Genomic DNA, 44,889 nt, shown 5'->3' with positions numbered 1-44,889 from the left:
CCGGCCCGCGCAGGTGGCCGCCGCCGGTGCGTCCGGCGTGCCGGCCGCACGGTAACGCGGAGCGACGCCATGTCAGCCTCCTCCCCCGCTTCCACACCCGCCGGCGGCCCGTTCGCGGCCTGGGCCACCGCGTTCGGCGACTGGGCCCGCACCGACGGCGCCGCGTGGCTCTACCTGTTCAAGGCGCTGCTCGCGGCCTTCATCGCGCTCGGCGTGTCGATGCGGCTCGACCTGCCGGCACCGAAGACGGCGATGACGACCGTCTTCATCGTGATGCAGCCGCAAAGCGGCGCCGTGCTCGCGAAGAGCTTCTACCGGGTCGCCGGCACGATCTTCGGGCTCATCGCGACGCTCACGTTCGTCGGGCTGTTCCCGCAGCAGCCGCAGCTGTTCCTGCTGGCGATCGCCATCTGGATCGCACTGTGCACCGCCGGCGCGGCGCGCAACCGCAACTTCCGCAGCTACGGCTTCCTGCTCGCCGGCTATACGACCGCGCTGATCGGCCTGCCCGCGTCGCAGCACCCGGACGGCGCCTTCATGAGCGCGATGACGCGCGTCTCGGAAGTCATCATCGGGATCGTGTCGGCCGGTGTCGTCAGCGCGCTCGTGTTTCCGCAGTACACCGGCGAGCAGATGCGCACGACGGTACGCAAGCGCTTCGGCAGCTTCGTGGACTACGTCGCGTCGGCGCTGTCGGGCCAGCTCGACCGCGCGCACATCGAGACCATCCACACGCGCTTCGTCGCCGACGTGGTCGGCTTCGAGGCCGCGCGCAGCATGGCCGTGTTCGAGAATCCGGACACGCGCATGCGCAGCGGCCGGCTCGCGCGGCTGAACAGCGAATTCATGAGCGCGTCGAGCCGCTTTCACGCGCTGCATCAGTTGATGAACCGGCTGCACGCGGCCGGTGCGCAGGCCGCGATCGATGCGATCGAGCCGTATTTCCGCGAAATCGCGCCGCTGCTCACACGCCATGGCGAACCCGTGCGCACGTCGATCGACGCCGCGCACTCGGCCGAGCAACTGCTCGCGTGGCGCGACGCGCTGCCGCGCCGCATCCGCGCGACGCGCGCGGAACTCGAAACGCAGCCCGGCTTCCCGCTGCTCGATTTCGACACGGCCGCCGAGCTGCTGTACCGCTTCATCACCGACCTGCAGGAATACGCGGCGACCTATGCGTCGCTCGCGACCGCGACGCACGAGCGCGAACGCTGGATCGAGCGCTACGAGCCGCGCACCAACCGGACGGCCGCCACGATCGCGGGGATCCGCACCGCGACGGTGATTCTCGCGCTGGGCTGGTTCTGGATCGAGACCGCGTGGCCGAGCGGCGTGATGCTGGTGCTGAACGCCGCGGCGACCTGCGCGCTCGCGTCATCGGCGCCGCGCCCGACCGCGATGGCCGCCCAGATGGGGATGGGCACGGCGCTGGCCGTTTGCACCGGCTTCCTGCTGATGTTCGGCATCTACCCGCGGATCGACGGCTTCTGGCTGCTGTGCGCGGCGCTCGCGCCTTTGCTCGCGATCGGCATCTACATGACGCTGAAGCCGAAGCTCGCGGGCTACGGGATGGGCTACCTGATCTTCTTCTGCTTCCTCGCCGGCCCGGACAGCATCACGCACTACGATCCGATGAGCTTCATGAACGACGCGCTCGCGCTGCTGCTGTCGATGCTGGTATCGGCGATCGCGTTCGCCGTGCTGTTCCCGCCGACCGCGCCGTGGCTCAAGAAGCGCCTGCTCGCCGACCTGCGCCACCAGGCCGTCGCGGCCTGCCATGCGCGGCTCGCCGGCTTGCGCACGCGCTTCGAGAGCGGCGCGCGCGACCTGATGTACCAGGCGCACACGCTGTCGGCCGACCAGCCCGACGTGCAGCGTGACGCGTTGCGCTGGATGTTCGCGGTGCTCGAAACCGGCAACGCGGCCATCGACCTGCGCCACGAGCTGGCCACGCTGCCGTCCGATCCGCGCTATGCGCCGACGACGCCGTGGCGACGCGCGATCGAGACGATGCGCGCCGCGCTGTCGTCGCTGTTCACCCGGCCGGACGCCGAACGCTTCGACGCCACGCTCGCTGCGGTCAACGCTGCGATCGACGCGACCCGGCAGACGCTCGACGCGTTCACGCCGACGCGCGAGGAACGCCACCGGCTGCAGCGGATCCTGAGCCACCTGCATTTCGTGCGCACGGCCCTGCTCGATCCCGAATCGCCGCTCGCCGCGCTCAACCGCAACCGCCCCGTGCGTCCCCAACCAGGAGCCTCGTCATGATGCCGCGTGAAATCGCCATTCTCGATGCCTACATGCCCACGGTGGTGCTGATGTTCGTCCTCGGCGCGCTCGCGACCTGGGCCGTCGACCGCCTGCTCGCCTACACGGGCCTCTACCGACTCGTCTGGCACCCGTCGCTGTTCCGGGCCTGCCTTCTCGTCTGCATTTGCGGCGGACTGAGTCTTGCCGTTTACCGTTGATTTCGAACCATCATGATTCTCAGAAAACTCTTCGGCTTCGTCGCGACCGCCATCATTCTTCTCGTCGCGATCCTGATCGGGCGCTCGCTGTGGGTGCACTACATGGATGATCCGTGGACGCGCGACGGGCGCGTGCGCGCCGAGATCGTCAACGTCGCGCCGGACGTGTCGGGCGCGATCGTCGAGCTGCCCGTGCATGACAACCAGCTCGTCAAGAAAGGCGACCTGATCATGCAGATCGACCCGTCGCACTACCAGATCGCGGTCGAGCAGGCGCAGGCGGCCGTCGCCGCCCGCCGCGCGGAACTGCAGATGCGCCGCGACGACGCGGCGCGCCGCGCGGATCTCGATGCGCTCGTCGTGTCGAAGGAAAACCGCGAGAACGCCGCGCACAGCGCGTCGAGCGCCGATGCGCAGTACCAGCAGGCGATCGCCGCACTCGATGCCGCGAAGCTCAACCTCGAGCGCACGCGCGTCGTCGCGCCGGTCGACGGCTACATCACGAACCTGCAGACCTTCAAGGGCAATTATGCGGTGGCCGGCCAGGCGAAGCTCGCGATCGTCGACAGCCACTCGTTCTGGGTCTACGGCTACTTCGAGGAAACCAAGCTGCCGCGCGTGAAGATCGGTGCGCCGGCCGAGATGCGGCTGATGAGCGGCGGCGTGATGAAGGGCCACGTCGAGAGCATCTCGCGCGGCATCTACGATCGTGACAACCCGCAGAGCCGCGACCTCGTCGCGGACGTGAACCCGACCTTCAACTGGGTGCGCCTCGCGCAGCGCGTGCCGGTGCGCATCAAGATCGACGACGTGCCGGCCGACGTGGTGCTGTCGGCGGGCACGACCTGCACGGTCATCATCGATCCGGACAAGCAGAAGAAGTCGTAAACCCCGGATGGCCGGGGGCGCTTACGCGGCGATGCGGAAACGCCCGACCAGCGACTTCAGCGCCTGAGCCTGCTCGTCGAGCGCATTCGCGGCCGCGGCCGCCTGTTCGACGAGCGCCGCGTTCTGCTGCGTGCCGGCATCCATCTGCGTGACCGCACGGCCGATCTCCTCGATACCGGCGCTCTGCTCGTCGGATGCCGCCGAAATCTCGCCGATGATGTCGGTCACGCGCTTGACCGCGCGCACGACGTCGCCCATCGTGCGGCCCGCATCGTGCGCGAGCGTCGCGCCGTTCGCGACGCGTTCGACCGATGCACCGATCAGCTCGCGGATCTCCTTCGCCGCGGTCGCCGAACGCTGCGCGAGCAACCGCACCTCGCCCGCGACCACCGAAAAACCACGCCCCTGTTCGCCCGCGCGCGCCGCCTCGACCGCCGCGTTCAACGCGAGAATGTTGGTCTGGAACGCGATCCCCTCGATCGTGCCGATGATGTCGCGGATGTTCTTCGCGCTGTCGTCGATCTCGCTCATCGTCGCCACCACACGCCCGACGACTTCCCCGCCCGTCTCCGCGACCGCCGACGCATTGGCCGCGAGCGCGCTCGCCTGCCGCGCGTTCTCGGCGTTCTGGCGTACGGTCGACGTGAGCTGCTCCATGCTGGCCGCGGTGCGTTCGAGCGCGACGGCCTGCTGCTCGGTACGCTTCGACAGGTCGAGGTTGCCGGTGGAGATCTCGCCCGACGCCGCCGCGATCGCCTCGGCGCTGACGGCGATCTCGCCGACGGTCGCCGCGAGCCCGGTCTGCATCTCGGCCAGCGCACGCACCATGCTGTCGCGGTCGTGCCGGCCCAGCGTGATCGGTCGCGTCAGGTCGCCGCGCGCGATGTCCGCGGCGATCGCCTTCGCGTGCGCGGGCTCGCCGCCGAGCTGCGACGCGAGACGGCGCACGACGCGCTCGGCGATCACGATCGCGAGCACGATCAGCGCAACCGTCATCGCCGCGATCATCGCGAACGACGACGAGAAAATGGTGGCGGACGCATCGAGCGTCGCCTTCGACTTCGCGCCGCGCGTCTTCACGAGTTCGGCGACGAGTTTCTCGAGCTTGCCGGTTTCGACCAGCAGCGACACGTCCTGCGTGCCGACCTGCCAGTTCATCTGCGACAGGTCGAGCGGCTGCGCACGCACGAGTTCGACGAAATCGCGCAGATGCGCGCTCCACGTACCGACCGCCGTCGAGAACGCGTGCAGCCGCGCCGAATCGTCGGCGTCGGCCGGATCCGCGTAGCGCTGCAGCGTGCCGAGCGCCTGGCCGATCGACGCGAGCCCCGCGCCCACGTCGGCGCCCAGTTCGTCGCGCTCCTTCGCGGTGGTCGCGGTCAACAGCATCTTCTGGGCACGGCTCGCGCGCAGCACTTCGGCCCGGACCTCCGCGGCCGCGCGGCTCGCGACGTGGCCCTGCTCGTAGACCGACGCGATCGACGCATTCAGCCGGCTGATCTGCCAGAGCGAAAACATGCCGATCGCCAGCGTGCCGGCGAGCAGGATCGCGAAGGCGGCGCGCAACGTCGCCTTGACGGTCCACGGCCGGCGCTCGCGACGCGCCACGCGCAGGCGCCGTGCGGCGCGGCCGGCGGCAACGTCGGGGGCGGCGGCGGCCGCACCCGGCTGTGGATGCAAAGATGCTGCTTTCATCGAACTATCCCCGTATTGATCACGCGGCCGGAAAGGTCGGTCCCGGCATTCCCGCGATGGCTGGCCTTGCCGCGCGTCCTGCGCCCGCACCGGCGGATAGCCGGTGCCGGGCGCGGCGCGCCTGTTGTCATTGGGTCGTTCTACGGCCGCCACCGCCGTTTCTTGAGTCCGGGAAACCACCCACCGGCCCCGGGCGCGCCCTCCCATGACGGGCAGGCGCGCCGCCAGCGTTATACCCGGCCAAAAAAGCGCGTACCTGACGATCCATCAGATGAATGTCCGATTCACGATAAAAGTTGTCCGGACATTCTCGATACGCCACATTACACTTCTTTGACGCAGCAACGAATCAAGACGCGCCAGTCCCCAGCAGAGCGCGCCCGCCACCTCAACTCGTTCAGCTCTCACATGGAAACCAGCCTCGACACCGGCTCCGCCGGCGCAGCCGCCGCCCAGCCATCCGCTCCCCCCGTCGCCCGCACCGTGTACCCGGTGCTCGGCGCGATCAGCTTCTCGCACATGCTCAACGACATGATCCAGTCGTTGATCCTCGCGATCTATCCGATGCTCAAGAGCCAGTTCGCGCTGTCGTTCGCACAGATCGGCCTGATCACCCTCACCTACCAGATCACCGCGTCGCTGCTGCAGCCGCTCATCGGCCTCTATACCGACAAGCGTCCGAAGCCGTATTCGCTGCCGGTCGGCATGGGCTTCACGCTCGCGGGGCTGCTGCTGATGTCGGTCGCGCCGAATTTCCCGATGCTGCTGGTGGCCGCCGCGCTCGTCGGCTGCGGTTCGTCGGTGTTCCATCCCGAGTCGTCGCGCGTCGCGCGGATGGCGTCGGGCGGCCAGCACGGGCTCGCGCAATCGGTGTTCCAGGTCGGCGGCAACGCGGGCTCCGCGCTCGGGCCGCTGCTCGCCGCACTCGTGATCATTCCGCACGGCCAGCACAGCATCGCGTGGTTCTCGGCGGCCGCGCTCGTCGCGATGATCGTCCTCACGCAGATCGGCCACTGGTACAAGAAGCATCCGTCGATGAAGAAGAAGGCCGCGGCGGCCGGCCACCCGACGCTGTCGCGCGGCCGCGTGCTGGGCGCGATCGGCGTGCTGGTGCTGCTCGTGTTCTCGAAGTACTTCTACCTCGCGAGCATCAACAGCTATTTCACGTTCTACCTGATCGACAAGTTCCACCTGTCGGTGCAGGCCGCGCAGATCCACCTGTTCGTGTTCCTCGCGGCCGTGGCGGCCGGCACGCTGATCGGCGGGCCGGTGGGCGACCGGATCGGCCGCAAGTACGTGATCTGGGTGTCGATCCTCGGCGTCGCGCCGTTCACGATGCTGCTGCCGTACGCAAACCTGTTCTGGACCAGCGTACTGACCGTGATCATCGGCGTCGTGCTCGCGTCGGCGTTCGCCGCGATCCTCGTCTATGCGACGGAGCTGATGCCCGGCAAGGTCGGGATGGTCGCGGGCCTGTTCTTCGGCTTCGCGTTCGGCCTCGGCGGGGTCGGCGCGGCCGTGCTCGGCCAGCTCGCGGACGCGACGAGCATCCCGTTCGTCTACAAGGTGTGCTCGTTCCTGCCGCTGATCGGCGTATTCACCGTGTTCCTGCCGAACCTCGAAAGCAGCCGGCGCAAGCAGGCGTGACGCACCGGCCGCGGCGTGCGCGCCGCGGCCGGTCGAACGGCTCGAATGAAGGAATGAAGAAAACGGCGGCGGCTTCAGGCCGCCGTCGTCGCATGCAGCGTCAGGAAACGCTTGAGGATGCCCGACGAATAGCTGCTCGCGATCGCCGACAGGAAGTGCGAGAACGACTGCGTCGCGTGATCGTCGGCCGTATCGGAGATCGTGCGCACGAGCGCGAACGGCACGTCGTGCTCCGCGCACACCTGCGCGATCGCGGCGCCTTCCATCTCGACCGCGAGCGCATCCGGCAGCGCGTCGCGCAGCGCGACGACCTCGCGCTCGCTCGACACGAAACGATCGCCGCTGATGATGAGCCCCGCATGCAGCGTCGCACCGGCCAGGCCGAAACGCGCGGCGAACTGCGCGCCCTCTTCCTCGACGAACTGCGTGCACGCCGCCCGCAGGCTGGCGGTCAGCGCCGCGTCGGTCGCGAAACGCGTGATGCCGAGCAGCGGCACCTCGTAGCGCGGAAAGAGCGGCGACGCGTCGAGATCATGCTGCAGCAGCGTATCGGCCACGACGACATCGCCGACCCGCACCGTGCGCGACACGCCGCCCGCGACGCCGGTGAACACGACGCCCGCCACGCCGAACACGTGGATCAGCGCGCTGACCGTCGCGGCGGCCGCGACCTTGCCGACCCGTGCGAGCGTCACGACGCAGGCCGCGCCATGCACGGTGCCGACGTGATAATCGCGACGGCCGAGCGTGACCGTTTTCATCGCGCCGTCGGCGCGCATCGCGGCGATCAGGTCGCCGAGTTCCTCGGGCAGCGCGGCCAGAATGCCGAGCGGGCGGGCCGCAGGCGTCACATCCAGGTCGATGCCCATCATTCCACCGCCTGCAGTTTCGCGACCGCGAGCGCGAGCCACTTCTCGCCGTGCCGCTTGAACTTCACCTGCGCCTTCGCATCGGTGCCGTTGCCTTCGAGCGCGGTGACCGTGCCTTCGCCGAACTTGGTGTGGAACACCTGCTGGCCGACCCGGAAGCCGGCATCGGCCGCGCGCTGCTTGTCCGCGAACGCCGGCAGCGGCGCGGACACGGCCGGGTCGACGATCTGCTCGCGACTGCCGCCGCCCGGCCGCGCGAACCAGTCGCGCCCGTACCCGGCGTTGTCCGACCGGCCGCCCCAGCGCGAACCGGCCTCGACCTTCGGCGTCAGCCACTTCAACACGTGCTCGGGCAATTCGTCGAAGAAACGCGAGCGCACGTTGTAGCGCGTCTGGCCGTGCAGCATCCGGCTCTGCGCGAACGACAGGTAGAGCCGCTCCTTCGCACGCGTGATCGCGACGTACATCAGCCGGCGCTCTTCCTCGAGGCCGTCCGATTCAAGCACGCTGTTCTCGTGCGGGAACAGCCCTTCCTCGAGGCCCGTGATGAACACGGCCGAGAATTCGAGCCCCTTCGCCGCGTGCACCGTCATCAGCTGCACGGCGTCCTGCCCGGCCTGCGCCTGGTTGTCGCCGGCCTCCAGCGACGCATGCGACAGGAAGCCGGCGAGCGGCGTCATCGTGTCGGGATTCTGTGCCGGGTCGGCGGGCGATACCGGGTCGAGCACGTCGACCGCCGGATCGTCCGTCGCGGTGCCGAGCTCGGGCGCCGCGATCGCACCCGCGCGCAGCGGGATCGAACGGGCCGGCGTGTCGAGCCCGTAGCCTTCCTCGGCGATGAACGCGGTGGCCGCGTTCACGAGTTCCTGCAAGTTCTCGAGACGGTCCTGGCCTTCGCGCTCGCCCTGGTAGAAATCGGCGAGGCCGCTGGCGCGCACGATGTGCTCGACGGTGTCGGGCAGGTTCATGTGCTGCGTGTCGGCGCGCATCTTCGCGACCAGGTTCGCGAACCCGCCGAGGCTCGTGCCGGCCTTGCCCGTCACGTACGGAATCGCGGCGGCCATCGAGCAGCCGTACAGGCGCGCGGCGTCGGCCAGCTGCTCGATCGAGCGCGCACCGATGCCGCGGGTCGGGAAGTTCACGACGCGCACGAACGCGGTGTCGTCGTTCGGGTTGTCGATCAGGCGCAGGTACGCGAGCGCATGCTTCACTTCCTGGCGCTCGAAGAAGCGCAGGCCGCCGTACACGCGGTACGGGATGCCCGACGACATCAGCGTGTGCTCGATCGAGCGCGACTGCGCGTTGCTGCGGTACAGGACGGCCACTTCGCTGCGTGCCATCCCGGTGTTGATCAGCGAGCGGATCTCCTCGACGATCCAGCCGGCTTCCTGCGAATCGGTGCTCGCTTCGTACACGCGCACGGGCTCGCCGTGGCCCGCGTCGGTGCGCAGGTTCTTGCCGAGGCGGTGCGCGTTGTTCGAGATCAGCTGGTTCGCCGCGTCGAGGATGTTGCCGTGCGACCGGTAGTTCTGCTCGAGCTTGATCAGGTTGCGCACGCGGAATTCGTCTTCGAAGTCGCGCATGTTGCCGACGTTCGCGCCGCGGAACGCGTAGATCGACTGGTCGTCGTCGCCGACCGCGAAGATCGCGTTCTCGCCGCCCGCGAGCATCTTGAGCCACGCGTACTGCAGCTTGTTGGTGTCCTGGAACTCGTCGACGAGGATGTGCCGGAAGCGCGCCTGGTAGTGCGCGCGCAGCGGCGCGTTGTACGCGAGCAGTTCGTAGCAGCGCAACAGCAGCTCGGGGAAATCGACGACGCCCTCGCGCTGGCACTGCTGGTCGTACGCCTGGTACAGCTCGACGAACTTGCGGTTGAAGTTGTCGGACGCGTCGACCTTGTCGGGACGCAGCCCCTGCTCCTTCGCGTTGTTGATGAAGTACTGCACGTTCTTCGGCGGGTACTTTTCATCATCGACGTTCGCCGCCTTCATCAGCCGCTTGATCGCGGACAGCTGGTCGGCCGTATCGAGGATCTGGAAGGTCTGCGGCAGGCCGGCGTCACGCCAGTGCGTGCGCAGCATCCGGTTGCACAGGCCGTGGAACGTGCCGATCCACATCCCGCGCGTGTCGATCGGCATCATCGCCGACAGGCGCGCCATCATTTCGCGCGCGGCCTTGTTCGTGAAGGTCACGGCGAGCACGGTGGGCGGCGACGCGTAGCCTTGCTGGATCAGCCACGCGATGCGGGTGATCAGCACGCGGGTCTTGCCGCTGCCCGCCCCTGCGAGGATCAGCGCCGGTTCGTTCGGCAACGTGACGGCGGCGAGTTGTTCGGGGTTCAGATTGGCGAGCAGGTCGGGCATGGAGCGGCAGCTAACGGGCGAGAAAAATGCGGACCCGACATTATAAGTCCGACGGGAAGCTTGCCGTTCACGATCGCTCAAACCTGCCGCGATGGCAGCGGAGCGCGCCGATGCGAGGAACGTAATGGCGGGCAAATATAGACGCGTTGATATCGGAAACTCGCTTTCGATATAAACGCGTCTATATAATTGTCAGATTCGGCATCCAATTCACGCATTTTTCGGCAGATTTCCAACATGAGCGACAACACGCTTGCGAAGAGCTTCGAGCCCCACACCATCGAGTCCCAATGGGGGCCGGAGTGGGAAAAGCGCGGCTACGCGGCCCCGGCCTTCGATCCGGCCCGCCCCGATTTCTCGATCCAGTTGCCGCCGCCGAACGTGACGGGCACGCTGCACATGGGCCACGCGTTCAACCAGACGATCATGGACGGCCTCACCCGCTACCACCGGATGCTCGGCGAGAACACGCTGTGGGTGCCCGGCACCGACCACGCGGGGATCGCGACCCAGATCGTCGTCGAGCGCCAGCTCGACGCGCAGGGTGTGTCGCGCCACGACCTCGGCCGCGAGAAGTTCGTCGAGCGCGTGTGGGAATGGAAGGAAAAATCGGGTTCGACGATCACCGGCCAGGTGCGCCGCCTCGGCGCATCGCCCGACTGGTCGCGCGAATACTTCACGATGGACGACAAGATGTCGGCCGCCGTGCGCGACGTGTTCGTCACGCTCTTTGAACAGGGCCTGATCTACCGCGGCAAGCGGCTCGTGAACTGGGATCCGGTGCTGCTGACCGCCGTGTCGGACCTCGAAGTCGTGAGCGAAGAGGAAAACGGCCACCTGTGGCACATCCGCTACCCGCTCGTCGACGGCTCGGGCTCGCTGACCGTGGCCACGACGCGCCCGGAAACGATGCTCGGCGACGTCGCGCTGATGGTTCACCCGGAAGACGAGCGCTACGCGCACCTGATCGGCAAGCTCGTCACGCTGCCGCTGACGGGCCGCGAGATCCCGGTGATCGCCGACGACTACGTCGACCGCGAGTTCGGCACGGGCGTCGTGAAGGTCACGCCCGCGCACGACTTCAACGACTACCAGGTCGGCCAGCGCCACAAGCTCGCGCCGATCGAGATCCTGACGCTCGACGCGAAGATCAACGACAACGGCCCCGAGCAGTATCGCGGCCTCGACCGCTTCGACGCGCGCAAGGCGATCGTCGCCGACCTCGACGCGGAAGGCTTCCTCGACTCGGTGAAGCCGCACAAGCTGATGGTGCCGCGCGGCGACCGCACGGGCGTCGTGATCGAGCCGATGCTGACCGACCAGTGGTTCGTCGCGATGACGAAGCCGGCGCCGGAAGGCACGTTCAATCCGGGCAAGTCGATCACGGAAACGTCGCTCGACGTCGTGCGCAGCGGCCAGATCAAGTTCGTCCCCGAAAACTGGACGACCACCTACTACCAGTGGCTCGAGAACATCCAGGACTGGTGCATCTCGCGCCAGCTGTGGTGGGGCCACCAGATTCCCGCGTGGTACGGCGAGAACGGCGAGGTGTTCGTCGCGCGCAACGAGGAAGAAGCGCGCGCGCAGGCTGCCGCGAAGGGTTACACGGGTGCGCTGAAGCGCGACGAAGACGTGCTCGACACGTGGTTCTCGTCGGCGCTCGTGCCGTTCTCGTCGCTCGGCTGGCCGAACGAAACGCCTGAACTGAAGCACTTCCTGCCGTCGTCGGTGCTCGTCACGGGCTTCGACATCATCTTCTTCTGGGTCGCCCGGATGGTGATGATGACCACGCACTTCACGGGCAAGGTGCCGTTCCACACCGTCTACGTGCACGGCCTCGTGCGCGACGCGGAAGGCCAGAAGATGTCGAAGAGCAAGGGCAACACGCTCGACCCGATCGACATCGTCGACGGCATCGACCTCGACACGCTGGTCGCGAAGCGCACGACGGGCCTGATGAACCCGAAGCAGGCCGCGACGATCGAGAAGAAGACGCGCAAGGAATTCCCGGACGGCATCGCCGCGTTCGGCACCGACGCGCTGCGCTTCACGATGGCGTCGATGGCGACGCTCGGCCGCAACGTGAACTTCGACCTCGCGCGCTGCGAAGGCTATCGCAACTTCTGCAACAAGCTGTGGAACGCCACGCGCTTCGTGCTGATGAACTGCGAAGGCCACGACTGCGGCAGCGACAAGCCGGAAGTCTGCGGCGCGGGCGATTGCGGCCCGGGCGGCTACCTCGACTTCTCGGCGGCCGACCGCTGGATCGTGTCGCTGCTGCAGCGCACGGAAGCCGACATCGCGAAGGGCTTCGCCGATTACCGCTTCGACAACATCGCCAGCGGCATCTACAAGTTCGTGTGGGACGAGTACTGCGACTGGTATCTCGAACTCGCGAAAGTGCAGATCCAGAACGGCACGCCGGAACAGCAGCGCGCGACGCGCCGCACGCTGCTGCGCGTGCTCGAGACGGTGCTGCGCCTCGCGCACCCGATCATCCCGTTCATCACCGAAGCGCTCTGGCAGAAGGTCGCGCCGCTGGCGGGCCGCTATCCGCAAGGCAAGGCCGAAGGCGAAGCGTCGCTGATGACGCAGGCGTACCCGATCGCGAACCTGCAGAAGATCGACGAGGTGTCCGAACAGTGGGCAGCCGACCTGAAGGCGATCGTCGACGCATGCCGCAACCTGCGCGGCGAGATGAACCTGTCGCCGGCCACCAAGGTGCCGCTGCTCGCAGCCGGCGATGCCGAGCGCCTGCGCTCGTTCGCGCCGTACGTCCAGGCCCTCGCGCGCCTGTCGGAAGTGCAGATCCTCGCGGACGAAGCGACGCTCGACAAGGAAGCGCACGGCGCGCCGATCGCGATCGTCGGGCCGAACAAGCTGGTGCTGAAGGTCGAGATCGACGTCGCGGCCGAACGCGAGCGCCTGTCAAAGGAAATCACGCGCCTGACGAACGAGATCACGAAGTGCAATGCGAAGCTCGGCAACGAGGCATTCGTCGCGAAAGCGCCGCCGGCCGTGGTCGAACAGGAGCAGAAGCGCGTCGCGGAATTCCAGAGCACGCTCGACAAACTGCGCGCTCAGCTCGATCGGTTGCCTGCGTAACAAAGGGTAAGGTCGTTTGCGTTCACTATAATGGGGACGTGAACATAGACCATCTGACAAGTCGATTACAGGAATAAAGGTTCGATCATGTTGAAAGTTACCAAGGCAGTGTTCCCCGTTGCTGGTCTCGGCACGCGGTTCCTCCCGGCAACGAAAGCGAGCCCCAAGGAAATGCTGCCGGTCGTCGACAAGCCGCTGATCCAGTACGCTGTCGAAGAAGCGATCGCCGCCGGCATCACCGAGATGATCTTCGTCACCGGGCGCAGCAAGCGCGCGATCGAGGACCACTTCGACAAGTCGTACGAGGTCGAGGCCGAACTCGAGGCGCGCGGCAAGGAAAAGCTGCTCGAACTGGTGCGCAGCATCAAGCCGAGCCATGTCGACTGCTTCTACGTGCGCCAGCCGGAAGCGCTCGGCCTCGGCCATGCGGTGCTGTGCGCGGAAAAGCTGGTGGCCGACAACCCGTTCGCGGTGATCCTCGCGGACGACCTGCTCGACGGCAACCCGCCCGTGATGAAGCAGATGGTCGACGTGTTCGACCACTATCACAGCTCGGTGATCGGCGTCGAGGAGATCCCGCCGTCGGAGACGAAGTCGTACGGGATCGTCGACGGCAAGGAGTGGGAAGAGTCGATCGTCAAGATGTCGGCGATCGTCGAGAAGCCGGCGCCGGAAGTCGCGCCGTCGAACCTCGGCGTGGTCGGCCGCTACATCCTGAAGCCGCGGATCTTCGAGCACCTGCGTGCGCTGAAGCCCGGCGCGGGCGGCGAGCTGCAGCTCACCGACGCGATCCAGGCGCTGCTCGCCGACGAGCAAGTGCTGGCCTACAAGTACCAGGGCACGCGCTACGACTGCGGCAGCAAGCTCGGCTACCTGAAGGCGACGGTCGAATTCGCGCTGCGCCACGCGGAAGTCGGCGCGGAGTTCGACGCGTACCTGCGCACGCGCGACGGCGCACATCCGGCCGCCTGAACGCGGCAAGGGCAAGGGCCCGCTCCGGCGGGCCTGCCCTCACCTCACCGGCCGACGCTCAGCGCGCTTCGACCGGCTTCACCGAGACGACGCCCGGCATCCCGCCCGCGTCGTCTTTTTTCGTCTTGACGAGCCAGCCGCCGCCGTCGCCGAACGGCACCTTCGCGAGCGCGCTCTTCACGAGCGCCGGCGCGGCCTGCTGCGTGCCGGGATCGCGATCGCGCAGCGCGGCCGATACGCGGTAGACGTCGGCGCCCGATTTCGCGTCGACGAAGCGCAGCGTCAGCACATGGCGATACACGCGGCCCATGAACGGCAGCGCGAACGGCGCCGGCCCGTCGACCGTCACGCATGCGCTGCTCGCGGCCCCGCACCCGTCGGCGATCGCCGCGACCGAGGCCGGCTGCGTCGCATACGCGATCGACAGCCGGTAGCGCGCGGCCGCGAGCGGCTTCGCATCGAAGCCGCGGTGCGCGAGTTCGTCGCGCACGAGCGTCTCGATCTGCCGGTATTCGGCATCATCGGCCTGCGCGGCCGTCCGCACGAAATCGTAGCCGTGCGCACCGGATGCGAACGCGTTCGGCTGCCCGACCGCACTGACACCGCTCGTCACGCCGGCGCAACCCGTCAACAGCGACGCCGCCAGCGCGGTCGCTGCCCATTCCTTTCTCATGGCTTTCCCCAAATGCCTGCCGTCGCGCCCGGCCCTGTCAGGCGGACGGCTCGTCGATCGCGGGCAGCGACACCGTCACCGCGGTGCCGACACCCACCTCGCTGTCGACCGACACGCTGCCCCCATGGCGCGTGACGACCGTCTTCACGAATGCCATGCCGAGCCCGGAGCCCGAGATTTCGGGCCGCTCGCCGGCATGGAATCGCTTGAAACGCTCGAACAGATGCCGCTGATCTTCCGGCGCAATGCCGTATCCCTGATCGCGAATCGTACAGAACATCCGTTTCGACGCGTGCTCGACCGCCAGCGTACACGTGATCACGGTATCGGACGGACTGTATTTGACTGCGTTGTTCAGCAGGTTCACGAACGCGCGCGTGATCAGCGAGCGGTCCGCGCGCACCCAGCACATGTCGGTGCCGACGTCGGTGTCGACGCGAATGTGCTTCGCCTGCGCCTGCGGCCACACCTCGTCGCTCGCATCGATCAGCACGTCGACGAGGCTCGTCACCTCGAGCTGGTACACCTGCGACTCCGCGCGCGCCAGCTGCACGAACTCGTCGGCCAGCGACAGCGCACGGTGCGCATAGCGCTCGATCCGCGCGAGCAGCCCGCGCATCGCGTCGGTCTCGGCGCGGTCGCGCTCGATCTCGACGAGCGCGAGAATCGACGACTGCGGCGAGCGCATGTCATGCGACAGCAGGTGCAGCGCTTCCTCGCGCTGCCGCTCGGCCGCGTGCAGTTCAGTCACGTCGACGAGGCCGGCGATCCAGCCCGTCACGCGGCCCTGCGCGTTCGTGCACGCCGCGTAGCGTAGCAGATGGTCGAGCCCGTCACGATCGCGCACCTCGATGCCGCGCGCCATCGCGTCGTGCTCGGCCTCGAGCGTCGGGTCGAGTGCCGCCGGCCAGTGTTCGCGGATCACCGCGTCGTGTTCGGCGTTGCCGTCGACGGTCTTCATGAAGGCCAGCTCGCCGAGCGCGGTGCGCAGCGGCCGGCCTTCCGGCAGCGGCAGCGACAGGCGCGACCCGTAGCGCTTGGCCGCATGGTTCGCGATCAGCACGGTGCCGGCCAGGTCGGTCACGAAAATCGGCTCGGGCATGCTGTCGAGGCTGTCCCACACGAAGCGCTTCATGTCCTGCACGCGCTGCGCGGCTTGCGCCATCAGCGCCATCTGCCGCTCGAGCACGTCGCCGCCGACGCTGCGCGTGCGTGGCGCCTCGGGCAGCAGGTGCGGCTCGTCGGCGAGCCGCTGCAGCTCGCGCCGCAGATACGACATCGTCATTTCCAGGCGCCGCCAGTTCCAGATCGGGTAGACGGCGACCAGCCCGAAGATCGCGGGCGCCGGCGACAGCCAGATGCGCGCCTCGAACAGCAGCGCCATGCTCGCGACGACGGCCAGCGCGGCCAGGCTCAGCGTCAGCAGCAGCGCGCGCCACGGCGACAGCATCAGGAAGCCGCCCAGCAGCGCGGCGAGCGGCAGCAGCGACGCGACGAACAGCCCGGCGGGCGACGCCGGCGAGATCGCACTGCCGGTCGCCAGCATGTCGAGTACGTTGGCATGGATATACACGCCGGCGAGCGGCCCGAACTCGCCGGACACGGGCGTGGCGAAGCGGTCGTACAGCCCCGACGCCGTCACGCCGACGACGACGATCTTGCCGCGCAGCGCATCGGGTTTCACGCGCCCTTCGAGGACGTCGTCGAACGACAGCGTCGGATACGCGGGCGTGTTGCGGCTGAACGGGATCAGGTAGCGGCCCTCGCCCGCCGCATCGCGCGACAGGTCGTGCGCATCCGCGCCGGGCATGCCGCCGACCGGGTGCAGCCGGCCGGCCTGGATCGCGCGGTAGACGGGCACCATCAGCTGCGGCCAGCGCACGCGGCCGTCGCTTTCGTACAGCGCCACGCTGCGTACGATGCCGTCGCGGTCGACTTCGAGGTTGATGTGGCCGAGCCCGACCGCGCGCGCCGCAAGCGCGGCCACCGGCGGATCGACCGCGCGCGAGCCGTCCGCCTGCTCGGGGCTCAGCAGCACGGGCAGGAAGGTCGGCACGTGGGTCATGGCGTCCGCGAACGCGCGATCTTCCGGCGACGGTTCGGTAAACAGCACGTCGTAGACGACGGCGGCCGGCTGCGCGCGCGCCAGCGTGTCGAGCAGCCGCGCATGCACGTCGCGCGACCACGGCCAGCGGCCAAGCGCGGACACGCTCTGGTTGTCGATGTCGACGACGACCACGTCGGGTGACAGCGGCAGGCTGCGCAGCATCAGCAGCCGGTCGTAGATCAGGCCGTCGACGCTCGCCGACAGCCGGCCGAGCGCGCACGCGAGGATCACCGCGATCCCGAGGCAGCCGATCGCGATCCATTCGATCAGGAAGCGGCGGCCGAGGCGCCGCCGCGGAGAAACGGAATCGGGTTTCATGCGCCGCGGATCAGCGCGACAGCGTGAACGCGCTGACCGGACTGGTCTTCTCGTAGAACTTGCCGCCTTCGAACTCCTCGACGGTCACGGCCCAGAAATACTCGCCCGGCGGCAGGTGCGCGACGGTGATCTGGCGCGTATGCAGGCCGACCTGGTCGACGACCGGCGCGCTCAGGTCCTTCGAGCGCGACAGCACGAACCGGTAGCGCGCACCCTCGCCCGAACCGTTCGGCGACCAGCGGAACTCGTAGCCGCCGGCGCCGGGCGACGCGCTCGCGTCGAGCCCCATCACGCGGCGTTCGAACGCGTACGTCCGCGGCCGGCCCTCGAGGCCGTTCGCATCGATCGCGGCGACCCGCACGAAGTAGTTCCCGTTCGGCACGTCGCGGAAGACCGCGCGCGGCGAATCGGTGCGCGTTTCACGGAACAGGTCGAGCAGCCCGGCGTCGTGCGCGAGTTGCACGCGGTACGCATGCGCGTCGGAGAGCGGCGCGACGTCGAAGGCGACCTCGGGCTCGTCCTGCACCTTGTCGGGATGCGCGAGCGCCGGTGGGGGCAGCAGTTCGACGGGCGCGCCGACCGCGCCGGACGATGTCGCGACGCTGCCGAAATTCGCATGCACGAGCGTCGGATCGGCGGGCTTGCGGCCGCCCGCGACGCCGACGGTGCCGTCGAGCACTTCGACGCGCGTCGACGCACTGCCGGCCGCGTCGTAGTTCACGCGAAAGTGCGTGCCGCGCACGCCGGCCACGACCGACGGCGACCGGATCTGGAAGCGGTCGTCGCGTTTCTTCAGATGGGTGACCTCGCTGTCGACCGAGCCGCGCGTGAGTTCGAACTCACGATCGAGCGTGCCGGTCAGCACCGTGCGGCGCAGCGCCTTCAGGTCGAGCTGGCTGTCGGGCGGCAGGCTCATGTGCGTGCCGTCGGCGAGCTCGAGCGTCACGAAGCCGTTCGGGCCCGTGCGCACGCGGTCGCCCTCGGCGAGCGTCGCGTCGTTCGCGAGCGGCGCAAAAGCATCGCCGGACGCGCGTTCGGCCGTGCCCTGCACCGCGACGACGCGGGCGGTCAGCTTTTCCTTGCGCAGGCGCGCCACCGGCAGCTTCAGCGCGATGCCGGGCTGCAGATGCTTCGGCGCGGGCACGCCGTTGATCTGTTGCAGCAATTGCCAGTCGTCCGCGCCCTGCAGATAGCGCGCGGCGACGTCGTACAGCGTGTCGCCCGCCTGCGTGCGGTAGACGACCATCTTGCCCGCCGCCGCGGGCGGCTGGGCCGCCGCATGCTGCGCGGCGAACGCAAACGCGACCGCGCAGGCTGCGCGCAGCGCGACCGTGCGCAGGTTCGCCGTGCGCTGCGTGATTCCCGTGGTCACTCCGGTTCTCCCTGCCCGACCCGTTCGAGCCGGTAGCCGTAGCCGTAGATCGGCGCGAGGCGATAACCGTTTTCGGGCCGCAGGCCGAGCTTGGTGCGCAGCATCGAGATGTGCGTATCCATCGTGCGCGACGGGATGTCGGTCGCCTGCTTCCACACGAGATCGAGAATGTGCGCGCGCGACAGCGGCCGGTCGAGGTGCTGGAACAGCAGCAGCGCGAGTTCGAATTCCTTCTGCGTGAGGCTCACGGCCTTGTCGCCGACGTAGGCCTGCTTCAGGTTCACGTCGAAACGGAATTGATCGAATTCACGAACGGTGGCCTCGGCGTTGACCGGATACGCGCGCCGCAGCAGCGAGCCGATGCGCGCGCGCAGGATCGGGCCCGACACCGGCTTGACCACGTAGTCGTCGGCGCCGGCGTTGAGGATCTGCGTGATCCCCGCCTCGTCGTCACGGCTCGTCATGAAGATGATCGGCAGGCTGTGCTCGGTCTGATTGGCGCGCACCCACTTCAGCACTTCCTCGCCGGACATGTCGGGCACGTTCCAGTCGAGCACCAGCAGATCGAACGTCTCGCGCTGCAGGCGCTTCTTCAGGGCCTTGCCTTCCTTGAACGCGTAGCACGTATGGCCAACGGCCGTCAGCGTTTGACTGACGAAATCCGTCTGGGCCGGATCGTCATCCAGTACAGCAATTCTCATAGCACCCCGCAAATCGAAATCGATTCGTCCTGTTCAGCTCCCCGCCCCACCCGGCCGCGCAGCACGTGCGCGGCTTCCGGATACCGGCCGGCGAGCCGTCATTCGCCGCTCGCGCCACCTGCGCAAACCGGCGACCCCAGCCAAATATCTCAAAAACGGGGTACGGACGAACCGGCGATTTCATCATAGTAGTATGAAATTCGCCAATAAATTGCGCGGACTACCGTCTTTTCTTCGAATAATCCTACCCACCGCGCAATCGAGCGCCTAATCGGCGCCCGTGATGCCCGCCACCGGCTCGACAGCATCGTCGGACGGCACGCGATGCGCCAGCGGCTCCGGACGCGCCGGCTGGGCAAGCATCCGCTGCAACTGGCCGCGCACGCGCTCCCACGCGGTGGCCGCGTAGTCCGGCTGGCTCGCTGCCCACGCCTGCGCCAGATCGAACACACGCTCGATCGTCGCACCGCAGTAGGTCAGGCCCGAGCCGTCGTCCTGCGCGGCATCGCGCAGCCGTTCGTCGAGCCATTCGGCCAGCCACGGCATCTCGGCCGCGGCGGAATCCGCGTAGGCTTCCAGCGCGGCACGCGCGTGGCGATCCTGTTGCGGGTCGAGCTCGATACGGCTCAGTCCCGATACGCTGCGTTCCGCTCCGGACGGACTTCGAATGGTCCCTGGTCTGAAGGACATGTCCTCTCCCCGTTGTACGACGGTAGCATCAGGCATGGCCCCCGTGCCCGCCGTACGACGTACCGTGGCCGGCGCATCCGCTGCGAGCGGACGACCGGCCGGGTCAGTATACGCAGCCGATCACGCAGCGAGGTTTAAGAATTGTCAGAAAAGTGTGACCGGCGCCAGGCGCTGCCGGCACCGCGATACGGGCCGTCAGCGGCGGCGCATCAGGAACACGAAGGTCTTGTCCTGCGTCGTCGATTCGACGATCTCGTTGCCCGTCTGCTTCGCGAACGCGGCGAAATCGCGCTGCGAGCCGGGATCGGTCGCGAGCACCTTGAGGATTTGCCCGCTTTCCATATCGGCGAGCGCTTTCTTGGCACGCAGGATCGGCAACGGGCAATTGAGCCCGCGCGCGTCCACTTCCTTGTGAATCTGCATCGGCTGTCGACCTTCGAATGACGCGCCGTTCAAGGCGCGGAGAGAAGCCGCGATTTTACCGCAGCGCCGCCGCGCCTGCCCGGGCCGCCACCAAGCGGACGCCCGCAAACACCGGGCTCAGGTGCCCGAAAAGCCGCCCGCGAGCCGTTCGCGCAGGTGCCGCACGAGCGCGCGCACCGCGCTCGGCACGACCGGGCTGTACGGACGGATCGCGAAGATGTGGTCGCCGAACGCGCCCGACGGCCGCCAGCCGTCGAGCAGCGCGACCAGCCGGCCGGCGTCGAGATCGCGCTGCGCGCTGAAATCCGGCAGCAGCGCGATGCCGAGCCCGCCGAGCGCGGCCTCGCGCATCGCCTCGCTGTTGTTCGCCGCGAAGCTGCCGCGCACCGGCACGCTCACGCGCTCGCGCCGCCGGCCGTGCGGCTCGAAGCTCCAGGCGGCCGGCTCGTTGTCGCGCAGGTAGCACAGGCAGCTGTGCTCGACGAGTTCGCTCGGGTGGCGCGGCGCGCCACGCGCGTCGAGATAGTCGCGGCTCGCGACGAGCAGCGAGCGCGTGTCGCACAGCTTCCATGCGACGTGGGTCTGCGGCGCGGTGGTCGTATGGCGGATCGCGAGATCGAAACCCTCCTGCGTCAGCGAATGCAGCCGGTCCGACAGGTCGAGCTCGATCTGCACGCCAGGATGCTGCCGCAAAAAATCGGGCAGGTGCGGCACGACCTGCTGGCGCCCGAGCGCAACCGGCACCGTCAGGCGCAGCAGGCCGCGCGGCTCGCCGGCCAGGTCCTTCACGCGCGCGAAGTGCTGCCCGATCGACTCGAACGCGTCGCGCGTGCTGTCGACGAGCGTCTGGCCCGCGTCGGTGAGCCGCACGCTGCGCGTCGTGCGCCGCACGAGCGGCACGCCGGCGGCCTTTTCGAGATCGGCGATGCGCTGGCTCATCGCGGCCTTGCTGATGCCGAGCCGCTGCGCGGCCGCCGTGAAACTGCCGGCCGCGGCCAGCACCGTCAGCGAATGGATATGCGGCCAGAGCGCCTGGACATTTTGCTGATTCATCCGGTGATTATTCAGAATTCTGAACAGTGAATCAAGCTGCGCGGCCTTCTCCCGCCCTGCCCGTTTGCCTAGACTGGGCGCTGTCCACCCTCACCCGATCCCCCAGGAGACACGATGAATCCGGTTCCCGCGTACACCTCCGACGCCGACGTCGGCCACTATGTCGACGGCGCGCCCGTCGCCGGCCGCAGCGGCCGCTTCCAGGACGTCCTCAATCCGTCGCTCGGCCGCGCGGTGCGCCGCGTGGCGCTCGCCGACGACAGCGAAGTGCAGCAGGCCGTCGCGTCGGCCCACGCCGCGTTCCCGGCCTGGGCCGCGACACCGCCGATCCGCCGCGCGCGCGTGCTGCACCGCTTCCTGCAACTGATGAACGAGCACCGCGACGCCCTCGCGGCGATCATCACGGCCGAGCACGGCAAGGTGTTCTCCGATGCGCAAGGCGAAGTCGCGCGCGGCATCGACATCATCGAATTCGCGTGCGGCGTGCCGCAGCTGCTGAAGGGCGACTTCACCGACCAGGTCAGCACCGGCATCGACAACTGGACGATGCGCCAGCCGCTCGGCGTCGTCGCGGGCATCACGCCGTTCAACTTCCCGTGCATGGTGCCGTGCTGGATGTTCCCGGTCGCGATCGCGACGGGCAACACGTTCGTGCTGAAGCCGAGCGAGCGCGACCCGTCGGCGGCCCTGTTCATCGCCGACCTGCTCACGCAGGCCGGTCTCCCGGCCGGCGTGTTCAACGTCGTGCAGGGCGACAAGGGCGCGGTCGACGCGCTGCTCGACCACCCGGACGTGCAAGCCGTCAGCTTCGTCGGCTCGACGCCGATCGCGGCCTACGTGCAGCAGCGCGCCGTGCAATCGGGCAAGCGCGTGCAGGCACTCGGCGGCGCAAAGAACCACCTCGTCGTGATGCCCGACGCGAACCTCGAGCAGGCTGTCGATGCGCTGATCGGCGCCGCGTACGGCTCGGCCGGCGAACGCTGCATGGCGATCAGCGTCGCGGTGCTGGTCGGCGACGTCGCGGACCAGATCGTGCCGCTGGTGGCCGAGCGTGCACGCAAGCTGGTGATCGGCGACGGCATGTCGCCGGAAGTCGAGATGGGCCCGATCGTCACCGGCGATGCGCTGAAGCGCATCGAAGGCTATATCGAGCAAGGCGTGAACGAAGGCGCGCAACTGGTGGTCGACGGCCGCGGGCTGCGCGTGCCGGGCCGCGAGGCCGGCTTCTTCACCGGCGGCACGCTGTTCGATCACGTGACGCCCGACATGCGCATCTACCAGGAAGAAATCTTCGGGCCCGTGCTCGGCTGCGTGCGCGTGAAGGATTTCGGCGAAGCGGTCGACCTGATCAACGCGCATGAATTCGGCAATGGCGTGTCGTGCTTCACGAGCGACGGCGGCATCGCGCGCGAGTTCGCGCGGCGCATCCAGGTCGGCATGGTCGGCATCAACGTGCCGATTCCGGTGCCGATGGCGTGGCACGGCTTCGGCGGCTGGAAGAAGAGCCTGTTCGGCGACATGCACGCGTACGGCGAGGAAGGCGTGCGTTTCTACACGCGCCAGAAGTCGGTGATGCAGCGCTGGTCGTCGAGCATCGGCAAGGGCGCCGAATTCGCGATGCCGACCGCGAAGTAACCGCCTGACGGTACACCGCCCGCTGCGCTGTCGCGCGGGCGGCACACCAGCAACACCGGCAGGAGGCGTCAGCCGGCCTGCGTGCCGTGCGCGCCGTCGGCGGTCGGCAGGTACGACAGTTCGAGCCGGTACGCGAGCGCGACGAACAGGCTCTGCGCAAGACCCATCGTGGCCGTCAACGCGCGGAAGCCGAACGTCGCGCTGTCCTGCACCATCAGCGTCACCTCGGCCTCCCGCGCCAGCGGACTCATCCGGCTGTCGGTGATCGCGATCAGCCGTGCGCCGCGCTGCACGGCCTGCTGCGCGACCTGCACGGTTTCCTCCGCATACGGCATGAACGAGATGACGATCATCACGTCGCCCTCGCGCACCGAGCGGATCTGCCCGAGATGCATGCTGCCGAGCGCGCTGAACAGCCCGATGCGCTTGTCGGTGTGCTGCAGCGCGTAGTCGAGATACACCGCAATCGGAAACGCGCGCCGCGAGCCCGCGATCCAGATCGCCTGCGTATCGGCGAGCAGGTCGACGGCCTGCGCGAGCGCCTGCGAATCGAGCGTCTGCCGCAGCTGCTGCATCCCGGCAATGCTGCCCTTGATGAATTCGTCGGCGATCTGCTCGGGCTGCAGGCTCGACGAGCCCGATTCGATCACGTCGCGCAGCCGCAGGTTGTACGCGCGCCCCGGCGCGATCTGCTGCGCGAGCCCCTCGCGGAACAGCTTCTGCATCTCGGAGAAGCCGGAAAAGCCGAAGTGCTTCGCGAAGCGCACGACAGCCGACGGCTGCACGCCGCACGCCTGCGCGAGCGTCTGGATGCCCTCCAGGCCAAGCTGGTCCCGATGCGTTTCCACGTGGCGCGCAATCACCTTCAGGCGATTGCTGAGGCCGTCGTACTCCTGCGTCAGGTGCTGCAGGAACTGCTCGACGGTGGCGGGAGGTTTCTCGGATGAACTCATCGGATAGCGCGAAGTTGACGGCCCCGATGTGCGCGCGATACTGGCGGGCGCGGCCCGGGACTCGACTGGAACCATGCATGAAGGGCGAATTTAATCACGTTTGCGACGCGGCCCGCGCCGCGTGCTCGCTCCCACGCGCTCGATCATCACTTGCCTACGCTCCACGGCAACGCTGGAAGCGATTGTCCAACGCTCACGCGGCGTCGTAAAGATTAGGGTGTCTACCAAGGCCGGCCGACGGCGCAAAGCCTTGCGCGACGGGCGCGCGGCGCACCGCAGCGGGCCCGTCGCGCGCGGTTCGACCGGTTCAACGATAGTCGACCCACACGCCGCCCGCATCGGCGGAGCGCACGCAGTTCTCGACCCAGCGCACGCCTTCCACGCCCGCATGGACGTCCGGATAGCGGATGTTCTTCAGTGCCGCGACGTCGCCGCGGTCGGCCGCATCCATCGCGAGCGCGAAGCGCGCATACAGATTCGACCAGGCCTCGAACAGCCCTTCCGGATGCCCGGCGCCGATGCGATCCTCGCGCAACGCGTGCGGATGCAGATAACCCATCCCGCGATCGAGCACCTGCGCCGGCTGCCCCTGCACTTCGTAGCGCAGCTGGTTCGGATGCTCGTCCCACCACTCGACGCTCGCCTTCGAGCCGATCACGCGCACCTTCTGGCTGTGCATCGAACCCGCGTTCACCGCGCTCGACCACACGTAGCCGACCGCACCCGTGTCGTATTCCATGATCGTGAACGCGTTGTCTTCCAGCGGCGCGCGGCTCTTCACGAAGCTCTGCCGCGAACACATCAGGCGCCGGATCTTAAGCTCGGGCGCCATCACCTCGGAGATGTACAGCGGATGCGTGCCGATGTCGCCGAGCACGTAGCTCGGGCCCGCGAACTTCGGGTCGACGCGCCAGCGCGCGGCCGCGCTCGCGGCCTCGACACCCTCGCTGTGGAACCCGTGCGCGAACTGCATCTGCACGATGCGAATTTCGCCGAGATCGCCGCGCGCGATCATCTCGCGCGCCTGCTCGATCATCTGGTGTCCGGAATAACCGTACGCGACGCCGACGATCCGGTTCTTCTCGACCGACAGCCGCTGCAGCGCCTCGGCCTCCTCGGTCGTGAAGCACAGCGGCTTCTCGCAGACCACGTGCAGCCCCGCGTTCAACGCGGCGCGGCAGATCTCGAAGTGCGTGTTGTTCGGCGTCGCGATCGAGACCGCGCGGATGCCGTCCGGGCGGCGCGCCTCGGCGTCGAACATCGTCGCGTAGTCGGGATAGCAGCGCTCGGCCGCGACGCCGAGCTTCACGCCGAACTGGCGGCCGCGTTCGGGATCGATGTCGAACGCGCCCGCGACCAGCTGGAAGCTGCCGTCGCGCAACGCGGCCGACCGGTGGCTGTAGCCGATCTGGCTGCCGAGCCCGCCGCCGACCATGCCCCAGCGAATCGAATGTCCAAGCAGAATCTGTCCGTCAATCATGATGAGGGTGTTCCTGGTCCGTGTTCAGTTCAGGGTGGGCGTGATGCGGTGGATCATGCGAAGCCGGCCGATGCGAGGAACGCGCGGCTCGCGGCGACGTCGCGCAGGCTCGTGCCGGCATTGCGCGGGTCGCGCTCCTGCTCGATCGTGATGTATCCCGCGTAGCCGATGTCGTCGAGCGCGTGCCGGATCGACCGGTAGTCGAGCACGCCGGTGCCGATCGGGCACATCACGCCGCGCGCGCACGCGGCGAAGAACGCGATGTGCTCGCCCATCACCGCGTCGTACACAGCCGCGTCGATGTCCTTGAAATGCACGTAGTCGAGGCGCGCCGCATGGCGGCGCAGCCACGCCTCCGGATCCATGCCCGAGTAGTACAGGTGCCCCGTGTCGAGACAGAGGCCGGCCGTGTCGGCCGGAATGTCGGCGACGATCCGGTCGATCTCGTCCGCGAACTCGATGTAGCCGCCCGCATGCGGATGAATCACCGTGCGCACGCCGAATTCGTCGCGCGCGATCGTCGCGATCTGCCGGATGTGGTCGACCATCGCCGCCCAGCGTTCGTCCGACAGCCGCGGCGCGCGATCGCCGTGGCCGGCCGCGTAGTCGCGTTCGTCGTGGCCCCAGTCCATCACGACGAGGTACGGCGCCGCATAGCGCTGGCCGTCCTGCGTCGGCAGCTTCGGCAGCCGCGTGATCAGCGCGCAGATCTCGCGCGTCTGGCGCAACAGGTTCGGCAGGTTCTCAGGCGACACGAGATCGTCGAAGATCGTGCCGGCGGTGATGCTCAGGCGTTGCCGTTCGAGCTCGGCGCTCACCACGTCGAGTTCGAGCGGGATGTAGCCGTACGGCCCGAGCTCGATGCCCGAGTAGCCGGCCTCGGCGGCTTCGGCAAGCACCTGCCGCCACGGCGGCAGGTGCGGGTTCTTCACGTCGTCGACACCCCAGCAGCACGGTGCGCAACCCATCTTCATCGTCATGTCGGTCAGTCCGGCAAGTAGGCGGCTGCGGTTCAGCCGCGATAGAACGCAGGGCGTTCGGCCATCGCGATCGGCTCGACCGCCCCGCTCTTTTGCGCACGCACGCAGGCGTCGGCCGCGACCGCCGCCGCGTAGCCGTCCCAGGCCGACGGCCCGGTGAGCGCATGCGCGCGCACGCCGTCGATGAACGCCTGCAGCTCGACGTCGTACGACGCGATGAAGCGCTCCTTCCAGTCGGTCATGATCTCGACCGACTGCCGCGCCGAATGCTTGAGCCCCACGGCCGGCGGATCGGGCAGCTTCGCGATGCCCTGCTCGCCGACCACCTCGCACTGGATGTCGTAGCCGTACTGGCAGTTCACGAAGATCTCGACGTCGATGCGCACGCCGCTCGCGGTTTCCAGCAGCACGATCTGCGGATCGGCGAGATGCGCGGACGCATGGCGCGTCTTCCTCGGATAGACGACCTGCGTGCTCACGTAGTCCTCGCCGAGCAGCCAGCGCAGCACGTCGAGCTCGTGGATCAGCGTGTCGGTGATCGCCATGTCGGTCGTGTAGCGCTCGCCGACCGACTGGTTGCGGTGCGCGCAATGCAGCATCAGCGGTGCGCCGATCTCGCCGCTGTCGATCACGCGCTTCAGCGCGCGATAGCCTTCGTCGTACGGCCGCATGAAGCCGACCTGCACGAGCCGCTTGCCGTGCGCGACTTCCGCTTCGACGATCCGCATGCAGCCTTCGGCCGTCACGGCGAGCGGCTTCTCGCAAAACACGGGCTTGCCGTGCGCGATCGCGTCGAGCACGAACGCTTCGTGCGTCGGCCCCCACGACGTGACGAGCACGGCCTGCACGTCGGCGGCGGCGACCACCTCGTGGCCGTCGCCGTAGATCTCGGCGTCGAGCCCATACTTCGTCACCGCGTCGCGCGCCTGCTGCGGATCGATGTCGTTGACGGCCACGACGCGCGCGCCGGACAGCGTGCGGGTCAGTCTGCGAATATGGTCCTGGCCGATCGCACCGCAGCCGATCACGCCGATTTGCAAGGTCATCTAACAGTCTCCACTCGTTCATTGGCGGTGCGGCACGCGCCGCACCGGTCAGTCATCCGTCAGCGCGCGGTACGATCGAAATGACGATCGACGTAGCGCTGGATCGTGTCGCGCATGTAGCGCGACGACGCTTCCGCACGGTCCTCCCACGCGAACACGCACGACGACATCACGCCGTCGAAGCCTGCCGCGCCGAGCGCGCGAAAGAACACGTCCCAGTCGATCTCGCCCTGCCCGATGTCGAGATGCTGGTGCACCCGAATCTGGTTCGAACCGGGCGGGTTCACGATGTAGCGCAGCTGGCTGCTCTTGCGATGGTCGAAGGTGTCGGCCACGCGCACGTGCGCGAGGATCGGCGCGGCCTGCGCGATCATCGCGGCCATGTCGTCACCGTAGTAGAACGTGTGCGGCGCGATGTACGACAGCTTCAGCGACGGCGAGCCGATGTTCGTGACGATGTCGATCGCGGGCTGCAACTGCTCGATCCAGTCCTCCGGATGCGGCTCGACCGACAGCACGATGCGTTCGCGCTCGAGGATCGGCAGCAGCTCGTCCATCGACCGGAACCACGCGGCTTCGCACAGCTCCTTCGGGTTCGCCCCCGACCGTTCGCCGACCGAGCGCTCGGGCGACGCGCCGCGCCCGAACTCCGACACCATCAGCGCGCACTCCATCTCGACCGCCACCTCGATCGCCTTCTTCCAGCAGCGCACCGCCCATTGCCGCTCGTCCTCGAACGGGCTCGCCCAGCGGTACATCGGTTGCAGCGACGCGAGGCCGACGCCGCTCGCGCGCATCGCCTGCCGGAACGCGGCCATCCGCTCGCGCGTCGCGCGCGGCATCACCCACCAGTCGAGAAAGTCGCTGCGCGGCGACAGCTCGATCTGGTCGTAGCCGAGCTCGGCCACCGCGTGCGGCAGGCGGTCGAGCGGCAGGTGGCGAATCATGTACGGGTCCAGCGCGATCTTCATCGAATATCCTCGACGGTGGCGGGTTCCAGGCGAAGGCAGCGGCACGTGCCACCCTCGACCTGCGATGCACGAAGGGTTAGCGGCGCTTCTTCTTGTTGCGGTACTGGTCGGCGATCACGGCCGCGACGATGATCGCGCCCTTGACCATCTCCTGGTAATACGCGTCGATGCGGATGAACGTGAAGCCCGACGTCATCACGCCGAGGATCAGCACGCCGATCACGGTGCCCGTCACGCGGCCGAGGCCCCCCGACAGCGACGTGCCGCCGATCACGACCGCCGCGATCGCATCGAGCTCGTACATCACGCCCATGCCCGACTGGCCGGAGATCGCGCGCGCGGCCGTCACGGTGCCGGCGATCCCGCTCAGCAGGCCCGCGATCGCGTAGACGAAGATCAGGTGGCGCGTGACGTTGATGCCCGATACGACCGCCGCATGACGGTTCGCGCCGATCGCATAGGTGTACTTGCCGAAACGCGTGTAGCGCAGCACGACGTGGAAGATCGCGGCGATCACGAGAAAGATGATCACCGGGTTGGCGCCCGCGCCGATGGCCGCGAACTGGTCGGTCAGCATCGACACCGGCATCCCGTTGGTGAACCACTTCGCGAAGCCGCGCGCGGCCACCATCGTGCCGAGCGTCGCGATGAACGGCGGGATGCCCGTCATCGCGATCAGCGAGCCGTTCAGCAGGCCGACCAGCAGCCCGACGCACACGCCGGCGAGCACGGGCCAGATGATCGGCAGGTCGGTCAGGTGCGGAAACACCGCGCGCGGGAAGTCGGACACCTGCGCGAGACTCGCCGAGACGACCGCCGCCGCGGCCACGACCGAGCCCGACGACAGGTCGATCCCGCTGGTGATGATCACGAGGTTCACGCCGACGGCGATGATGCCGATCACGGCCATCTGCAGCACGATGATCTCGAGCCGCTCGGTGTTGAACAGGAAGCTCTGGCCGACGACGATCCAGCCGACGATCTCGAAGAACAGGCTGATGCCGACGAGCACGAGGAAGATGCTCAGCTCGGGCGGCCACTTCGTGTGCCGCGTCTTGAGGGTCATGGTCTGCGCATCCGCGACCGGGTTCAGGTTGCCCATTGCTTTGTCTCCAATCTTGGTTCGGCTCAGCGCGACGCGAGATCCATGATGCGGACCTGGTCGGCGTCCTTGCGATCGACGATGCCGGTCATGCGCCCTTCGTGCATCACCATCACGCGATCGCTCATTCCCAGCACTTCCGGCATCTCCGACGAGATCATCAGCACCGCGACGCCCTTGCCGGCGAGCGCGCTGACGAGCCGGTGGATCTCGGCCTTCGCGCCGACGTCGATGCCGCGCGTCGGCTCGTCGAGGATCAGGATGCGCGGCTGCGTGAGCAGCCACCGGCCGATCAGCACCTTCTGCTGGTTGCCGCCCGACAGGTTCTGGATTTCCTCGTGCAACCCGGGCGACTTCACGCGCAGCATCCGGCTCATTGCCTCGCAGTCGCGCTTCAGCTGCGCCTGCCGCACGAAGTTGAACTTCACGTAGCGGTGGCTGAGCACCGCCGCTTCCATGTTCGCGAGCAGGTCGAGATTCAGGAAGCAGCCGGTGTCCTTGCGGTCTTCGGTGAGAAAGGCCATCCCGTGCTTCATCGCCTGCGCGGGCGTCGTGATGCGCACCGGCTTGCCGTCGATGCGGATCTCGCCCGACGTGGCCGGCACGACACCGAACAGCGCCTCCGCGACGTTCGAGCGCCCCGAGCCGACGAGGCCGGCCACGCCGAGGATCTCGCCCGCGCGCAGCTCGAAGCTCACGTCGCGGAACACGCCGTCGACGCCGAGGTTCCGCACCGACAGCACGACGTCGCCGATCGGCACCTCTTCCTTCGGGAACATCTGCGTGATCTCGCGCCCGACCATCATGCGGATGATGTCGTCGCGCGTGACGTCGCTCGATGCATGCGTGCCGATGTACTTGCCGTCGCGGAACACCGAGAACTCGTCGGCGATCTCGAACAGCTCGTTCATCTTGTGCGTGATGTAGACGATGCCCTTGCCCTGCTCGCGCAGCTGGCGAATGATCCGGAACAGGTGCGTGACTTCCTTGTCGGTCAACGCGGAAGTCGGCTCGTCCATGATCAGCACGTCGGAGTCGAACGACACCGCCTTCGCGATCTCGACCATCTGGCGGCTCGCGACCGTCAGCGTGCGCACGTCGGTTTCCGGATCGATGTCGATCGACAGCCGCTCGAACAGCTCGGCCGTCTGGCGGCGCAGCGCGGCGTGATCGATCAGGCCGAAACGGTTCTTCGGTTCGCGGCGGATCCAGATGTTCTCCGCGACCGTCATGTACGGCATCAGGTTGAGTTCCTGGTGGATCATCGCGATGCCGCGGTCGAGCGCGTCGAGCGGGCCGTTCAGCACGACCGGCTCGCCGTTGATCAGGATCTCGCCCTGGTCGGGCGTGTAGACGCCCGCGATGATCTTCATCAGCGTCGACTTGCCCGCGCCGTTCTCGCCCATCAGTGCGTGGACGGTGCCGCGGCGCACGCGGAACTGCACGCCGTCGAGCGCGACGACGCCGGGAAAGGACTTGCCGACACCGCGCACCTCGAGCACGCAGTCGGCCGCGGAAGAAGCCGGCGGGGCCGACGCGCCGGTCGAGCCGGACGAAGCGGCCCGCGCATCGTCGCCGGCCATCGGGCGCGCGACTCTGGCTGTAAACATGGACGTTCCTCGACAAGTCGTGCGCGAACCCGGTCGTGCCGGGCCCGCGCCATTCAACGGATCACCGGTCAATGCTTCGCGTACTGGTTCATGTTCTCGGGCGTCACGAGCTCGAACGGCACGTTCACGTAGCGGTCGACGGGCTGTTTCTTCGCGAGCTTGAGCGCGGCCGCGACGGCCTGCTGCCCCTGCCCGGATGCGTTCTGGTACACCGACACCTTCAGCTCGCCGCTCTTCATCGACGCGAGGCCGTCCGGCGTCGCGTCGATGCCGGCGACGATCGTCTTCGGCGTCCACTTGCGCGCGGCCTTCAGCGCGTTGATCGCGCCGATCGCCATCTCGTCGTTGTTGGAGATGATCGCGTCGTACTTCGTGCCGGAGCTCAGCCAGTTCATCGTGATGTCCTGGCCCTGCGTGCGGCTCCACTTGCCCTCGCGCTTGTCGACGATCTTCATGCCCGAGCAATCCTTCGTCGCGATCACGTCCTCGATGTCCTTGGTGCGGGCACGCGCCGACTCGTTGGACAGCTCGCCCATCAGCACGAGGAGGTCGCCCTTGCCGCCGAGCAGCTTGCACACCTGGCGCGCCTGCAGCGTGCCCGACTGCTTCTCGTCGGACGCGACCACCGCAACGCCCGCCGGCAGCTTGTCGAAATCGACCGGCTTGCGGTTCACGTACACGAGCGGGATCTTGGCCGCCGTCACCATCTTGGTGATCTTCGGCGTCGCGTCGGTATCGACCGCGTTCACGATGATCGCGTCGACCTTCTGCGCGATCATGTTCTGGACCTGGCTCAACTGCTTGCCGACGTCGTTGCCGCCGTCCTCGATCTGCACCGTCGCGCCGTCCTTCTTCGCCGAATCGGCGATGCTGTTGCGCAGGATGGTCAGGAACGTGTCGTCGAACGACGCCATCGTCACGCCGATCTTCTCGGCATGCGCGAGCGGCGCTGCCAGGATCGCGGCGGCCGCGACGGCCATCAGCTTGGTCTTCATGATCAATCTGTCTCCTCATCTCCGGGGGGCGGAAGACGGCGCGTTGCGCGCCGCCGGGCCGAGTCCGATCGAATCCGATACGGACTGAAGCATCCGGATGAAACTGTAGATCACTTCCTCGAAAATTTGGAAATTTATTTCTACGTGATTTCACCTAGGGAACTGGATTTCCAAAAAGTCTAGACTCCGTTCCGTAGCCCGATTCCTTGCGGCAGGCAGTCCCGCGTCGTGCAGCACACGATGCGAAGCGTCGCCCGAGGCTCGGTCCCCTAATCTGCCGGCATCGCCGAACGCCGGCCGCGAGCGTGACACGTGATATGAGCCTGCTGACCTTTCCGAGTGACCGCCCCATCGATCTCGCCTGCCTCGGCCGCGTGGCCGTGGATCTCTATGCGCAGCAGTACGGCAGCCGCCTGGAAGACGCGCGCAGTTTCCAGATGTATCTCGGCGGCTCGTCCGGCAACGTCGCGTTCGGCGTGGCCCGGCTCGGGCTGAAGACCGCGATGATCTCGCGCGTCGGCGACGAACAGATGGGCCGCTTCCTGCGCGAGACGCTCGAGCGCGAAGGCTGCGACACGAGCCAGTTGCAGACCGACCGCGAGCGCCTCACCGCGCTGGTGCTGCTCGGGCTGAAGGACCGCGACACGTTCCCGCTGCTGTTCGTGCGCGAGAACTGCGCGGACATGGCCGTGCGCGCCGACGAGATCAGCGAGGACTTCATCGCCGGCTGCCGCGCGCTCGCGATCACCGGCACGCACCTGTCGACGCCGGGCACGCGCGAGGCATCGCTGACCGCGCTCGGTTACGCGCGCCGCCATGGCGTCGTGCGGATTCTCGACATCGACTACCGGCCGGTGCTGTGGGGGCTGACCGCGCGCGGCGCGGGCGAAAACCGCTACGTGCCGGACGCGCAGGTGACGCGGCAGCTGCAGCAGGTGCTCGGCGAATTCGACCTGCTGGTCGGCACCGAGGAGGAATTCCTGATCGCGGGCGGCGTGCCGCACGACGTGATCGGCTCGTTGCAGGCGGTGCGCAAGATCACGAACGCGACGCTGGTCGTCAAGCGCGGCGCGCTCGGCTGCTGCGTGATCGAGGGCGACGTTCCCGAGCGCATCGACGATGCGCCGACCTTTCCCGGCGAGCGCGTCGAGGTGCTCAACGTGCTCGGCGCGGGCGATGCGTTCCTGTCGGGCCTGCTGTCGGGGCTGCTGCGTGGGCGCGACTGGGCCGAATCGACGCGCATCGCGAACGCGTGCGGCGCGATCGTCGTGTCGCGCCATGCGTGCTCCGCCGCGATGCCGACGCCGGCCGAGCTGGCACACTGGTTCGACGGCAGCCGCAATCCGGTGGTCGACGCCGACCACACGCTCGCGCACCTGCATCGCGTGACGGTGCCGCGCCGCGAATGGGACGACCTGTGCGTGATGGCGTTCGACCATCGCAGCCAGTTCTATGAACTCGCGGTGCAGGCCGGCGCGGACGAAGCGCGGATCAAGACCTTGAAGCGCCTGCTCGTGCGCGCGGTCGAACAGGTCGAGCGCGATCGCCACATCGAAGGCCATGTGGGCGTGCTGATCGACGGCGGCGGCTACGGCAGCGACGCGCTGGCGTCGGCCACCGGACGCGGCTGGTGGGTCGGCCGCCCGGTCGAGCTGCCGGGCTCGCGGCCGCTGCGTTTCGACGAAACGCGCTCGGTCGGCTCGTCGCTCACGCACTGGCCGACCGAACAGGTCGTGAAGTGCCTCGTGCACTATCACCCGGACGACCCGGTCGACCTGCGCGTCGAACAGGAGCAGCGCGTGCTGGAGCTGTGGGAAGCCACGCGCGCGAGCGGCAACGAGCTGCTGCTGGAAATGATTCCGCCGCGCGCGGTCACGCCGGCCGGCACCGAGGACGACGCGGTGCTGCGCACGATCGCGCGCTTCTACAACCTCGGCGTGAAGCCCGAATGGTGGAAGCTCACGCCGCTCACCGCCGACGGCTGGACGCGGCTCGCCGCGCTGATCGCCGAGCGCGACCCGCATTGCCGGGGCGCCGTGATCCTCGGGCTGAACCAGCCGCTGCAATACCTCGTCGACAGCTTCCGCTCGGCGACCAACCCGATCGTCAAGGGCTTCATGGTCGGGCGCACGCTGTGGGCGGATGCGTCGCTGAACTGGTTCGCCGGCCGGATCGACGACCAGGCGCTGATCGACGAAGTCGCCGGCAACTTCGCGCAACTGGTCGACGCGTGGCTCGGCCGCCGTGCCGCGGCCGCCCGCGCCGCCGCGGCCTGACGCGACGCCTGCGATGACCCTTTCCTCTTCACCGACCGACATGACCTCTACCGTGAGACTGACCGTCAGCCAGGCGCTCGTGCGCTACCTGGCCGCCCTGCGCGCCGAAGTCGTCCAGCCCGACGGCCGCACCGAGATCCTGCCGTACTGCGGCGGCGTGTTCGCGATCTTCGGCCACGGCAACGTGGCCGGGCTCGGCGAGGCGCTGCACGCGGAAAAGGACCGCCTTCCGACCTTCCGCGCGCACAACGAGCAAGGGATGGCCAATGCGGCCGTCGCGTTCGCGAAAGCGAATTTCCGCCAGCGGATGATGGCCGCGACGTCGAGCATCGGCCCCGGCGCGACCAACATGCTGACGTCGGCCGCGCTCGCGCACGTCGGCCGGCTGCCGCTGTTGCTGCTGCCCGGCGACGTGTTCGTGTCGCGGCTGCCCGACCCGGTGCTGCAGCAGGTCGAGGATTTCGAACAGGGCGACGTCAGCGCGAACGACTGCTTCCGGCCGGTCACGCGCTACTTCGACCGCATCACGTCGCCCGAGCAGTTGCTCGTCGCGCTGCCGCGCGCGATCCAGGTAATGACCGATCCCGCGCAGTGCGGCCCCGTGTGCCTCGCGCTGCCACAGGACGTGCAGACCTTCGCGTACGACTGGCCCGAGAATTTCTTCGCGCCGCCGGTGATCCGGATGCGCCGGCCGCCGGCCGACGCGCTCGAACTCGCCGATGCGCTCGACGTGCTGAAGGCCGCAAAGAAGCCGCTGATCGTCGCGGGCGGCGGCGTGCTGTACAGCCAGGCGTGGGATGCGCTGCGCGCGTTCGCCGATACGCATGGCGTGCCGGTCGCCGAATCGCAGGCCGGCAAGGGCAGCCTCGCGTGGGACCATCCGCTGAATCTCGGGTCGATCGGCGTGACGGGCTCGCCGGCCGCGAACCGTGCGGCCGCGCAGGCCGACGTGGTGTTCGCGGTCGGCACGCGGCTGCAGGACTTCACGACCGGCTCGCATGCGCTCTACGGCAATGCGACGCTATTGAGCCTGAACGTGCAGCCGTTCGACGCGGGCAAGAAACGCGGCCGGCAACTGGTGGCCGATGCGCGCACGGGCCTCGGCCAGCTGTCGGCCGCGCTGGCCGGCTGGCAGGCCGATCCGGCATGGACCGCCAGCAACCGCGACCAGGCCGCCGCATGGAACGCGCGCGTGACCGAGCTCACGACCCGCATTCCGAACGACACGCTCCCGTACGACGCGGAAGTGATCGGCGCGGTGCGCGACTCCGCGGCCGACGCGGGCCGCGACAGCGCGCGCGATGATCTCGTCGTGTGCGCGGCCGGCACGCTGCCGGCCGAACTGCACAAGCTGTGGCGCAGCGGCGCGCCGGGCAACTACCACATGGACTACGCGTACTCGTGCATGGGCTACGAGGTCGCGGGCGGCCTCGGCGCGAAACTCGCGCGGCCCGAACGCGAAGTGATCGTGATCGTCGGCGACGGTTCGTACATGATGCTGAACGCGGAACTCGCGACGTCCGTGATGCTCGGCCGCAAGCTCATCGTCGTGATCCTCGACAACCGCGGCTACGGCTGCATCGAGCGGCTGCAACTGAATTGCGGCGGCGCGAGCTTCAACAACATGCTCGACGACTGCGTGCCGGAAGGCGGCGAGCGCTCGACGATCGATTTCGCGATGCATGCGCGCGCGATGGGCGCCGAAGCCGTGCACGTGCGCGACATCGGCGAGCTGCGCAGCGAGATGAAACGCGCCCGCGCGGCGACGAAGAGCCAGGTGCTCGTGATCGACACCACGCACCGGCGCACGACCGACGACGGCGGCGCATGGTGGGAAGTCGCGGTGCCGCAAGTATCCGAGCGCGCCGGCGTCGACGCGGCGCACCGCGCGTATCTCGATGCGAAGACCCGGCAGCGGCGCTGATCGCGCGCACGGCCCACGAACCCCTCCCCGCGAACAACACATCCGAACCAAGGAAGCACGTCATGAGCTGGAACGTCCGCATCGGTATCAATCCCCTGTCGTGGATGAACGACGACCTGCCGTCGCTCGGCGGCGAGACGCCGCTCGAAACGGCGCTGAAGGAAGGCGCCGAAATCGGCTACGCGGGCTTCGAGCTCGGCAACAAGTTTCCGAAGACGGGCCCCGAGCTGAAGGCGAAGCTCGCCGAGTTCGGGCTCGTGTGCGTGTCGGGCTGGTATTCGGGCTTCCTCGCCGAGGTCGAGCCCGGCATGAGCGACGCCGATGCGGTCGCCGCCGAGATCGAGCGCTGCCGCGCGCACCTGACGAAGCTGAAGTACAACGACGTGAAGGTCGTCGTGTACGGCGAATGCGCGGGCACGATCCAGGGCAACATCGACACGCCGGTCGCGAAGCGCCCGCGCTTCGTCGACGACGCAGCCTGGCGACGCTACGCGGCGCGCCTCGACGCGTTCGGCGCGCACCTGCTCGACACGTACGGCATCAAGCTTGCCTACCATCACCACATGGGCGCGTACGTCGAGTCGCCCGACGACGTCGACCGGCTGATGGCGCTCACCGACCCGACGAAAGTGTTCCTGCTGTTCGACACCGGCCACGCGTATTTCGGCGGCGCGGCCGACCCGGTCACGCTGCTGAAGAAGCATCTGTCGCGCGTGGTTCACGTGCATTGCAAGGACGTGCGGCCGCAGGTCGTCACGCAGGCGCGCAACGACGGCTGGAGCTTCCTGAACGGCGTGATCAACGGCACCTTCACCGTGCCGGGCGACGGCGCGCTCGATTACGAAGCGACGCTGCACACGTTGAAGGACGCCGGCTACGAAGGCTGGCTCGTCGTCGAGGCCGAGCAGGATCCGGCCGTCGCGCCGAGCTATGCGTATGCGAAGAAGGGTTACGAATCGCTGCGCGCGATCGTCGACCGGTTGAGCGCGTGAACGCATGAACGCGTGAACGCATGAGCCCTACCCTGTTGCGGAGCCCCACCCCATGACGATTTCTCCCCTGCTGATCAAGGCCTCGGCCGACCGCGAGATCTGCAACGTCACGCCCGAGTCGGCCGGCTGGAAGCACGTCGGCTTCCGTGCGCTACGCCTGAAGGCCGCCGACACCGAAACGCTCGACACCGGCGCGCGCGAGCTGTGCGTCGTCGTGCTCACCGGCACGGTGCGTGCGGAGGTCGACGGCAACACCTACGATGCGCTCGGCAAGCGCGACAGCGTCTTCGAGGATGTATCGCCGGACGCGCTGTACGTGCCGGGCGGCAAGACGGTCAAGCTGGTCGCGACCCGCGATGCGGAAATCGCGCTGTGCACCGCGCCGTACGCGAGCGGCGACAAGCGCGTGCAACGCCTCGACGGCGAGCGGATGCGCCGCTCGGTACGCGGGCAAGGCACCAACACGCGCTACGTGTGCGACATCCTGATGGGGGACAACCCGGCGGCCGACCGCCTGCTCGTGGTCGAAGTCGTCACGCCGGCCAGCCATTCGAGCAGCTATCCGCCGCACAAGCACGACCGCGACGCGGCGCCTGACGAAACGTCGCTCGAGGAAACCTATTACCACCGGATCGATCCGCCGCAGGGTTTCGCGTTCCAGCGCGTGTACACGGACGACCGCAGCCTCGACGAAGCGTGCGCGGTCGAGGACCACGACGTCGTGATGGTGCCGCGCGGTTACCACCCGGTGGTCGCGCCGCACGGCTACAACCTGTACTACCTGAACGTGATGGCCGGGCCGAGCCGCGCGTGGGCGTTCAAGAACGATCCCGCGCACGAGTGGATGCTCGACGCCCCGAAGCGCTGATGGAAAGACGGGCCCGCGCGCGGCCCGTGACGATGCGACGCCCGGCACGCGCACCCAGCGCCGGCGACGCCACGGAGCCGCCATGGTGACGACCCTCTTTCGCCTCGAACCCCATCCCTTCGACGACGACGCGTCGAACCCTGTGCTGCCGCGCTTCGATGCGGCCGTTGCGCGCCGGTTGGGTGAAATCACCGTCAATCTTGCGTCGCGCCGCGGGCTGCCGATCGCGGTGAGCATCGTCGGCGAGCAAGCGCCGCTGTTCTACTGCGCGCTCGACGGCAGCGATGCCGGCGACAGCGACGCGATCCGCCGGCGGCAAAACACGGTATTGCGCTTCGGCCTGAGTTCGCTCGCGGTCGGCGAGCGGTTTCGCCGCGCCGGCTGGTCGCTGCAGTCGCAGGGGCTGTCGGACGACGACTATGCGCTCGACGGCGGCGGCGTGCCGTTGCGGATCGCCGGCACCGGCATCGTCGGCGCGATGACGATCGCGGGTCTCGACTCCGAGCACAATCACGCGCTCGTCGTCGAGAGCCTGCAGTGGCACGTCGGCCGTTACGCGCTCGCGATGCACGCGTAACGAAACGGGCGGCACGACCGGCGCACGCGCGCCGCTGCACCGCCCTCGCCGGATCAGTTCAACCCGCCGCTCACGACGAGATGCTCGCCGGTCATCCAGCGCGCATCGTCCGACGCGAGGAACACGGCGACCGACGCGATGTCGTCCGGCTCGCCGAGGCGGCCGAGCGGCGTCTGGCCGAGCACCTGCGCTTCGAGATCGGAACCGATGATGCCCGCGCTGTGCGTGCCTTCGGTCACGACCATCCCCGGGTTGATCGCGTTCACGCGGATCTTGCGCGGCGCGAGTTCGAGCGCGAGCACGCCGGTGATCGCGTCGACCGCGCCCTTGGTGCCGCTGTACACGGCGCTGGCGGGCGGCGTGATGCTGGTCACCACCGAACTGATGTTGATGATGCTCGCACCTTCGCCGAGATGCTTGACCGCGGCCTGCGTGGTCAGCAGCACGCCGAACACGTTCGTGTCGAACTGCCGGCGGTAGTGCTCTTCGGTGATCGCTTCGATCGGCGCGAATTCGTACACGCCGGAATTGTTGACGAGCACGTCCAGACGCCCGTACGTGTCGATCGCCGTATCGACGATGCGTTGCGCGTCGGCTGCCTTCGACACGTCGCCGCCAACCGCGACCGCGCGGCCGCCGGCTTCGACGATCGCGCTCACCACCGCATCGGCGCCCGCCTTGCTGCTCGCGTAGTTGACGACGACCGACGCGCCTTCCGCGGCCAATGCCTTCGCGATCGCCGCGCCGATGCCCTTCGAGCCGCCCGTGACGATCGCGACCTTGTTTGCCAGCTTGCTCATGATTTCATTCCTCAGTCAGAAGACTTTCGATGGAGGGTGCCGGTTGCCGCGTCGTTGCGTCGATATGCAACCGGTATGACTGGCAATTTACTGTGCGGTACCGCGGCGATAAAGCGGCTCGACGCGAATTGACTGGCGGAGTTTTCTGAACAATCGCTCGCGCGCCGTCAGCCGGCGCTCAGCCATGCGTTCGCGACCTCGCCGCCCAGGCCGTCCAGCGCACCGTCATAGACGATCCGTCCGCGCCCCATGACCGCGACGCGCCGCGCGAGCCGCGGCGCGAACTGCAGCCGCTGCTCGATCAGCACGATCGCGACACCGTCGGCCTGCAGCGCGGCGAGGCACGCGCCGACTTCGTCGACGGCCAGCGGCGCGAGCCCTTCGGCCGGTTCGTCGACGATCAGCACGCGCGGGCGGCCGGCCAGCGCCCGCACCAGCGCGAGCACCTGCTGCTCGCCGCCCGACAGCCGCCCCGCTTTCACGTCCGCGCGCGCGGCCAGCAACGGAAAGCGGTCGAACAACCGTTCGAGCGCCGTGCGTTCGGCCGCGCCGCTGACGCCGCGCAGCCCGAGCCGCAGGTTGTCGCGTACCGTCAGCAGCGGAAACACGTCGCGGCTTTCGGCGACGTAAGCAACGCCGCGCCGCGCGATCTCGAACGTGCGCGTCCCCACGCATTCGGCGCCGCCGATGCGCACCGAGCCGGCCGTGCGCACGAGCCCCATCACGGCCTTCGCGAGCGTCGAGCGCCCCGAGCCGTTGCGGCCGAGCAGCGCGAGCGTCTCGCCTGGCGCGAGCGCGAGATCGACGCCGTCGAGCACGGGTTGCAGCCCGTACCATGCGCGCAGGTCGCGGATATCGAGCAGCGCGCTCATGGGCCGCCCTCGCCCAGATAGGCGGCCCGCACGGCCGGATCGGCGCGGATCGCATCGGGCGCGCCGGTCGCGACCACCGTGCCGCGCACGAGCACCGTGATGCGTTCGGCGAAACCGAACACCGCATCCATGTCGTGTTCGATCAGCAGGACCGTGCGCCCCTGCGTCGTCGCACGAATCAGCGCGATCATCCGCGCCGCCTGCGCGCGGCTCATCCCGGCCGTCGGCTCGTCGAGCAGCAGCGTGCGCGCGCCGCTCGCGAGTGCGATCCCGAGATCGAGCGCGCGCTGTTCCGCATAGCTCAGTTCGCCGGCCGGCGTGTCGCGGTGCGCATCGAGGCCGATGTCGTGCAGCACGCGAGCGGCCGCGAGATCGACCGACGCCGATTCGCGCAGCCGGTTCCACCAGCGCCGCCGCTCAGCCGGCGCATGCAGCGCCGCGCAGCGCAGGTTGTCGAACACGGTCAGCCGCGCGAACGCGCTCGTCTGCTGGAAACTGCGGCCGATGCCGAGCCGGCTCGCGACGACCGGCCCGCGCCCGCGCAGCTCGACGCCATGCAGCACGACGCGCCCGCGCGTGGGCCGCACCGCACCGGCGATCACGCCGAACAGCGTCGACTTGCCCGCGCCGTTCGGCCCGATCACGCTCAGCAGTTCGCCTTCGGCGAGTGACAGGCTCGCGCCGTCGAGCGCGGTCACACCGTCGAAGCGGCGCGTCAGGCCCTGCACGTCGAGCAAGGGTGGATGGGTGGTCATCGCGTTCCTCCTCACACCGTGCCGAGCAGGCCCTGCGGCCGGAACCGGACGAGCAGCAACAGCACGAGGCCGTAGATCAGCATCCGGTAGTCGGCCGCCCAGCGGAACAGCTCGGGCAGCCCGATCAGCGCGATCGCGCCGGCGATGCCGCCGAGCACGTTGCCGAGCCCGCCGAGGATCACCATCGTCAATGCGAGGATCGACACCTGCGAATCGAAGGTCTGGTGATTGATGTAGCTGTACAGGTGCGCGGCGATCCCGCCGCTCACGCCGGCCGCGACGCCGCCGACCGCGAACGCGATCGCCTTGTAGCGGTTCGGTGCGATGCCGTGCGCACGCGCGGCGACGTCGTCCTCGCGCACCGCGCGCAGCGTGCGGCCGAGATGCGAGCGCAGCAGCCGCACCTGCACGAGCGCGAACACGACGAGCACCGCGAACGTGAACCAGTACGCGGCACGCGCGGTCGTCGCCCACGGCAGCGGCGCGATGCCGGTGATGCCGAGCGGGCCGCGCGTGAGGCCGTCCCAGTTCAGGATCACGAGGCTCACCACTTCGCCGATGCCGAGCGTCGCGATCGACACGTAGTGCCCGCGCAGCCGGAACGCCGGATACACGAGCAGCGTGCCGAGCACGGCGGTGATCACGCCCGCGCACGGAATCGTCACGGCCGGCGACCAGCCGAGATCCGACGACAGCAGCGCCGACGCATACGCGCCGATCACGAGCAGCGCCGCGTGGCCAAGCGAGATCTGCCCGACCGTGCCCGCCACCAGCGTGAGACTCAACGCGAGCAGCCCGTACAGCCACGCGTTGGTCAGCGTCTGCAGCACGTATGGCGACGCGCCGAGCCACGGCAGCACGGCCGCCGCCACGATCAGCGCAACGAGGACCGGACGCGGCACGCGCACGGCCTTCGCGGCCGCGAGGAAGGTGCCCGTCATCGGCTCGGGCGGCAGCGCGCGGTTCGCGCTGAACAGCCCGTTCGGCCGCCACACGAGGAACACGATCAGCAGCCCGAACGCGAACAGGTCGCGATAGCTGGTGCCGAACAGCGCGACGCCGTAGCTTTCGACGAGACCGAGCAGCAGGCTGCCCGCGATCGCGCCCGGCACGTTGCCGAGCCCGCCGATCAGCAGCGCGACCACGCCCTTCAGCGTGGCCTGGAAGCCCATCGCCGGATCGATGCTGTTGTAGTACATGCCGACCAGCAGCCCGCTCACGCCGCCGAGCGCGCACGCGATCGCGAACACGGTCTGGTTCACGCGGTCGACGTCGACACCCATCTGCAGCGCCGCGTCGCGATCCTGCGCGGTCGCGCGCACGGCCCAGCCGAGCCGTGTGAAGCGCAGGAAGCCGTACAGCAGCGCGGCCGCCGCGATACCGATGCCCGCGATCAGCAGGTCGAGCGAGCCGAGCGTCGCGCCGGCGATCCGCAGATGCCAGTCGGGCAGCGGCGTCGGCACCGCGCGCGGGTCGGCGCCGAACGCGAGCTGCGCGAGCTGGTCGAGGATGAAGCTGATGCCGATCGTCGCGAGCAGCGGCGCGATGCGTGCCGCGTGGCGCAGCGGCCGCAAGCCGATCCGTTCGATCGCGATGCCGAGCGCACCGCACCCGACGACGACCGCCGCCAGTGCGACCGGCAGCGGCAGCCCGAAGCGCGTCAGGCACAGCCAGCCGATGAACGCGCCAACCATGTAGACCGAGCCGTGCGCGAAGTTGATCAGGTGCGACACGCCGAAGATCAGCGCGAGCCCGACCGCGAGCAGCGCGTAGATGTTGCCGACGATGAGGCCGTTGAGCGTGTAGTCGAGCCAGGAAGCCATCACGATGCGTCCGTTACATGCATGCTGTTCAGCGCCGGGTTCAACGCGCGGCGAGCTGCGGTTTCGCGCCGTCCCACAGCGCCCACTGCCCCTGCTTCACGACCAGATACACGGTGCGTGCGCCCGCGACGCGGCGCGTCTGCGGATCGAAGCGCACCTTGCCGAAGATCACGCTCGGCACGTCGCTGATTTTCGCGAAGCCGTCGTGCGCGGCCTGGCGCGTCGTGCCGTAGCGGCGCAGCACTTCCGCCGACAGGATCAGCGCATCGTATGCACGCGCGACGAACGAATCGGGATCGGCGTGGAATTTCGCGCGATAGCGCTGCACGAACGCCTGCACCTCGGGGCGCGGTTCGGCCGGGAAGAAGTTCGATTCGGTATAGACGCCGTCGACGGCCGTGCCACCCAGTTCGAGGAACTTCGGCGAGTACACGGAGCCGACCGCCGCGATCGGCAGCGTGAGCCCCGATGTACGCGCCTGGCGCACGATCTGCGCACCGTCCGCGTAGTAAGAGATCAGCACGATCGAATCGGGCTTCGATTCGCCGATGCGCACGAGCGTCGAGCGGAAATCCTTCTCCGCCGGCTGATAGCCTTCGGCCGCGACGACCTGCGCGCCGAGCCCGGCCACCGCCTTCGCGAAGATGTCCTTGCTGGTGCGGCCCCAGTCGGTGTTCAGGTACAGCACCGCGATCCGCTTGAAGCCGAGCTCCTTCACCGCGTAGCGCGCGAGCAGCGGCTGCTCCTCGGCCTGGCTCAGCGCGGTGCTCCACAGATAGTCGCCGCCCTTCGTGAAGTCCGGATGCGAGTTCGTGAAGCCGAACTGGATCAGCTGCCCGCGCTGGTAGATCGGCGATGCGGCCATCGACGTCGCGCTGGAGAAGTCGCCCAGCTCGATCGCGATGCGCGGATCGGCGACGAACTTCTGCGCGATCGCCACGGCCTGGCGCGGGTCGCTGCGGCTGTCCTGGAAGTCGACCGCGAGCGGACGGCCGTGAATGCCGCCGCTGCCGTTGATCTCGTCGAGCGCGAGATCGAAGCCGCGCTTCCATTGTTCGCCGTACTGCGCATCCTGCCCCGTCAGCGGCCCGCTCACGCCGATCACCACCGGCTCGCCCGACACGCCCGCCGCGAGCGCGCCGCCCGTCGACAAGCCCCATGCGGCAGCGAGCGCCGCCACCGTGCCCAGCACGCGCCGCCATGCGCCGCGTGCGTCGTTCCCCGAAACGTTCATGCGTCCCCCAGCCTCAGTCAGTCGAAAAGAGTGAGGGCATGTAACCACCCGGTTCAGGACGATCCAACGAAGTTTTGCGCATATCGATATCGTGCGCGGCGCGAAGGCGTGATGCTGGCGAGCGGCCATCCGCACTCCCCGCCTCGCGCGATGTATCCGCATGCAACGCATCACGTTGATTCGATTGGCGTTTCGTTCACGGCGCCGATCGCAACCCACGCTCGGGCACGCACCACCGGCCTTCGCAACGATCGGGCCCTTCGCAGTTTTCGCGCTGTCGATAGCAAAAATCATTATATTAATCACGCATGCTCACACTTCTACAATGCGCAAATCGCATCATCGGAAGGTGTCATGGAGCTGCATCAACTCGAAGCCTTTTCCGCGGTCATGTCGGCCGGCAGCGTGACCGGCGCGGGCGAACTGCTCGGCCGCTCGCAGCCGGCTGTCACGCGGCAGATCCAGGAGCTCGAAGCCGATCTTGGCTACGCGCTGTTCGACCGGCACGGCCCGCGCGTCACGCCGACGCGCCGCGCGCGCTGTACTTCAGCACCGGCTACATGGCGAACCTCGCCGCGATGACGGCGCTCACCGGCAAAGGCGCAACGATCTTCTCCGACGCGCTGAACCACGCGTCGCTGATCGACGG

General features: G+C 68.3%; 35 protein-coding genes and 2 pseudogenes. 14 read left to right on the top strand and 23 right to left on the bottom strand.

Going from position 1 to position 44,889, the window contains the following annotated elements:
* Positions 1–69 precede the first annotated feature (69 nt).
* From G3N98_RS19125 to G3N98_RS19115, 3 genes are read left to right on the top strand one after another with little or no spacing between them, the layout of a single operon-like run.
* Entirely contained in the window at positions 70–2,271 is a 2,202-nt protein-coding gene (locus G3N98_RS19125) for an FUSC family protein (RefSeq protein ID WP_206148914.1), read from the top strand.
* The gene (locus G3N98_RS19120) at positions 2,268–2,471 is read left to right on the top strand and encodes a DUF1656 domain-containing protein (RefSeq protein ID WP_011351756.1); all 204 of its coding nucleotides are present in this window, start codon (positions 2,268–2,270) and stop codon (positions 2,469–2,471) included. The genes G3N98_RS19125 and G3N98_RS19120 overlap by 4 nt, the downstream gene beginning before the upstream one ends.
* Before the next feature lie 12 nt (positions 2,472–2,483).
* Complete coding sequence (locus tag G3N98_RS19115) at positions 2,484–3,359, top strand: HlyD family secretion protein (RefSeq protein WP_089439860.1); 876 nt, start codon at positions 2,484–2,486, stop codon at positions 3,357–3,359.
* A gap of 21 nt (positions 3,360–3,380) precedes the next feature.
* On the opposite strand, the gene G3N98_RS19110 is transcribed toward G3N98_RS19115, so the two are convergent.
* Positions 3,381–5,054 (bottom strand): methyl-accepting chemotaxis protein, encoded by a 1,674-nt coding sequence (locus G3N98_RS19110; RefSeq protein WP_089425184.1) that lies wholly within the window; start codon positions 5,052–5,054, stop codon positions 3,381–3,383.
* Between the two features lie 408 nt (positions 5,055–5,462).
* Here G3N98_RS19110 and G3N98_RS19105 point away from each other — a divergent pair, with 408 nt between their 5' ends.
* Positions 5,463–6,701, top strand: a complete 1,239-nt coding sequence (locus G3N98_RS19105; RefSeq protein WP_089472630.1) for an MFS transporter — start codon at positions 5,463–5,465, stop codon at positions 6,699–6,701.
* A 74-nt stretch (positions 6,702–6,775) separates the two neighbouring features.
* Here G3N98_RS19105 and G3N98_RS19100 read toward each other — a convergent pair whose 3' ends face one another.
* Positions 6,776–7,573, bottom strand: a complete 798-nt coding sequence (locus tag G3N98_RS19100; RefSeq protein WP_089472629.1) for a 5'-methylthioadenosine/adenosylhomocysteine nucleosidase — start codon at positions 7,571–7,573, stop codon at positions 6,776–6,778.
* Complete coding sequence (locus G3N98_RS19095) at positions 7,570–9,933, bottom strand: UvrD-helicase domain-containing protein (protein ID WP_085043069.1); 2,364 nt, start codon at positions 9,931–9,933, stop codon at positions 7,570–7,572. Before G3N98_RS19095 ends, G3N98_RS19100 begins: the two co-directional genes overlap by 4 nt.
* A 237-nt stretch (positions 9,934–10,170) precedes the next feature.
* Between G3N98_RS19095 and G3N98_RS19090 the strand changes: the two genes are divergently transcribed.
* Both G3N98_RS19090 and galU read left to right on the top strand, forming a co-directional pair.
* On the top strand, positions 10,171–13,038 hold the full coding sequence (locus tag G3N98_RS19090; RefSeq protein WP_089472628.1) for a valine--tRNA ligase: 2,868 nt from the start codon (positions 10,171–10,173) through the stop codon (positions 13,036–13,038).
* 87 nt (positions 13,039–13,125) lie between these two features.
* Positions 13,126–14,010 (top strand): UTP--glucose-1-phosphate uridylyltransferase GalU, encoded by an 885-nt coding sequence (gene galU / locus G3N98_RS19085; RefSeq protein ID WP_089425179.1) that lies wholly within the window; start codon positions 13,126–13,128, stop codon positions 14,008–14,010.
* Positions 14,011–14,068: 58 nt separating this feature from the next.
* Here the strand turns inward: galU and G3N98_RS19080 are convergent, their stop codons facing one another.
* The 7 genes from G3N98_RS19080 to G3N98_RS19050 form a co-directional block, all read right to left on the bottom strand.
* The gene (locus tag G3N98_RS19080; protein WP_089425178.1) at positions 14,069–14,683 is read right to left on the bottom strand and encodes a DUF4136 domain-containing protein; all 615 of its coding nucleotides are present in this window, start codon (positions 14,681–14,683) and stop codon (positions 14,069–14,071) included.
* 37 nt (positions 14,684–14,720) lie between these two features.
* Entirely contained in the window at positions 14,721–17,108 is a 2,388-nt protein-coding gene (locus G3N98_RS19075; RefSeq protein WP_206148913.1) for a CHASE2 domain-containing protein, read from the bottom strand.
* Between the two features lie 10 nt (positions 17,109–17,118).
* Complete coding sequence (locus G3N98_RS19070) at positions 17,119–18,480, bottom strand: FecR domain-containing protein (protein WP_206148912.1); 1,362 nt, start codon at positions 18,478–18,480, stop codon at positions 17,119–17,121.
* Positions 18,477–19,181, bottom strand: coding sequence for a response regulator transcription factor (locus G3N98_RS19065; RefSeq protein WP_006490421.1), 705 nt, complete (start codon positions 19,179–19,181; stop codon positions 18,477–18,479). Before G3N98_RS19065 ends, G3N98_RS19070 begins: the two co-directional genes overlap by 4 nt.
* A 267-nt stretch (positions 19,182–19,448) precedes the next feature.
* Positions 19,449–19,871 (bottom strand): peptidase, encoded by a 423-nt coding sequence (locus tag G3N98_RS19060; RefSeq protein ID WP_089472625.1) that lies wholly within the window; start codon positions 19,869–19,871, stop codon positions 19,449–19,451.
* Between the two features lie 195 nt (positions 19,872–20,066).
* Positions 20,067–20,294, bottom strand: coding sequence for a sulfurtransferase TusA family protein (locus tag G3N98_RS19055; RefSeq protein WP_006402122.1), 228 nt, complete (start codon positions 20,292–20,294; stop codon positions 20,067–20,069).
* A 117-nt stretch (positions 20,295–20,411) separates the two neighbouring features.
* A complete protein-coding gene (locus G3N98_RS19050; protein WP_089439849.1) occupies positions 20,412–21,347 on the bottom strand; it encodes a LysR family transcriptional regulator in 936 nt (311 codons plus the stop codon).
* A 114-nt stretch (positions 21,348–21,461) separates the two neighbouring features.
* Here G3N98_RS19050 and G3N98_RS19045 point away from each other — a divergent pair, with 114 nt between their 5' ends.
* Positions 21,462–22,982, top strand: a complete 1,521-nt coding sequence (locus G3N98_RS19045; RefSeq protein WP_206148911.1) for a CoA-acylating methylmalonate-semialdehyde dehydrogenase — start codon at positions 21,462–21,464, stop codon at positions 22,980–22,982.
* 68 nt (positions 22,983–23,050) lie between these two features.
* On the opposite strand, the gene G3N98_RS19040 is transcribed toward G3N98_RS19045, so the two are convergent.
* The 8 genes from G3N98_RS19040 to G3N98_RS19005 all read right to left on the bottom strand — a co-directional run bounded on the left by G3N98_RS19040 (position 23,051) and on the right by G3N98_RS19005 (position 32,119).
* Positions 23,051–23,935 (bottom strand): MurR/RpiR family transcriptional regulator, encoded by an 885-nt coding sequence (locus tag G3N98_RS19040; RefSeq protein ID WP_089425172.1) that lies wholly within the window; start codon positions 23,933–23,935, stop codon positions 23,051–23,053.
* Between the two features lie 307 nt (positions 23,936–24,242).
* Positions 24,243–25,415, bottom strand: coding sequence for a Gfo/Idh/MocA family oxidoreductase (locus G3N98_RS19035; protein WP_089425171.1), 1,173 nt, complete (start codon positions 25,413–25,415; stop codon positions 24,243–24,245).
* Positions 25,416–25,468: 53 nt separating this feature from the next.
* Positions 25,469–26,395, bottom strand: coding sequence for a TIM barrel protein (locus G3N98_RS19030; RefSeq protein WP_089472622.1), 927 nt, complete (start codon positions 26,393–26,395; stop codon positions 25,469–25,471).
* A gap of 32 nt (positions 26,396–26,427) precedes the next feature.
* Positions 26,428–27,441, bottom strand: coding sequence for a Gfo/Idh/MocA family oxidoreductase (locus tag G3N98_RS19025; RefSeq protein ID WP_089430967.1), 1,014 nt, complete (start codon positions 27,439–27,441; stop codon positions 26,428–26,430).
* Positions 27,442–27,500: 59 nt separating this feature from the next.
* The gene (locus G3N98_RS19020; protein WP_206148910.1) at positions 27,501–28,412 is read right to left on the bottom strand and encodes a sugar phosphate isomerase/epimerase; all 912 of its coding nucleotides are present in this window, start codon (positions 28,410–28,412) and stop codon (positions 27,501–27,503) included.
* 76 nt (positions 28,413–28,488) lie between these two features.
* The gene (locus G3N98_RS19015; RefSeq protein ID WP_089425167.1) at positions 28,489–29,514 is read right to left on the bottom strand and encodes an ABC transporter permease; all 1,026 of its coding nucleotides are present in this window, start codon (positions 29,512–29,514) and stop codon (positions 28,489–28,491) included.
* A 26-nt stretch (positions 29,515–29,540) separates the two neighbouring features.
* Positions 29,541–31,124 (bottom strand): sugar ABC transporter ATP-binding protein, encoded by a 1,584-nt coding sequence (locus G3N98_RS19010; RefSeq protein ID WP_206148909.1) that lies wholly within the window; start codon positions 31,122–31,124, stop codon positions 29,541–29,543.
* Between the two features lie 68 nt (positions 31,125–31,192).
* Entirely contained in the window at positions 31,193–32,119 is a 927-nt protein-coding gene (locus G3N98_RS19005) for a sugar ABC transporter substrate-binding protein (protein WP_089473243.1), read from the bottom strand.
* A 317-nt stretch (positions 32,120–32,436) separates the two neighbouring features.
* Between G3N98_RS19005 and iolC the strand changes: the two genes are divergently transcribed.
* From iolC to G3N98_RS18980, 5 genes are all read left to right on the top strand, one after another.
* Positions 32,437–34,395, top strand: a complete 1,959-nt coding sequence (gene iolC, locus G3N98_RS19000; protein WP_206148908.1) for a 5-dehydro-2-deoxygluconokinase — start codon at positions 32,437–32,439, stop codon at positions 34,393–34,395.
* A 40-nt stretch (positions 34,396–34,435) separates the two neighbouring features.
* Positions 34,436–36,319 carry a 3D-(3,5/4)-trihydroxycyclohexane-1,2-dione acylhydrolase (decyclizing) gene (gene iolD / locus G3N98_RS18995; RefSeq protein ID WP_206148907.1) on the top strand — a complete coding sequence of 628 codons (1,884 nt, stop codon included), beginning with the start codon at positions 34,436–34,438 and terminating at the stop codon, positions 36,317–36,319.
* A 62-nt stretch (positions 36,320–36,381) separates the two neighbouring features.
* A complete protein-coding gene (gene iolE, locus G3N98_RS18990; protein ID WP_206148906.1) occupies positions 36,382–37,311 on the top strand; it encodes a myo-inosose-2 dehydratase in 930 nt (309 codons plus the stop codon).
* Positions 37,312–37,363: 52 nt separating this feature from the next.
* On the top strand, positions 37,364–38,179 hold the full coding sequence (gene iolB / locus G3N98_RS18985) for a 5-deoxy-glucuronate isomerase (protein WP_206148905.1): 816 nt from the start codon (positions 37,364–37,366) through the stop codon (positions 38,177–38,179).
* Between the two features lie 82 nt (positions 38,180–38,261).
* Entirely contained in the window at positions 38,262–38,756 is a 495-nt protein-coding gene (locus G3N98_RS18980) for a heme-degrading domain-containing protein (protein WP_206148904.1), read from the top strand.
* A gap of 53 nt (positions 38,757–38,809) precedes the next feature.
* Here G3N98_RS18980 and G3N98_RS18975 read toward each other — a convergent pair whose 3' ends face one another.
* The 5 genes from G3N98_RS18975 to G3N98_RS18955 all read right to left on the bottom strand — a co-directional run bounded on the left by G3N98_RS18975 (position 38,810) and on the right by G3N98_RS18955 (position 44,240).
* Positions 38,810–39,556, bottom strand: coding sequence for a glucose 1-dehydrogenase (locus tag G3N98_RS18975; RefSeq protein WP_089425159.1), 747 nt, complete (start codon positions 39,554–39,556; stop codon positions 38,810–38,812).
* Between the two features lie 167 nt (positions 39,557–39,723).
* Positions 39,724–40,428, bottom strand: a complete 705-nt coding sequence (locus tag G3N98_RS18970) for an ABC transporter ATP-binding protein (RefSeq protein WP_206148903.1) — start codon at positions 40,426–40,428, stop codon at positions 39,724–39,726.
* Complete coding sequence (locus G3N98_RS18965) at positions 40,425–41,183, bottom strand: ABC transporter ATP-binding protein (protein WP_206148902.1); 759 nt, start codon at positions 41,181–41,183, stop codon at positions 40,425–40,427. Before G3N98_RS18965 ends, G3N98_RS18970 begins: the two co-directional genes overlap by 4 nt.
* Before the next feature lie 11 nt (positions 41,184–41,194).
* Positions 41,195–43,006: an ABC transporter permease gene (locus G3N98_RS18960; RefSeq protein ID WP_206148901.1), complete on the bottom strand. Its 1,812-nt coding sequence runs from the start codon at positions 43,004–43,006 to the stop codon at positions 41,195–41,197.
* 40 nt (positions 43,007–43,046) lie between these two features.
* A complete protein-coding gene (locus tag G3N98_RS18955; RefSeq protein ID WP_089474219.1) occupies positions 43,047–44,240 on the bottom strand; it encodes an ABC transporter substrate-binding protein in 1,194 nt (397 codons plus the stop codon).
* Between the two features lie 354 nt (positions 44,241–44,594).
* Here G3N98_RS18955 and G3N98_RS18950 point away from each other — a divergent pair.
* Positions 44,595–44,777 (top strand): annotated as a pseudogene (locus G3N98_RS18950) (LysR family transcriptional regulator); the annotation flags it as partial.
* Positions 44,762–44,889, top strand: a pseudogene (locus G3N98_RS18945) (8-amino-7-oxononanoate synthase); the annotation flags it as partial. The pseudogenes G3N98_RS18950 and G3N98_RS18945, both read left to right, overlap by 16 nt.

The organism is Burkholderia sp. Tr-20390, assembly GCF_017104595.1.
In the GTDB taxonomy this organism is placed as follows: Bacteria; Pseudomonadota; Gammaproteobacteria; order Burkholderiales; family Burkholderiaceae; genus Burkholderia.
Note: the sequence above shows the minus strand (reverse complement) of the source record. Positions and strands in the feature narration are given on the sequence as shown.

What these genes read in the sequence shown, in the direction of transcription:
- G3N98_RS19105 (WP_089472630.1), top strand. Translation starts at nt 5,463, where the DNA reads ATGGAAACCAGCCTCGACACCGGCTCCGCCGGCGCAGCCGCCGCCCAG.
- iolD (WP_206148907.1), top strand. Translation starts at nt 34,436, where the DNA reads ATGACCTCTACCGTGAGACTGACCGTCAGCCAGGCGCTCGTGCGCTAC.
- G3N98_RS19075 (WP_206148913.1), bottom strand. Translation starts at nt 17,108, where the DNA reads ATGAAACCCGATTCCGTTTCTCCGCGGCGGCGCCTCGGCCGCCGCTTC.
- G3N98_RS19025 (WP_089430967.1), bottom strand. Translation starts at nt 27,441, where the DNA reads ATGACCTTGCAAATCGGCGTGATCGGCTGCGGTGCGATCGGCCAGGAC.
- G3N98_RS18980 (WP_206148904.1), top strand. Translation starts at nt 38,262, where the DNA reads ATGGTGACGACCCTCTTTCGCCTCGAACCCCATCCCTTCGACGACGAC.
- iolC (WP_206148908.1), top strand. Translation starts at nt 32,437, where the DNA reads ATGAGCCTGCTGACCTTTCCGAGTGACCGCCCCATCGATCTCGCCTGC.
- galU (WP_089425179.1), top strand. Translation starts at nt 13,126, where the DNA reads ATGTTGAAAGTTACCAAGGCAGTGTTCCCCGTTGCTGGTCTCGGCACG.
- G3N98_RS19035 (WP_089425171.1), bottom strand. Translation starts at nt 25,415, where the DNA reads ATGATTGACGGACAGATTCTGCTTGGACATTCGATTCGCTGGGGCATG.
- G3N98_RS19015 (WP_089425167.1), bottom strand. Translation starts at nt 29,514, where the DNA reads ATGGGCAACCTGAACCCGGTCGCGGATGCGCAGACCATGACCCTCAAG.
- G3N98_RS19120 (WP_011351756.1), top strand. Translation starts at nt 2,268, where the DNA reads ATGATGCCGCGTGAAATCGCCATTCTCGATGCCTACATGCCCACGGTG.
- G3N98_RS18975 (WP_089425159.1), bottom strand. Translation starts at nt 39,556, where the DNA reads ATGAGCAAGCTGGCAAACAAGGTCGCGATCGTCACGGGCGGCTCGAAG.
- G3N98_RS19095 (WP_085043069.1), bottom strand. Translation starts at nt 9,933, where the DNA reads ATGCCCGACCTGCTCGCCAATCTGAACCCCGAACAACTCGCCGCCGTC.
- G3N98_RS18960 (WP_206148901.1), bottom strand. Translation starts at nt 43,006, where the DNA reads ATGGCTTCCTGGCTCGACTACACGCTCAACGGCCTCATCGTCGGCAAC.
- G3N98_RS19010 (WP_206148909.1), bottom strand. Translation starts at nt 31,124, where the DNA reads ATGTTTACAGCCAGAGTCGCGCGCCCGATGGCCGGCGACGATGCGCGG.
- G3N98_RS19090 (WP_089472628.1), top strand. Translation starts at nt 10,171, where the DNA reads ATGAGCGACAACACGCTTGCGAAGAGCTTCGAGCCCCACACCATCGAG.
- G3N98_RS19100 (WP_089472629.1), bottom strand. Translation starts at nt 7,573, where the DNA reads ATGATGGGCATCGACCTGGATGTGACGCCTGCGGCCCGCCCGCTCGGC.
- G3N98_RS18970 (WP_206148903.1), bottom strand. Translation starts at nt 40,428, where the DNA reads ATGAGCGCGCTGCTCGATATCCGCGACCTGCGCGCATGGTACGGGCTG.
- G3N98_RS19040 (WP_089425172.1), bottom strand. Translation starts at nt 23,935, where the DNA reads ATGAGTTCATCCGAGAAACCTCCCGCCACCGTCGAGCAGTTCCTGCAG.
- G3N98_RS19020 (WP_206148910.1), bottom strand. Translation starts at nt 28,412, where the DNA reads ATGAAGATCGCGCTGGACCCGTACATGATTCGCCACCTGCCGCTCGAC.
- G3N98_RS19065 (WP_006490421.1), bottom strand. Translation starts at nt 19,181, where the DNA reads ATGAGAATTGCTGTACTGGATGACGATCCGGCCCAGACGGATTTCGTC.
- G3N98_RS19110 (WP_089425184.1), bottom strand. Translation starts at nt 5,054, where the DNA reads ATGAAAGCAGCATCTTTGCATCCACAGCCGGGTGCGGCCGCCGCCGCC.
- G3N98_RS19045 (WP_206148911.1), top strand. Translation starts at nt 21,462, where the DNA reads ATGAATCCGGTTCCCGCGTACACCTCCGACGCCGACGTCGGCCACTAT.
- G3N98_RS19060 (WP_089472625.1), bottom strand. Translation starts at nt 19,871, where the DNA reads ATGTCCTTCAGACCAGGGACCATTCGAAGTCCGTCCGGAGCGGAACGC.
- G3N98_RS18965 (WP_206148902.1), bottom strand. Translation starts at nt 41,183, where the DNA reads ATGACCACCCATCCACCCTTGCTCGACGTGCAGGGCCTGACGCGCCGC.
- G3N98_RS19115 (WP_089439860.1), top strand. Translation starts at nt 2,484, where the DNA reads ATGATTCTCAGAAAACTCTTCGGCTTCGTCGCGACCGCCATCATTCTT.
- G3N98_RS19055 (WP_006402122.1), bottom strand. Translation starts at nt 20,294, where the DNA reads ATGCAGATTCACAAGGAAGTGGACGCGCGCGGGCTCAATTGCCCGTTG.
- G3N98_RS19050 (WP_089439849.1), bottom strand. Translation starts at nt 21,347, where the DNA reads ATGAATCAGCAAAATGTCCAGGCGCTCTGGCCGCATATCCATTCGCTG.
- iolE (WP_206148906.1), top strand. Translation starts at nt 36,382, where the DNA reads ATGAGCTGGAACGTCCGCATCGGTATCAATCCCCTGTCGTGGATGAAC.
- G3N98_RS18955 (WP_089474219.1), bottom strand. Translation starts at nt 44,240, where the DNA reads ATGAACGTTTCGGGGAACGACGCACGCGGCGCATGGCGGCGCGTGCTG.
- G3N98_RS19125 (WP_206148914.1), top strand. Translation starts at nt 70, where the DNA reads ATGTCAGCCTCCTCCCCCGCTTCCACACCCGCCGGCGGCCCGTTCGCG.
- G3N98_RS19030 (WP_089472622.1), bottom strand. Translation starts at nt 26,395, where the DNA reads ATGACGATGAAGATGGGTTGCGCACCGTGCTGCTGGGGTGTCGACGAC.
- G3N98_RS19005 (WP_089473243.1), bottom strand. Translation starts at nt 32,119, where the DNA reads ATGAAGACCAAGCTGATGGCCGTCGCGGCCGCCGCGATCCTGGCAGCG.
- iolB (WP_206148905.1), top strand. Translation starts at nt 37,364, where the DNA reads ATGACGATTTCTCCCCTGCTGATCAAGGCCTCGGCCGACCGCGAGATC.
- G3N98_RS19080 (WP_089425178.1), bottom strand. Translation starts at nt 14,683, where the DNA reads ATGAGAAAGGAATGGGCAGCGACCGCGCTGGCGGCGTCGCTGTTGACG.